This window comes from Enterococcus sp. AZ141 (assembly GCF_051714385.1).
GTDB classification, from domain to species: domain Bacteria; phylum Bacillota; class Bacilli; order Lactobacillales; family Enterococcaceae; genus Enterococcus_D; species Enterococcus_D entomosocium.
On record NZ_JBIORT010000001.1, the window covers coordinates 871,373 to 929,043 of the forward strand.

The following is a 57,671-nucleotide window of genomic DNA, read 5'->3' on the forward strand; positions in this document are numbered from 1 at the left end:
AATGCCTTGATCCGTCCGAAAATGATATTTCACCCAAAAGCGTTCTCCCTCTGCGTTGAGCCAAGCGAATGTATGGCTCCCATACCCATGCATATGACGAAAGGTTGCCGGTAAGCCCCGATCCCCCATCAACAGGCTGACTTGATGGAGGGATTCCGGTGAATGGGACCAAAAATCCCATACCGCCTCTGGATTTTTCAAGTGCGTTCGCGGGTCTCTTTTTTGGGTATGGATAAAATCAGGAAACTTCAACGGATCACGAATAAAGAAAATCGGGGTATTATTGCCCACGAGATCATAATTCCCCGCTTCCGTGTAAAATTTAACCGCAAACCCCCGAGGATCGCGCAACGTATCCGCAGACCCTAGTTCTCCGGCAACCGTTGAAAAGCGAATAAACATCTCCGTTTCTTTCCCGATGGCTGAAAGAAACGCCGCTTTCGTGTACATCGTTACGTCGTTTGTTACTCGGAAGACCCCATGAGCCCCCGCACCTTTCGCATGAACGACCCGTTCGGGAATCCGCTCACGATTAAAATGTGCCAGTTTTTCTAGCAAATGGACATCTTGAATCAACACTGGGCCACGGCGCCCCGCTGTCAAAGAATTCTGGTTATCCGCTACACTGGCTCCTTGCGCAGTCGTCAACTTTTTTTTCATATCTTTCCTCTTTTCTCTATAAAATCAGTCAAGTGCAATTACTCTCAACAAAATACTTCTAATTAGTACAAAAATTATCATTATTCTTAAAATATATCAATTTATTTGCTCGGAAATAAGAATTAATTCAGATTTTTGACCATTTCCCAACTTTTCTATCGAAGTATCCAGGTTTTGCAGCAAGCCTCATGAATAGAAGGAAGCACAAAAAAGCAGTGAAGCGTTGGCTTCACTGCTGCTTTGCGTTCCATTCGATCCGAGACCACTCTACTGGCGATCAATTATTTTTTGCTGCCTGCTGCTTATTCGGCAGCTTCAATATCCTTGGCGATTTTTGCGACATCGATCTCCCGCTGCAAATAGTCTTGGTTGTCGATAGGAAAATGCTGACGAAATTCGGCTAGTTCCATCAATTCGACTTCGCCAGCTGCCACTTCAAAGTCTAAGACATGACCAGCAAATGTGCGATCATCACTAATAAAATGCAAATGGAAACCGGCGGCCGCAGCACCGTGGAACAGCAACGGGGTAAAGAACCCGACGATCGTGCCGCTGATATCTTCTGCTTGAAATTCCGGCTGATGCTGGATGATCTCAATGAATTTTGGGTACGGTTTTTCTTGCTTTGGGGCAACGCGGACGTGCATCTTGGTAAATACCCCATGAATCTTGACAGCGGAAAACAAATTCGGGCTGACTTCTGTCAGGACGTGGTTTTTCACTTCTTCATCTGTCATTTCTTGGCTGACCTGCAGGTGCTTCGCCGCAGAAAAATCAACGACTGCCGCATAGGGGGTTCCTTCATTTCCTTGGAGCACTTGTACCTTGCCCGACTCGTCTACATGGTAGATTTCACCATCTAAAATAATCACTTCACCATTGGAACCAGCCAAAGTACCAATCCCAAAATTGCCATATTCAAGCATTTTTCCGATTTGCTCCGTGCCATCCATTAAATCCTGCATCAACCCACCTAGGGTGCCATGCTGATATAAATAACTTTTGTTTTTCACTTTCATCTTGATGCTCCTTTGGTCTTAATAAAATTGATCAGGTAGGATCGTTTTGCCAAGATCGGCATTGTCTGAATAATCCACAGGGATATCAATGATCACTGGACCATCCGTTGCAAAGCCTTCTTCGATGGCTGCCATCAATTCTTGTTTGGTGGTTGCCCGTAAGCCTTTGGCACCAAACGCTTCGGCATATTTCACGAAATCAACTGGTCCAAAATCAACCCCAGAAGCACGATCATATTTCATTTCTTCTTGGAATTTCACCATATTGTAGGTACCGTCATTCCAAATCAAGTGAATGATGTTTTGTTTCAAACGGACGGCTGTTTCTAACTCTTGGGCAGAAAACAAGAAGCCACCATCGCCAGATACAGAGATCACTTGAGTATTTGGTCGCACGAGCGCTGCCGCGATCGCCCATGGCAAAGCTACCCCTAAAGTCTGCATGCCATTACTAAAGAGCAGATGCCGTGGCTCATAACTGCGGAAATGACGGGCCATCCAAATGTAGTGGCTGCCGACATCCACCGTCACCGTCATGTCATCGGTCACTTCTTGTTGCAAAGCATCAATGATTTCCAGGGGATGCAAGGTATTGTTGCTGCCTTCGACATCCGCTGGTTTTTCATTGAGTTTGGTTTGCAGCGTCGTTAAATAGTTTTGAGCGTCTTCGGTCAAGTGATACTGATCGATGGCTTTTGATAGTTGTTCAATAATTTTCGCGATACTGCCCATCAGTTCAACTTCTGGCTGCATAAATGGATCGATCTCCATCGGTACTTCATCGATGACGATCACGCGGGCATCTTTTTCCGCATTCCAGTTGCGAGCTTCGTATTCGATCGGGTCGTACCCCACAGCGATCACTAAGTCGCTGCGTTTCAACAGCATATCACCAGGCTGATTGCGGAACAAGCCGACGCGGCCAAAGAAATGCTCTTCTAATTCACGAGAAATGATCCCAGCGCCTTGGAAGGTCTCTACGACAGGCAACCCAGTTTTTGCAACTAAATGACGAATCGCTTGTGTTTCTTTCACGCCTGAAGCCCGCATTCCTAAGAGTAGGACAGGCAGCTTGGCTTCTTTGATCCGATCGACGAGTGCCTGGATATCTTCTGCATCGGCACTGCCTAATTTAGGCGAAGATAGTGGTTTGATCGCTGCCCCTTGAACGGTTCCGTCCGTCACATCTTGAGGAATGGATAAAAAGCTCGCCCCTTTTTTCGCTGTTTTTGCGATGCGAAAGGCGTTGGCAATACTTTCAGAAAGGGTTTCAGGATCTTGGACTTCACTGCTGAATTTCGTGATCGGCGCAAACAATGCCGCATTATTCATGCTTTGGTGGGTCAATTTTGAAAGGTCAGAACGCTTCACTTGGCCTGCTAGTGCCAGGACGGGATCACCTTCGGCAGTTGCCGTGACCAACCCAGTCGCTAAATTACTGGCTCCTGGTCCACTTGTCGCAATGACGACTCCTGGCTCTCCTGTCAGGCGACCGATTGCTTGTGCCATAAATGCCGCGTTTTGTTCATGTCGTGCCAAAATCAACTCTGGTCCCCGATCACTCAACACGTCAAATACGCCATCGATTTTTGCACCGGGAATCCCAAAGATATAAGGCACCCGATGATTTTCTAAACTTTCAACAATGATTTCTGATCCTTTTGCACTCACTGTATTACCTCTTTCCAAAAACTGTATTAATCACAATACATATAATAGCACTTTCTATTTATTTATCAACGAAAAACACTTATTAATATCTGTACTATAAAAACGTAGTTTTTTAGAGAGCGTTTGCATCTGCTTCAGACCGCAGGTGTATGTCTTTCCATTTTTCCGACAAAAAAAGGAGTGGATCGCTCCACCCCATAAATCCTTTACTGTATCAGAACACCTCTAAAAAGAAGCTTCTTTTGTCGGTTTTTTATTCTGCTGGGACATTTTTTTCCGTCAGCCAACCGACAGCCAGTGTCATGGCAGCTCGTGCAGCTTGGGTCTGATCCATCGCATTGACCATCACAAAATCATGGATGATTCCTTGCAGACGTGCTTGGGTAACTTCCACGCCAGCTGCTCGTAAATGCTGCGCATAGGCTTCCCCTTCATCCCGCAAGACATCTGCTTCCCCCGTAATGATCAACGCTGGTGGCAGATCGGCTAACTCCTCTTTGGTCGCTCGTAAAGGAGAAGCGGTAATTTGATTCCGCTGTGTTTCATCCGTCGTGTATTGATTCCAGAACCATTGCATCCCTTCTTTGGTCAGAAAATAGTTTTCGCCAAATGCTTCATACGAAGGCGTATCAAAGCGGGCATCTGTCACAGGATAGAACAATAATTGCTGTGCGATCGGAATGCCACCACGGGCTTTCGTTAACAAGGTCATAACAGTCGCCATGTTCCCACCTACGGAATCGCCAGCCACGGTCAAACGGGTAAGGTCTAAGCCTTTGACATCGACAAATCCCGGTAATTGCTGCAAGACCGCATAATTTTGTTCGATCGCCGTTGGGTATTTTGCTTCTGGCGAACGACTGTATTCAGGAAAAATGACGATCGAGTTGGTTCGTACCGCCAATTCACGGATCAATTTATCATGAGTTGCGGCACTGCCGAAGACCCAGCCAGCGCCATGGAGATAATAAATAACAGGGAGAATCGCATGATTTCCTTCGGGACGAACAAAACGAACATTGATGGCCCCCCACTCGCCTGTATCTACGGTCTGATCTTCTATCTCAACCGCCAGTTTATTGACGGGTGACTCTTGGACTTGTTCCAATAGTGCGCGCCCTTCTTCTGGCGGTAATTCATAGATCCGTGGGTGCGGTGCATTTGCCTCACTAAATTCAACGGCTGCTTTTTCCAACGAAATTCTATCTGTCATACGATTCTCTCCTTTTGTTTGAAATCGTTCGTGTTGACCTTAAGGGTACCACCAAGTCATTCTGATGCAAAGAATCTTGCTTCCTTCTGCTTCCAGGCATTTTGTTCGACAAAAAAGGTGGTTTTTGCACTCTTAACTGCCTTGCCTTCATGACCGATAACTGTAAGACACTCGCTGTGTAAACTTCCCAAAAAACTGAAAGGCGTAGGTAAGTACGTATGAAATTCACATTAGATGAAACACAAAATAACCGTCTGCTCGCTGCTATTTTTCAAGAACTCGCTGTCATAGTCTTTGATCCGCAAAAAGAAGTTGTTTTCGCCAATGCCAACATGACTGATATCCTAGGGTACAGCCAAGAAGAAATCATTGGCTTGCCGCATCGGACCTTTTGTTTTGACCATTATGCTGCCAGTACGGATTACCAAGCTTTTTGGAATCAACTGCTGTACTCAAAGCAACGGTTTCAAGACAAAATCATCCGAAAAAACAAACAAGGAGAAAAACTGATTTTAGAAGGAATCTACTTCCCCGTCCTCGATGAGCAGCAAGAAGTCGTCAACGTCGTCAAAATCGCTTTTGACATTACCCAAAGAGAACAAGCCTTAGCGGTCACTATCAAAAAAGTGCAAGAAAGTGCTGCTTCCCTGACACGACTTTCTGCCAACGGGCATCAGCAAGTCGATCATTTGTCAGAGAACTTGGCGCAAGTCAAACGGCTGTCTGATCAAAATCAAGCAACGACCCATGCCTTAGAAATGGATAGCCAACAGGTGACAGCGGTGCTGCATGACATCGACCGCATTGCACAACAAACCAAACTGCTATCCTTCAACGCTTCCATCGAAACAGCACGGATCGGCGAACAAGCAGCTGGCTTTCGGGTAGTTGCCGATGAAATGCAAAAATTAGCCGAACAGACCAAGCAGTTGACCCAAACCATTGCCGCAACCATGCAAGCCATCAACCAACAAGCCTTAGTCGTGTTAGATAGTACCGAGTCGACGACTATGAAAATCAGTGATTCGCAAAAAAGTCTCGCTGCCGTTTTGCATTCTTACGACACGCTGCGAACGACGGCCAGTCTTTTAAACGATGAAGCCGAGTATTTAACAGGGACCAACAATGCTGAGTTGGAAACCACATGAAGTGAAAGAGAGCGCCGCTGTTTGCGATGCTCTCTTTGTTTTTTTGACCAATAAATTGATTCCCTATTTGATTTCATCGATACTCAGCACTAGCCAGTCTCCCACTCTTGCAACAACTGCTGTAATTCTTGCAAAAATGATTGGGTCGCAAAGCCCAATGCTTGAAGAGGAACACGATATTCCTGTTGAATCACCAAAAAGCTACTAAACATTTTATGCTGGACCTCAAAACCGAGGTTTTTCCAAACACTCCAGGAAAAACTGACTATTCGTTTTTCTTTCTTTTCGTACGTGCACAAATACACTCGTTCAACGCCAAAAAGCAGTCCCGCATTCGCTTTCTTGCCAGTCATCTTTGACGTTAGCAACGCAAGAGGGGTCTCCGTTTCAGGCACTTGAAAACTAGCGAGGACTTGTCTTTGCCATTGCCTTGGTAGCACTTGTCTTTCTCCAGAAAAATAGAACAAAAAATTTTGTTTTTGAAAAAAAGCATTCAAACGATTTTGCCGCTGGTTGCGCTGATGGATGGGCGCCCTTTGAATCGGAGACGCCTGGTTTCTTGACGTTGGTTTTGGCTGCTCCCGTCCAACGAAAACGTCGGCTGATGGTGCGTTTTCCCTAAGAGCAGCAGATGGCAGACTGATTTTCTTCAAAAGAGCCGCCAGCTGGGTCAGCGCAAGCTGTTTGTCCGTCAGGGGACTGGACTGGGCAATTTTGGCGTGGTCAAAGGGCAATTTGATCACCATTTTCCCACGACAATACAGACAAATCGCCGTGCCGACACTCCAGTTTACTTCTAGTTCCCCTAAACAATGGGGACATTGAATGGGAATGATATCCATGAGATCATCCTTTCGTTTTGATGCATCGATCAGAGCTATTCGTTGTAAAAATACGGATCGCATTCCAGCTGACAAACGCCAGCAGCATGACAAAAGACAAGCCGTAGAAGCCAAAATACCAAACCAATATTGCTAAGAAGAGAATCAATGCGAATTCATACGCCATATTTTCCAGACCACTGTAAAATACTGTCTTTCGGACGAGTTTCTTTTTTCGGGCTTCAAATGTCTGCAAAATAGCTATTTGATTTGCCTGTGGCTGACTGAGTGCTTGATTCAGATCCTTTTTAAACTTTTTATGTTCTTTAAAGAAGTTGATTTTTTGCGTAATCAAAAAAAATGAAACTACTAGCCAAATGACAAAAAGCACGATCGATGTGCCAATCAAACTAAAGGCAACGGCAGGCATTAAAAATCCACCAAAAATAAAATTTAAAAGGGTCCCTGAAATTATTCCGAATGAAAAAAAGGTATAGCAGAACTGCCATAGGACTCTGCTGGTCTTCGAAAAACTTTTTTTCACTTGCACCAGCTGTTCACATTCAGGGAGCTGGGTTGGAAAAAGGCGTTCAGCATCGGTGCCATCAGCCACGAAAGAATAGGTTTGGTTTCCATACTTGAATTCGCCAATGTAATAAGGAAAATACAGTTTTTCCGTATCACATTGTTTCGGAAAAAGAGTCAGTTGAACCTCATTGGCAACATCTGCTCCCACCAAATGGTCTTTGGCTTTTGCTTCAAAGACTTCCAATAGATGGGTATCCGAGAGTGCCGCTTCTCTGGAAATATCAAAGGGCAGCACCTGAGCGTCTTGGCTAAGTGCCGAAAACTGCTGCATATCCGTGCAATAGGCGGCTCCTTTTTGAAGATGCAGCGGCAGCTTGCCATTGATACTGTAATCCGCTTCTTTTCGGGTATCCGTAGGGAAATATTCATTGAAAACCGTTGTGTTCCCGCTGTTATGTAAAGAAATGTCGGCAGTAATGCGCCCACTCCCCCTCTGCTGTTCCTCGTGGACATAGCTCCCTCTCACTTGCGCGTCATAAGCAATTTGAAAATAATACATCGGGATAAACACACGTTTTAGATGAACCATCTCTAGCTCAAAAAAGATACTTTCCGAGATGGTCTCTTGCCATGCTAGTTTATTTTTCAACGCCGCTTCACATGCCTTTTCATCATAAGCAAACGGATAAAATCCTTCTTTGACGGTCCCTTGAATGCGTGGCAACTCTTTAAGCGAGACGACTTGTTTTGTTTGTTCCTGGTTTATTTGTTCCGGTTTGATCAGCAACTCGTTCAAACAATACTGACAGACTGCTTTTCCTGAGTCCCAATCAACTTCTAGACGTCCCAGACAGCTGGGGCATTGGATTTGGGTGATTTTCATTTTTTCTCCTTTTTATGAATCGTTTTTTCTTTTCAACAAGATGGTTTATCAAAGAAACCGAAGAATGTTCCAAATAAGGGTAACGACCACGACCACATAAGCGAGCGTATCGAGCCATTCATAAAATCTTCTGATTCTTGCAAGCTTCTTTTCACGCTTCTCGTAGTTTGCTAACAAAGCGGTCCCAGCCGTTTTCTTACCTAATAATTCTCTTTGGCACTCATCTCTAAATTTTTGGGCTGTTTTGAGGTACTGTTCTTTTAGAAAGTGCAACACTATCCCCGATACTACCCAATAAACTGCAGTTGGCAGGGAACTCATGACAATCCCCCCTATGACAGCTCTGAACACTCTTCCTAGAGGAAGCCATTCAGAAATGAATAGCGCCAAGATCATCAGGATCACACCTAACGTAAAAAAGAGTACGGAGGACCAGCCAAAAACCTTACGAGCTTTTGAAAAATTCGCAACCGTTTGATAGGTAGCTTGGCACTGTGGGATAATCGGCAGCTTCATTCGGTCAGGATCTTTGCCGTCGATCGCAAATTCAAAGGATTGCTCTTGGTACTTGAAGGTGCCCATATACAGGGGAAAGTAGAGCTCTTCTGTAGCACAGCTGATCAGGGAAAGATTTAGGTGCAGCTCTTTTAGATGATCGGCAGATTCTTTCTTCTGGATCACCGCATTCGCATGGGCTCTCAATTCCGCTTGTTTTTCAGAACCAAAGAGCGCCTGCTCTTGCTCAATATCAAAGGGAAAAACATGAATAGCATGTGCTGAGACTAGCTGTTGAAATTCCTTTTGATCGGTACTAAAGTGCGGTTTTCTTTTCATTTCATCATTGACCTCAAAGCTCTGAGGAATTTCTTGTTCGATCACCTCCGAACTGCCGCATTGATAGAATATAACCGTCTCACCTGAATGGTCGCCTCGCTTCTTTTCCCACGTGGTCGTATGCGAGCCTTCCCATGCAATGGAATGGGTATCGTAGCCAAAGGCCCCCTCCCACTGCATCGTATAGGTCACCTGAAATTCATAAATCGGAATAAAATATCGTTTTACCTCGCTGACTTCAAGATGAACGATAATGTCCTCAGGAACTGATTCCTGTTGGATCAGCCATTTTTTCAAGGCATTTGCTACCTCGTCTTCATTAAAGGCAAACGAATAAAACCCTTCTTTGACTTCTTGAAAAACTACGGGAACCTGTTCATTCGAAGCTTCTTGCGTTTGTTTTGGCGGCGACTGTAGGACTGATTTAGTTAAGCAATATTGGCAGATTGCTTTTCCTGTCTCCCAGTCAACGGTTAACTGACCCAAGCAGCTGGGACATTGGATTTGTGTGATTTTCATTGCTACTCCTTTTGCACATACTGATTTTCTTATCAATGAAGTCGCTTAGTTGCACATGAGGGGGAATGTCTTTTTTATGGTGTTATTTGGGGGAAGCAGCGAAGGAAAGCCGCTTGTTTGCAGGTATTTGCTCGATTTCATCCGTTTGTTCAAAGCGTCTTTTTCCAGTAATGAAGTAAATACGTGTATTAGGACCAAAAGCTGTCTAGCAAAAAAAGCAAATACAAACGAAAAACAACTCTTTCTAAATCATTTTATAATAAAAATTTCTGTAAATCTATTTATTATTGATAAAAATCTATTGGTTTGCTAGTTGAACTCCCTCCATACGTTCAGCAACCCTTGCTAGCCGGTTATTGATGGCGGATACGTTAGTAAAAATGTTATAATTAAATTATTCACAAGAAAGGAAATGGAAAAAAGTATGGGGATATTTATTTTTGTTGTTGGTTTTTTGACAATGGTTGTAAGCGGAATCTTTTTTATTCTTAGTTTGATCAAGAAAAAGCCGCTTCGCAACAAAATCGTTATTTTTATGGGTGGTTTTCTCTTATTGATTGGCGGAGCACTAATGACTCCAGCAGCAACACCGGAGCTTCACGTAGATGAAGCAGAACTGGTTACCAACGAACAAGGCGAAGCGGCGATTACGGGTCAAACCAACCCAGAAGCGCAACTGACGATCAACGGGGTGGAGGTTTCGCTGGCGGACGAAACATTTTCTTACACCGTGCAACTTGAAGATGAAGAGGAACAGGAATTTACCCTCCAAGCCTCAATGGGTGGAAACACCAAAGAAGAAGTCGTCACCGTCAAACCTTCTCGCGCATTTCTAGCGAGTTTGCAAGCTGAAAAACAAGAACAAGCAGCACTGGAAAAAGCCGAGACGGCACTGGCGCTTGCCGAAACCCAGCCAAACCAAAAGAATTACGACGAAGCCGTGACGCTGATTCATGCTTTGAGTAAAACCTACGAAGATTTCGCTACCCGGCTAACCGTGGTGGAAGAACATCTTGCCATCGGCAAAGCCCTCGATACTGCTGAAGCTTCCCTTGAGCGCAGTGATTTCGATCAGGCAAAAGAATTAGTCGCACAAGCGGTTTTGAACAAGGAAACGTTTGAAAGTCGGTTATCCACTGTAGAAACCAAGATTTCTGAGAAAGAAGCAGAAGCCCTCGTTGCAGAAGCTGTCCAAGCGGTGGAAGCGGCAGAGGCGGAGCCGACAAAAGATGCCCTTGCTCGTGCAGAAGATGCTGTCGCTCGTCTCAAGACCCCCGATGAGGAATTAGCTACTCGAACGAAAACAGTGGCGCAAACGATCACTGCCAACGAACAAGCAGCCGCACAAGCCAAGGCGGAGGAAGAACGGCAGGCAGCCGCCGCTGTGCCAGAACAAAGTCAGCCAGCCGCTGCTAGCAATCAAGCCCAAACGTCGGTCCTCGTTACACCAACAGGTTCGAAATATCATACGAGAAAATGCGGCAACGGTACCTACACGCCTGCCACTTTAGCAGAAGCGCAAAGTCGCGGACTTACTCCTTGCGCAAAATGTTTTCCGTAATAGTCACTAATATTTTGCAACGAAAAAAAACAAACCTCATTTTTGTCTAAGGTTTGTCTGCAGTCTAAAGCGGTTGTCTCGTCGGAGGCAGCTGCTTTTTTATCACTTGCTATTTCTCATCGTAAGAAAACTCGTACTCGTTTTGTTCATCATCGATCAGACGCTTGTCATTGTTGTCCACCATTTTGAATACTTTCTCAAAATCATCGCCAGTCATGCGCACTTCCTTTTTCTCTTGATCAATGATCACTTGGGCATTTGTCACTTCAAAGGTGTGCATAGTGCCGATGTCTGCCGCAGTCAGTGCTTTGCTTTTGGGAAACTCTGCTTGCAGTGTTTCGTTGATCTGCACTAATTGCGCCTCTTGTTCTTCTACCAAGTCCGCAGGTTCCTGATTCGGATCGACCAAAAAACTCAGCGTTTTATTGACAGTGATCCTTCCATCTTCAAATAGATACAAAGCATATTGTTGATGACTGTTGCTATTGGTCAATACTTGATTTGCAGCTGCAGAGTCAACCCCTGAGCGGCTGCAGCTTGCCAAAAAAAATAGCACCGCCAAACAAACGGTAGCAAACATTCTTCTACCTAACTTGCTTTTCGTTTTCATTTTTCCCCTCCTCGTTTTCCCTAAGTTTCCTTCTTTCATGATTTTTCGCAAACCCGTGGGTTTGTGTTTCCTGTCAAATTGAGTTATTTTCAGTATAGCATAAACAATTTGCTTTTATAGCTTTTTTTTATAGTGAGATTAATTTCACGCGCAAAAAAACCAACCTTGTCGAGACAAGATCGGCTTTCTTTAGGATTGATTCGTTGAGATCTTTGAACGTTCTCGCTGGGATATGATCGCTGCCTATTGTCCAATTAGTCCGACAACAAGCCCTAAAACGATCACTCCTAGAAACCCATTCACAAGGTGCAGCCCAACTAATTTACGGGACTGTCCCGAGTAAACAGCCATCACGAAGGTGGCGACCCCATACACCCCTAGCCACAATAAGCAAGCGACTTGCAAGGAGGTCATCAGCCAACCATCATGATCGAATGTGGCAAACCAATAGACGACTTGATAGGTCGCTGCCGATAAGAGAATCCCACCAACAATCGTGCCGCCAAAGGTAAAGAGCATGTCACCGGTCGTCATCTGCTGACCGTCCATCTTCTCTGCCATTCCTGATTCTTTCGCCCAAAACTTGCCCCACTTATGCATCGGGTTGTAAAGCAGACTTTCCACCACAACCCAGCTGAGGGTGCCGAAAATCAATGTCCAAAAATTAACCATTTTCGTATTCTCCTTTACTTTATTTTTAGCCATGTTCCTGAGAAGCGAAAAAATAGCCAAGCGGGCTGTTCCTTCTCCATCAGTTTATGCCTTAAGGGAAGGTTCTTCAACTTTTTCCACTGGTGTCCCCTATTTTTCGATGGTTCCAATAAAAACTAAGAAAAATGATCGTATACAGCAATGCGGTGAAACCTGTAACCGCTAACGGGTTAGTGATCAAGATACCGGCAAACAGCAAAAGCAACGCAAGGATCGCCCCACCCAAAAAAATCGTATAGCCCATTTTCTTCTGCTTGCGTACCAAAACAAACGCCGCCACACTGATCAACAACCAAATCAGTAATACAGTATACGACAGGGAGCCTGCCAGATAATTGAAGAGTTTGTCGCCTAAAAAGTAAGAAAGAACGACTCCAAGATATAAAGTACCGCTGCAAAACATGATCGCTCGTTGGGGCACGCTGTTTTTATTCAGCATCGTGAAGCGGCTTTTTTTCTGGCCATTGTTGCTTAACCGGAAAAACAACGTTCTTGAAGAAGCATAGACCCCAGAATTGATGGAGGAAAACAAGGCCAAAATGATCACTAAATTAACGATGTCGGAAGCAAAAGGCACATGGATTTTTTGAAACACCATTACAAAGGGACTGACATTTGGATCTGCTAATTGATTCCACGGATAAATGATCAGTAAAAGAAACATGGGAATGATGTAAAAAGCGGCAATCCGAGTCATTACTCCTTTGATTGCTTGAGGGATCGCTTTTTTGGGATTTTCTGCTTCACTAATCGTGATGGCTACTAACTCAGAACCGCCATAAGAATAGATTACGACCAATAAAGAATTGATAAATCCTTTGAGACCGTGAGGGGCAAAACCACCATAGTCTGTCATTTGTCTCATCGTCGGTAAAAAGCCCAGATCAAAGACTTGCGTGGCAACCAGATAGAGACCCACCAAGATCAGCACAATCACCACACTGATTTTGGCCCACGAAAGCCAGTATTCCGTTTCTGCAAACAAGCGGACCGAAAACAAATTGATGATGGTCGTGAGTAGTGCCAAAATCAAAACAAAGATCCAAGCTGGAATATTGGGAAACCACAGCTGCAAAAAGCTTGCGGCAGCAACTGCTTCGGCGATGATGTTGATCATCCACATTGACCAGTAGATCCAATCAATGAAATCAGCTGTATGCAAGCCAAGATACGGCTGGACTAAGCCCGAAAGGCCATGTTGTTTTTGGTCAGATAAAACCAACTGTCCCAGTCCTGTCATGACGACAAATAAGATCAGCCCACAAAAAATAAACGCTAGCAAGACCGCAGGCCCCGCTAACTGGATCGCTTCCCCACTGCCTTTGAATAGGCCGGCACCGATTGCGCCACCTAGTGCCAACATAGTGATGTGTCTGGTTTTCATCTGTTTTTTTAATTGATTTTTTTCTGTCATACGTTCCTCCTCGAAAACCGTTGATCCTTCATACACAGTGATTCTCTCACTGTTGCTATTTTTAATTATATGAATGATTTTTTTTAACTACCTCATAGAGAATACCAGACGTTTCTGCTATTGCAACTAAGAATTGAAAAAATTATCTATTTTTTCTGAAAATTCTATCATCCTCTAATCTTTTTCACCCAAATCAAATCTTGGCGAACTTTTCTTTAGGTGAAGGTACTAAAAAAAGCCATCTCCCAACTTGTGGGAAATGACTTTCTGTCCGTTTCTTCAAGCAGGCTCGATGATCAATGGGTCGTAACCAACTCGTCTTTGATAGCGTCAGGGAGATCCTGCTCGGTCACCTCTTGATACGACTCCACATGTTTGCCCTTTGCATCAAGCTCTAGGTAGGCATTTTCTTTTAATTTTTGTGGTGCCCAAAACGTGATTTTTATTTTTTGTCCATCTTCATTGATTCCTTCTTGCGTATATTCATAGGCATCATGTTTTTGCGGCACGCCATACTCATCGGATGTTTTGACATAAACCTTTTTCTCCGGTACGAAAGGATTGAAACGATCCACCAGCTGAACCAGTTCGCTGGAATCATCTTTCGTAAAATAAGACCATGTAACCAATGTGACGGTCCCGATCGTTAACACGAGCAGGATCATACTAATTGCTTTTTTCAAGTGATTGTCCTCCGTTTTTTCTATCTACCTTCAGTATAAAAAAACAAGCGATAAATATAATCAAACTTAAGACGTATTTTTCCGTCGGTCATTGTGACTAAGGTATCAATGGAATATTTTCTGCTTTTTCCACCTAAATGTATAGACAAACAACTAAGTTACTCCTACAAAAACGTCCCTTCTCACAGGAAGACCAGACTGTTTAATAAGTATCGTGATTTTTCATTCTTTGTAGTAAACTAAACTGCAACAACTTACTTTTAAATACTCATGATTGAAAACTATAGAAAATCGAGGTGTCCCATGCTAGAAATCAAACTGATCGATCAAGAACACCAAGCTGATATCCGCTTGAAAAACGAACCCTTCTCCTTATGGGGGAAAATGCTGCCGTCTTATAATGAGGGCAACTGGCAGTACACGATCTGTAAATTTGCACCTGAAGACATTCAGACGATGCGTTTCCCAGATGAAAATTATTGCTATGATGAAATGAGCCGAAACAGTCTGTTTATCGGTGCTTATGATGATGGAAAATGCATCGGCTTAGCGATCGTTCAAGACGCTTTTTTCAAGTATCTGTACCTCTATGACTTAAAGGTCAACACAGACTACCGCAAGCAAGGAATCGGTCAACTGTTGATCCAACAGGCACTGAAAGCGGCCCTTGCCAAAGACTATCGCGGCATCTATACACAAGCGCAGGACAACAATCCTTCTGCCTGTCTGTTTTACTTGCGAGCAGGCTTTCGTATCGGAGGCCTGGATACGGAGGTGTACAAAGGAACCAATCAGGAAGGCAAAAGTGACATTTTGTTTTATTTGGATGCAGCGGAAACGGCTGTCAAAAAATAGCTGAAAAAAGAAAAAAATTCCTCCTGCCAGATGGTACACTTAAGGCAACAATGTTTTGAAAGGTGAGGAAGAAGAATGTACGTAGGATTTGATATTGGCGGAACAAGTATTAAATATGGGGTTTTAGATGAAACCGGAGTGATCCTTGAAAAATCAGCGATCCCCACTAGCTATGAGCCAGCCCAGTTTTATCAGGATATACTCACGATCATCGAAGATGCCCAGAGCCGCCACACGATTGATGGCATTGGGATCAGTGCCCCAGGGATCGTTCAAAAAGACGGCTTTATGTTAACGGCTGGAGCCATCAAATCGTTATATGGTGAAAATTTTAAAGCAGTCTTGGAAGCGCGTACAGGATTGCCGGTGGCGGTGGAAAATGATGCCAATGCAGCAGCGATTGCTGAAAAATGGATCGGGAATGCGCAAGAGGTAGCCAACTATTTGTGTCTTGTCCTAGGCACTGGTGTAGGCGGTGGGATCGTAATCAATAATCAAGTCTACCGAGGTGCTCATGGCATGGCTGGTGAATTTGGTTGGATGGTGATCGATCAGCTGCCAGAAGAAGGCAATATCGAGGAAAGTTCCATCAATAAAAAAACTGCCGTCGTGGGCGGCTTGATTCGCCTCTACAATTTATCTGGCGCAGCAGTTCCTGGCTTTGAACCCACCCAAGACGCCAAAGAGATTTTTGACCGCGCGCAGCAAGGCGAAGCATTGGCGTTGAAGCTGACGGACCAATTTCTAACGGATTTGTCTGTAGGGTTGATCAATTTGATCAGCTGCTTTGACCCAGAATTGGTATTGATCGGCGGCGGCATCAGTGCCAATCCTTATTTCTGGGAACGCCTGCAGGCTCGCTTGACGATCACGGAAACACGGCATGAAGCGATCAATTATTTGCGCGGACAAACCATCGCACCTGTTCGTCCAGCGAAGCTGAAAAACGACGCCGGCTTGATCGGCGCAGTCTATCAGATCCACCAACAGCTGCACCGTTAAAAGTTCGGATATGCTATACTGGTGTAAATTGATTATCTAGGACAGCGAGGAACCAGCATGGCGCTTTTTGAACAATTAAACTTGAACAAGCTCTCTGCGGTAGAACAAGAAATCTACCGTTTTATCGTCAATCACTTAGAAAAGATCCCGTATATGCGTGTGCGCGACATTGCCGATGATGCTCATGTCTCTTCGACTTCGGTCTTTCGTTTTATTCAAAAAGTCGGCTTTCAGTCGTTTCCAGAATTTCGCTTCTATATCAAAAATCATTTAGAAAAAGCCCATTTTGATGCGCACCCTGAACACTTAGGTTTAGAAGCGCGCATCAAAGGCTTGAATATGCAGATCTTCCACCCTGATGCGGAATACCAAATACGAAAACTCGCCGAAGCGATGCGGGATGCCGATTTGATCTTATTTATGGGGATGGGGGCATCCGGTGCGATCGCACAATACGTTGCCCGCAAACTAGCCAGTCTCGGTTACTTTAGCATCAGCATTGATGAGCTGACCTACCCGATCAAAAGCTTTTTGCGAAAAGATCAAAAGAATGTTTTGGTTTTTTTGAGTGTCTCTGGTGAAACCAAAGAACTGATCGAAGTCATTACCGGTTTAGACAATCAGGCGATCGTGCAGAAGTACTGCATTACCCCAAATCGGGAAAGTACGTTGGCACGCCTGTGCGATTATTCGATCGAGTATGCGATCAAAGAGGAACGCAAAGACATCTTTCTTGATTTGACTAGTCAATTGCCTTCAGTAGCGATTTTAGAAACACTGATCGGCTATTTACAAGATTATCGTTCCAACCCTTGATGGTTCAGTTTACTGAACCATCTTTTTTTGTAACACTGTGTTCCGGATGCGGAATTTTTTTCATTTCTTGAGAGATATGTACGGAATCCGTATCCGCTTACTTTTAGCCGCTTTCATTCGCTATAATGATGGCATCAATTAAGGAAAGGTGTTATTATTATGCAAAAATTCAATGACCTGTTAGACCGCTCGTTGGTACCAATCGCAACAAAGTTGAACAATCAACGCCACGTAGCAGCGATCCGGGATGCATTCATGCTGATTTTCCCACTGACCATCGCTTCTTCTCTCGTTATTTTGGTCAACAATATTTTATTTTCCAATGAAAGTTTCATCGTGCAATTATTTCAACTGAATCGGCTTTTTCCTAATCTGGAAAGCGCCCAGCAAGTTCTAGCTTCCGTGGCGAACGGGACCATCAACATCATGAGTTTATTCATTGCGTTTCTTGTTGCCCAACTTTTAGCCAAGCATTTCCAAGCAGATGCTACGCTAGTTGGTTTGACAAGTGTCGCTGCCTTTATGATCTTGTACCCGACCTCGTTTGCAGTAGATGATGTCAATGTGATCTCTACACAATATTTAGGCGCCCAAGGGTTGTTCGTAGCTATGATCGTGGCTTGTTTGGTCGGTGAATTCTTACCGAAGCTTTTCAAGGTCAAACGATTGCAGATCAAAATGCCTGAAATGGTACCACCAGCTGTTTCCCGTTCCTTTTCTGGCATGATTCCGATCGTGATCATCGTGGCAGTCACTGCTTTGATCAATTTCTTAGTTTTAATGATTGCACCGGAAGGCATCAATGAACTGATTTACAACGGGATCCAAAGTCCATTGCGGGATCTGGGGGGCAATGTCGTCGGTGTCTTGATCTTGGCATTTTTGCAAACCACGTTGTTTGCGATTGGGATCCATGGACCAAACACATTGAATGCGGTTCGTTCAGCGATTTTTACCGAACAAGATCTAGCTAACCTAGACTTTATCAACCAGGGCGGCTCCTTGTGGGACGTTCCTTACAAAGAAACCTGGGGCGTTTTAAATGATATGTTCGCAAATATGGGCGGAACTGGTATGACATTGGGCTTGATCATTGCGATCTTCATCGCTTCAAAACGTCCAGAACAACGTGAGATCGCTAAGATGTCCTTAGTTCCAGGAATTTTCCAAATCAATGAACCGATGATCTTCGGTCTACCGATCGTCTTGAATCCAATCATGATCATTCCGTTTATTTTGACACCAATGGTGAATATTTTGGTGGGTTATTTTGTCACTGTTGTCTGGCCGATCATGCCGACCCCAGCGATTGGGGTACCATGGACGACCCCAGGAATCATTAATCTCTTTTTAGGAACTGGAGGAAATGCGATCGCTGCGGTTGTCGGTGTCGTTTGTCTTGCGATTTCGGTCTTGATCTATTTGCCTTTCGTGATCGCCTCTAACCGTTCCCAGAAAGTAGAATTATAAGCAAACGAATGAGTCGAGGAGGAATGAAATTTATGTCCGCAAAAATGCCGAAAGATTTTTTATGGGGCGGCGCGATCGCTGCCCATCAAGCGGAAGGCGCTTGGAATGTTGCTGGCCGTGGAATGAGTACCGCCGATGTCATGACGGCCGGTGGCAACGGTATTCCCCGTAAAATCACCAAAGGAGTCATTGAAGGGGAATATTACCCGAACCATGAAGCCATTGACTTTTATCACCGTTACAAAGAAGATATCCAGTTATTCAAAGAACTGGGCTTGAAATGTCTACGGACATCGATTTCTTGGAGCCGGATCTATCCAACTGGAACAGAAGAAGAACCAAATGAAGCCGGTCTCCAATACTACGATGATCTTTTCGACGAATTGCAGGCAAATGGCATCGAACCTGTCATCACTTTGTCTCACTTTGAAATGCCTTATGCCCTCTATGAAGAATTTGGTGGGTTTGCTAACAAAGAAGTGATTCCCCTCTTTGTCAAATTCGCTAAGACTGTTTTTCAACGGTATCGTGACAAAGTGACGTATTGGATGACTTTCAATGAGATCAATAATCAAGCAGATGGGCAAGAGCCGTTGCACGTTTGGACCAATTCTGCCATGATCATCGAGGATGACAGTCAAAAAGAAGCACTCGTCTTTCAAGCGGGCGTCAATGAGTTGATTGCCAGTGCGGCAGCCGTGATCGAAGGCAAAAAAATCAATCCAGAGTTTCAGATTGGTTGTATGATGGCCTATGTCCCGGTCTACCCCTACTCTTGTGCGCCAGCTGATTTGATGGCATCCGTCAAAGCCAATGAACGGCGCTATTTTTACAGCGACGTCCACGTACGAGGCAAGATCCCAACCTATGTGCAAAAATATTGGGCAAAAAAAGGCATCACGATTGAGATCACGCCCGAGGAACAAGCGCTATTAAAAGCGGGAACCGTTGATTATATTGGGTTCAGCTATTACATGTCAGGAACGATCTCAACCCTTGATGAAGTGGCTGGCACACCAACTGAGGATATCCCGGGAGCAAAAATCGTGAGTAATCCTTATATCAGTGCTTCTGATTGGGGCTGGCCTATCGATCCAGTCGGGTTGCGCTATGTGTTAAATACGATCTATCAACGCTATGACTTGCCGCTATTTATCGTAGAAAATGGCTTTGGTGCTTACGATCAATTAACCAATGAACAGCAAGTCCATGATGACTACCGCATCACTTACCTGAAAGAGCATATCGAACAGATGGAAAAAGCGGTGGTTGAAGATGGTGTACCGCTATTAGGTTATACGCCTTGGGGGATCATTGATATCGTCAGCTTCGGCAGCGGCGAAATGGAGAAACGCTATGGCATGATCTATGTCGACAAAGACAATACCGGCAAAGGAACCTTGAATCGTTTGAAAAAAGATTCCTTTGCGTGGTACCAGCAAGTAATCGCCTCTAATGGTGAAACGCTCTAATTACTGCTTCCATGACTAACACAAAAACCGCCCCCTCGTTTCGCCATCCTCCTTTTTACATTAGGAGCCTGGCAACGAGGGGGCGGTTTTCTTATTAAAGAGGTGCGCCATTGCGAGGATGCTTTTCTTATCATCACTAAACACTCCCCCGATGCTGTGGTACACTATAGCTATTCATTTACTTTTACGTTAAGGAGGAACTGCATGAAGCCGATATTTCGTCCGATCCAATCTCAAGATGATGCGCCATTAGCTGCTATCATTCGCAAAAGCTTGACCGACCACCAGTTGGCGGTTCCAGGAACTGCCTATTTTGATCCCGAGTTAGACCACTTAAGTGAATTTTATGCAGCAGATCCTGCTAGCCGCCATTATTTTGTCGTCACCGATGAATCGGGTATCCTTTTAGGCGGCGGTGGTCTTGCCACTTATGATTCAGAAGGGCAAATCGCCGAGCTGCAAAAATTTTATCTCAGTGATGCCGCCAAAGGGCAGCGCCTCAGCTATCCCCTGCTGGCGAAGATCGAGGCCAAAGCTTTTGAACTAGGCTATCGGCAACTCTATTTAGAATCCCATCATTCTTTAGAAGCTGCCTTGCATGTCTATCAAAAAGCCGGCTATCGCGCATTGTCCCAGCCACTATTGGCGGCACAGCATACCACGATGGATCGCTTTTATGTGAAAACACTCGTTGAAGAAAACGAATAGAAAAGCAGCCATTCCTTGATCGCTAGGAATGGCTGCTTTTCCGTTATCCTTGTCCATAATAAGCATGTTCGCCATGCTTGCGGAAATAATGTTTATCCAGCAAATAATCAGCGATCGGTGTTCGATCCAAGGTCAAAGCTTCGGTACCTAGTGCCATTTCTGCAACCTCTTCTAAAACAATACTATTGCTGACCGCTTGTTCCGCAGATTGCCCCCAAGTAAAGGGACCGTGTCCCGCTGTGAGGACAGCTGGGCATGCAAGCGGATCTAATCCCCGCTTTTCAAACGTCTCGACAATGACTTTGCCGGTTTCTTTTTCATAGTCTGCCGTTACCTCAGAGGCCCGTAATGGTCGTGTACAAGGGACACTACCATAAAAAGTATCCGCATGCGTCGTTCCATATGCAGGAATGTCTCGCTGTGCTTGCGCCCATTTTACCGCATTTGTCGAATGCGTATGGACGATCGCCTTGACGCCTTCGAAGTGCTTATACAATAGCGCATGGGTTTTGATATCCGAGGAAGGCTTCAACGTCTTCGCCTCTTTCGGTGTTCCCGTTAAGTCGCAAACCACCATTGAATCAACCGTCATCGTCTGATAATCAACACCACTTGGTTTAATGACGATAATCCCTAAATCTCGATCAATCTCACTGACATTTCCCCAAGTCAGCTTTACTAGCCCTTCCTCAGGCAGTCTCTTATTGGCTTGATAAACTCGCTCTTTCATCAATTGAAGCTGATTGATCAAGGTAACCGACCTCCTTTAGTTTTGGTAATAAAAATGCTTTGGCTTGTTCAATCTCCCCAATCGGGTCAGCGCTCGTCTCACTCCACATCTCGATGACAAAAGAACCGTTATAATTCAACCGCTTCAGCGTGCGTAAGCAGCCATCAAAATCAACACACCCAGTGCCAAACGGTACTTCTTTAAACTTTCCTCGAAACTTATCTGAGACCGCCAATGTATCTTTCAAATGAATCTGGGTAATCTCGCAAATGCCTTTTTCTAATTCATAACCGACATCATTTTCTGGCCAGGCCGACAGGTTCCCGACATCTGGATAGACTTGTAGATAGGGTGAAGGGATCTGCTCCTTGATCCGTAAATACTTTGAGATAGAATTCAGAAACGGATCATCCATGATCTCTAGTGACAAAACGACCCCCTTTTCAGACGCCCTGGCGACGGCTTCTTTTAGATTGGCAATGAACCATTCGCGGCTACAAAGACTTTTTTCCTCATAATACACATCGTATCCGGCTAATTGGATGCAGCGAATACCCAAATCTGAAGCCAAGTCGATGGCTTTTTCCATCAGATGCATCGCGTGCTTGCGCTTTTTTTCATCGATCGAACCAAAGGGAAACCGCCGATGTCCACTGAGACATAAAGACAAGATTTTGATCCCCGAGTCATAGATTGCCTCGACGATCTCTTTGCGCTGTGCTTGGTTCCACTCTAGGCGTGCCAAGCGTTCATCGGATTCATCGATGGACATTTCAATGAAGTCGAAACCTCGGTCTTTGACAAACTGCAATCGTTCCGGCCAAGAAAGGGCTTTGGGTGTTGCTTTTTCATATAGACCGATCAAACTCATAGAAAACTACCCCCAAATCCGTAAAATCTCTTGCTTGAAATCAACTGCTGCTTGTTGCGGATCGTCAGCGGCAGTGATGCCTCGTCCTGTGATAAAGGTATACACATCAATGCCGGCAAACAGAGCCAACGTCTCGACGCTCAATCCTCCCGTGACGGACACTCGAAACCCCATATCGATCAATTTACGGACTTTCGTTAAATCTTTTTCTCCCCATGTTTCACCAGCTAACAATGCGTCACGACTTTGATGATAGATGGCTTGTGAGATGCCGGCATCTAGCCACTGCTGTGCTTGCTGGTAGGTCCAGTCACCATATAATTCTACTTGGATCTCAGCAATTTCTTTTGCCGCTGCCTTCATTGTTGGGATCGTTGCTGCACAAATCACGGTCATATAATCCGCGCCAGCTTGCTGGCAGTTTTTGGCGACCGTCCCACCGGCATCGGCACATTTTGTGTCTGCTACGATCAACTTCTCCGGATACATTGCTCGGAAACAGCGTAATACCTGTTCTCCTTCTTGCAACAATAAAATAGTCCCTGCTTCAATAATATCAACCACATCGCCGACTTTTTTGATATCTGCCAGTGCACTAGCTAAATCGGAGTGATCGCAAGCAATCTGTAGTTTTGGTATACTCATGAAATTCCCCTCTCTTTTGTTCGATCATCTTTTTGTTCTTGTCACGTCCTGATGCACTACTCCTTCGAAAGACCCGCTTCTCTGACCCGCTCAATAATTTCTTTAGGGGACATCACATTTCTGACTCCGATCACTGTTACGCCCTTTTCTTTGGCTTTATCGAACATATTGACAAAGTTCATTGGCGTAAAGACCACATCGTAATTCTTGGCGGTGCTTTTGCCTTCAGAAATCGCGCAATGATGAATAGAGGTGATCGTGATCCCTTCTGACTTCAAAGCTTTTTCGACACTCCGCATCATCATCAAACTTGTTCCTGATCCATTTGCACAAGATACCAATACTCTCATCTTCTTTTCCTCCTAAGAATTCATTATTTTTGTTTTTCTACATACGCATCATAATCATCTACGATCAAGAAATACCCTTCTGGATCTCTGCGGTACTGCAACTGTGGAATCACTAATAAGATCACCACTACAAGAACCACACCAATGATGCCTAAGAATTTCATCAATACTGTAAAGAATGGCCAGACGGTCGCCCAGTCGAACATCCCAAGATAGCCGCCATATTGAGACAATCCTACCCAAGTAGCGATCAATGCCGAACCACCGATCTGAATAATGCCTGATAAGAATGGGAAGAGACAAGCCGCCTTGATGCCTCCGCGGTTGTTGGCAAAAACGGCGATCGCTGCGTTATCAAAGAACAGTGGGATAAACCCAGCAATGACGATCGTTGGTGAACGGAACAAAATCAGTAAAGCAATCATTAAGAATTGTCCTAATGCACCGAATAAAAAGCCCACCGTCACGGCATTTGGCGACCCAAAGGCAAAGGTTGCGGCGATATCGATCCCTGGAACAGCACCTGGTAAAATCGTATTCGAGATTCCTTGGAATGACTCGGTCAATTCAGAAACGAAAGTGCGGACACCTAATTGAAGAATTGCTAAATAGACGGCAAACATTAGTGAAGTTTGTAAAATATAAAATAAGAAACTTTGTCCTTCTGCCATAAATCCTGCTGTTATTAAATAATCTTGTCCAAGCGTTACTAAAATGATACCGAAGAAAAAGAGCATCAAAATCGAAGTCGATACCATATTTTCATTGAAGACCGATAAAAAACCCGGTAGTTCGACATCTTCTAATTTGCGGTTGGATTTGTTCTTTTTGAAGCGTTCCGCAAGTCGTGCAAAGAAGTAAACACCAAACATCTGTTGATGGGCAATCGCAAAACCAGCACCTTCCGTCAAATCTTGACAGATGCCCACGGTCAAATTGGACCCCACCGCCCAATAGCAGCCTAAGATCAAGCCCATGACAAGTAAGACTTCGATTCGACCCAGGTCTGGGAAACAGAATAGCAGCAGCCAAAAGGCCGTTGCGGCTTGCTGTACTTGCACATTTCCAGTAGTGAAGACGGCCCGCAGCTTCGTATATTTTTTGAAGCGAACGAGTAAGATATTAAAAACAAAGGCAATCAATAATAAGAGCATCGTGTCACCAAAGGTGCGTCCAAATCGTTCTTCAATGCCGGCGGTGATCGCATTTTGACCAAAATACGGGTCAGTGACCATCGCATCTAATTCAAAACGCTCCTTAAGCCCCACCAGGATCGGACGGAAATTATTGACCAATCCACCAGAGCCAATCGTCAAAATCAAGTAACCAACGGTGGCCTTTAAGAAACCTGCAACACATTCAACAAACGGCCGTTTCAATAGTAAGTAACCAATCAGTACAATAAAACCGATCAAAAAAGCTGGCTGCATCAAAATATTCTGAGCAAAGTAATCCCAGCATCTCAATAAGAAATCTCCTACCATTTCCATCTAATCCCTGCTTTCTTTTTGGTCATATTTCTCCATCACCGCTTCAAAATCTGCCATTGTTTTTACACCTAGTAAATCTTCCACCAGCCCTTCTTCCATCAGCATTTCGGATAAACTAGCGATATTGTTCATATGTGCTTCAGCGTTTTTGGCAGCGAGCATAAAGAACAACTGCGCCTCTTTGTCGGGGTCATCATCTTGAAATGAAACGGGGGCTGGAAAAATCGTCAATCCGATCCCCGTTCCTAAGACACCTTTGCTTTCTGCTGAAGAATGGGGCATGGCTACTTTGGGAATGATCACAATATAAGGACCGTATTGATGAACATCCCGAATGACATCTTCAATATACTGATCCGTGATCAACGCCTTTTGCTTTAATCCTTCGCCACTCGCCCAGATAGCGGCTTCCCAATCTTCGGGCTGTTCATGATTGATCGCAACCAACTCATTTTCATAAAAATAACGCAGCATTACCTTTGCTCCTTTCAAATTTGGCTTTTGCAGCATCCCCCTTCTTTTATAAAAAAGAAGGGAATGGCGTATCATTATCGACCGAAAACACATCTTTGAAGCCGCGATAGAAATTAAATTCAAGATCATCTTTATTCGTTGGGTAGGTAAATTTGCCGCCAACTTGCCAAATATACGGTTTAAACTCATAGTTCAAACGATCTTTTTTAAACTTCCAAATCTCAGTGATCTCCTTTGGATCAGCCATAAAATTGGACCAGATATCATAGTGTACAGGTATCACTACTTTGGCATTGAGGGATTCGGCCATCCGCAACATATCGACTGAAGTAACCTTGTCGGTGATGCCCCGCGGGTTTTCGCCATATGCACCTAAGCAAACATCGATCTTGTACTGATTCCCATGTTTAGCAAATACATTCGAATAATGAGAATCTCCAGCGTGATAAATCGCCCCACCGGAAGTCTCAAACAAGTAATTGACTGCGATACGATCCATGTCCTGTGGCATTTTTCCTTTCAAGCTGGTATCCGGATCTTCACAAGTAATCAGAGCGGTTCGATCGAATGCTTCTAAAGCGACGATTTTCACCTGCCCAATGGTCACTTCATCCCCTGGTTTGACCACGATGGTTTTTTCTTCTGGTATTCCCCATTTCAACCAAGTTGCAACGACTTCATGGGGACCGACGAATTTTGCTTCTGGACAATTTTGATGGACTGCAGCTGCGGTATTGATGTCTAAATGATCGGAATGAATATGGGTCACCACTAACGCATCCACTCCTTTGATTTCAAATGGATCGATCACAAAGGGCTGCGTCCGTAAGTTAGGCTGCATTTCCTGTACACCACTCATCCGCATCATTTGATGGCCTTTTTTCATTTGCCCATTCCCATGGCTGCGCTTGCCAGTGCCGCACCAAAGGTCGCATAAAATGTTGGTTCCTTCCGCACTCTTTAACCAAATACCCGTACAGCCTAGCCACCACATGGAAACTGTGCCTTCTTTCACAAGTTCACTTTCGATCTCCTCGTTTAAATAGGTTCCCCATTCTGGAAACGTATTTAACAGCCAACTCTCTTTCGAAACATCATTTACGTGTACCATCTTTGATCCTCCCTTGCTTATTTACACCTTGATTCTAACATATAGAAAAACGCTTTCAATCAAGTTTTATGTTAATTTATCTTATTATATGTTAATTTACCGAGAAATAAATGTGATTATTTAATATATATGGTAATGTTTCTGTGATATGTTAAAATGAGTTCGAAAGAAGAAACAACAAACACATCGTTGCTTCTCAACAAGTGGTGTGGGATCATCACTTGAACTTGCGAGAAGGAGGCGAGAAGGTTTTTGCTATGCAAAGGCAATCGCAATCTGGATAAACGATGAAAGACAAGAATAGAATAAAGCGCATGTAAGGAGGAAGTATCGTGAAACGTTCCAATGAAGAAGTGAGGCAAAGGAGAAAACAATTGATCGATCTGATAAAAACATCTGGTTTTTCTGATGTGAAGACCCTCAGTCATCAGTTGGGAGTATCAGAGATGACGATCCGCAGAGACTGTACCGTACTGAGTGAGATGGGTCAGATCAAACAAACCCACGGAAAAATCGAATACTGTGAAGCTTATGAAGATGAAGCGCATCCCACCGACTCGATCGAGTACATCAAAGATCGACTGGCCAAAGAAGCGGCTCGCCAAGTAAAAGATGGCGATACCCTTTTCGTCAACACGAGTACTAGCGCCGCTCAAACGTTGCGCCATCTCACAGACAAACGAATCAGTTTGTTGACGAACAATACAAGTGTGATCCAAATGGAACACCATCCAAAATCAACGATCGTTTTAAGTGGCGGCGAAATACGCTATCCTAAAGCGGCCTTGTCAGGGGATATCGCCGTGGAGTCGTTTTCTCATGTTCGTTCTGATGTTACGATCATTGGTTGTAGTGGGTTAGATTTACAGACTGGCATTTCCACTTCAGTGATCCACGAAGCCAAAGTCAATGCGAAAATCATCGAAAATTCTGGCAAGTTGATCGTTATCGCGGATTATCGCAAAATCGGTAAGCAATCCAATTTTACGATTGGCGCAATTGCGGCTATCGATCTGCTGATTACCGACCATTATTCTGATCCCAAAGTCATCGACTTGATTGAGCAACAAGGTGTTCAAGTCATCCAAGTCCCCGTCTAACCATCTTTGTCGCTAAAAAAAGCCCGACAGTTGATCTGAAAAGCCACGCCTTGCTGCCTCTTCCAACAGAAACAGCAAAGCGTGCCCTTCGATCAACCGTCGTGGCTTTTTTCGTTAAACAATCGTACGCTTCAAACGTGCTTTATGGGATGTGCCTCGTGTGAATCAGAGCCGCAGCAACCAAATCAACGCAACAGCACCCACGGTTTGGACGGCTCCAACGGAAAGACCATAGAATAAAAAGCGCGGTCCTTCTTTTAAAAACTTGCGGAAATCCAGGCGCAAACCGATGGCTGCCAACGCCGTTGTTTCAAACCACGTACTGATAAAATGAGCCCCCTCATTCAACCAGCTAGGCAGCGGCAAGAAGCTGTTCAAGATACAGATGGTCAAGAAGCCCAACACATACCAAGGGATTGGCAGCCGTAGCTTACCTTTGCCTTTGGTTTTGGTGGGGGTCTTTGTCGTCATTCGTTCAAAAACAATGACGACGACTGCCAACATGATGATGCGCGCGATTTTAAAGAGCATCGCGTATTTGACGGTGTCGGCATCAATCAAACTAGCCCCCGCCACGACTTGCCCGACGGATTGCAGTGTGCCGCCAAGTAAGGCACTTTTTTGCAATAGATCATCGCCGTATAAGGCCAAGCCTAAAAACGGCAGCGTCAGCATCATCACCGTTCCTAAAAGATTGACCAAGGTGATGATCTGCCCTTTTTCTTCATCATCGGCATCAATGGCTGGTGCGATCGCCGCAATCGCAGAGGACCCGCAGACAGCATTGCCGCCTGCCATCATCAGGCTCATCTTTTGATTAAAGCCCAATTTTTTCCCTATCAAATAAGCAGCGGTAATGACCAAGCTCATCATCAGCAAAATAAAGAGAAAGCCCCGAAGACCCATTTCACTGATAGTCTGGAAAGTGACGGTAAAGCCCAGCAAAACCACCGAATATTCTAGGAGACGACTTTCCGCAACCTTCGTCCCGACTTGATAGCGTTCTTGCTTGAACAGTGTATTTCCTAAAATGATTCCTAATAAAATAGCAAGGGTTGCTCCCCCTAATTTTGGCACAGCCAAAGCCATGATTCGGGCGATGACGGCTACCGAAAAGGACAGGAACAAACCGGGAAGTATCAAAGCTGTTTGTCGTTGCTTCATTGCTTTCATCCTTTCATATAACATCCATTATACACAGATTGACCGATCAGTAGGATTTATTGGTATAATAGTTATGATTGAATTTTCTAATGGAAGGGATTGCAATGTTAAAATTATTGGAGACCTTTAAGATGGTCTATGAAACGAAAAATTTTTCGAAAGCTGCCGAATTGCTATTTATTTCGCAGCCCACGGTTTCTGCTCAAATCAAGCAGTTGGAACAAGACCTGGATACACCGCTTTTTTTACGCAATGGTCGCAAAAACGTGATCGCCACGCCCCAAGCAGAGTACCTTTACGAAAAGGCACTGAATTTATTGGATGAGTGGTCGACGATCGCCAGCGAGATCCATACCAACACACAGCATCAAAGCCACTGTGCCCTAGGCATCTCTCATACCTATGCGATGGCCTTGATGCCTGACTTGATGATTGCTTTATACAACGCCTTTCCCACGGTGCGTTTCCGGGTATCGATGATGAACTCCGCTGAAGTCTTAACAGCGCTTGAACAACATCAACTGGATTTAGGGATCATTGAAAAACCCTTATCCGCACCGAGTATTTTGCGTTTTCCGATTTTGAAAGATCAGCTCGTCTTAGCTGGCGATCCCCAAACCGGTCCTTGGCTCGTCCGAGAAGCGAGTTCTGGTGTCTACTATTACACTAAGCGCTATCTGGAGGAACAGAACATTCAAGGACCGATCATCGAGATCGCCAGCAATGAATTGATCGTCGCTTTGCTGAAACAAGGCTTCGGCTGTTCGATCCTTTCCAAGCGAGCCGCCCACGGCATTGGCTATCAACTGCTGGATAAAAACTTTGAGCGCCAATTTTACCTCATCCAGCGCAAAGTAGTCACAGAACCAGCCATTGAGGGATTGCGGACCTTCATTCAGGAGTGGTCGCAAAACGATCCCTCACAGGTGGCAAGCGTATAAAAACAAACTGATTTTTTGGGGGAACCACCGCCTCGTGGGATTTCTTAACCTTTTCTTACGATTACGCTTCCTCGCTGCCGATCTGGTCCGATTGATTGTTTCTTAAGAAATTTGTGCTAAAATGAGGAGTACTGGCTATGGGCTCTAACGTTCCCCTTTTTGAGGGAAACTTAGACCGCCCTTTGACTACTTTTGCAGTTCGTGAGCAAACCAGTAAGAAAGGATCTTGAAATGAACGAACAAATCAAGAACAAATTAGCGCTGCTTCCCGATCAACCCGGTTGTTATTTAATGAAAGATAAAAATAACAAAATCATCTATGTTGGGAAAGCCAAAATTTTAAAAAATCGTGTCCGTTCGTACTTTACCGGCAGTCACGATACGAAAACCGAACGGCTTGTTCAAGAAATCAATGATTTTGAGTACGTCGTTACCGAATCAAATACGGAAGCCTTATTGCTGGAAATCAATTTGATTCAAAAAAACAAACCGAAATACAATATCATGCTAAAGGACGACAAGTCGTATCCTTTTATTAAAGTGACCAAAGAGCGCTATCCGCGTCTGATCATCACTCGTAAAGTTTTAAAAGACGGAGCTTTATATTTTGGCCCCTATCCTGATGCACGAGCAGCCAATGAAACCAAACGGGTGCTGGATCGTCTCTTTCCTTTACGAAAATGCGGTCCTTCTCAAAAGCGGCCTTGTCTTTATTATCATTTGGGTCAATGCGTCTGTCCTTATGTCAACAATGTAGATCCCAAGGATTATCAGAAGATCGTTGATCAAGTCAAACACTTTTTCCACGGCGGTCACGTCGATATTTTGAAAGACCTGAAAGAGAAGATGGGCGAAGCCATTGAAACGTTAGAGTTTGAACGAGCGGCTGAGCTGCGGGATCAGATCCAAGCAATCGATACCGTCATGACGCGACAAAAAATGACTCTGACAGATCTGATGGACCGTGATGTCTTTGGCTACAGTGTCGACAAAGGCTGGATGTGTGTCCAAGTCTTTTTTATCCGTCAAGGAAAGCTGATCGAACGAGAAGTCTCTTTGTTTCCTTTCTACAATGAAGCGGATGAGGATTTCTTGACCTTCGTCGGCCAGTTTTACCAAAAGAATGAACACTTCATTCCCAAAGAAGTCTTTGTTCCGCAAAATGTCGATGCTGCCCCATTAGAAGCGCTGCTGGAAACCAAAGTCCTGCAGCCCCAACGAGGCGACAAAAAGAAATTGGTCGATTTGGCCAATAAAAATGCCCGCATTGCTTTAGCACAAAAATTTGCGTTGATCGAGCGTACTGAAGAACGGACGATCGGTGCAGTGGATCGTCTAGGCGAAGCCATGGGGATCGCGACACCTTATCGGATCGAAGCCTTCGATAACTCCCACATCATGGGGACCGACCCGGTGTCTGCAATGGTGGTTTTTGTCGACGGGAAGCCGTTTAAAGATGATTATCGGAAATATAAGATCCGTACCGCACAAGGCGGCGACGATTATGGCTCTATGCAAGAAGTCATCTATCGCCGATACTCTCGTGTCCTAAAAGAAAACCTGCCTTTTCCTGATCTGATCATCATCGATGGTGGGAAAGCCCAAGTCGGTGCTGCCCAAGAAGTGCTGTATAACCAGCTAGGTTTAGATATTCCCGTTGCCGGTTTAGTGAAGAACAACAAACACAAAACCAGCGAGTTGATTTTCGGGGAGTTTTTAGATCCGATCCAGCTGGAACGCAATTCTGTGGAATTCTTTTTGCTGCAACGGATCCAAGATGAGGTCCATCGTTTTGCGATCACCTTCCATCGCCAATTGCGCAGTAAAAACAGCTTTTCTTCCAAACTGGATGAAATTCCTGGCTTAGGACCAAAACGCAAGCAACAGCTGATGAAAACCTTCAAGTCGTTAAAAAACATCCAAGCAGCTTCCGTGGAAGAGATCCAGCAAGCTGGCATCCCCAAAGCCGTTGCGGAAACTATCTTAGCCAAACTAGGCGATCAAAATCAACCCACTTCTTAAGTCAAAACAAAAACGCTTCATAGCCAACAGTAGCTATGAAGCGTTTTTTCATTGAAGAAGCATTTTGTAAGCCGTTACTTTTTGCGGTGCTGTAACAGATCAGGCTTCATGTCTAACATGGAATAGCCACGAACATCATACCGATTGCGGCTGCAGGAATAGTCCACTGGACGTCCCGATTCTAAATAGATGATCTGTTCTAATTCCAATACTGGGTCATCTGCTTGGCACGCTAAATAGGTTTGATCGTATTCATCGCTTTTGGCAGCCTGAAAGGTCCGATAAGCACCAGCAAATTTGTAGCCTAAATCTTGCAGTAGATAGTCATAGACGGATTCTTCCAAGATTTCTTTCGTCAAACCGCTGACCAGATCCAACGGCATATAGGAATGCTCGAGTATGTATGGATTGCCTTCTAAGATCCGCAAACGGATCACATGATAGATTGGTTGTTCGGCAGTGATCTGAAGCATCTCTTGAATTCTTGTTGTAGGAAAACAGACTTCAAAGGTGATGACTTGGCTAGTCAATGTCCGTTTTTCTTGTTTCATCTGATAGCTCAGGCCTTTGTATTCTGTCACCGATGAGGTATCTTTGCCCCAAAAGGAATGATTCAAAACTTTGGTCCCTAAGCCGCGCTTTGTCAGCAGCAAGCCTTCCATAATCAGGATATTCACCGCATTTTTAATCGTCATTCGGCTGACGCCAAACTCTTCCACTAACTCTGTTTGATAAGGTAAAAGACTGTCTTTCGGATAAGTTCCGTCCTTGATTCTTTTACGCAGAACATCTGCGATCTCCATATATTTGGGCATTTTGCCACCTCCAAAACGTGTGTTGTATTGTATTGATTGAAAAACGATAAAAGAACCGGCCAAACGAAAAGAGTGTCATCACACCACTGCACCTTCCAATGAAGCAGTGTGATAAGGGGTATTGCACTCTGATCGCGGCCGGATAAGGTCTATTACGTTTGGCGCTTGTTTCTAATCGACTCGATCAGACATTACGCATTTTTTAAACGGCGTGTTTCTTGAATTTGCGCCATTTTCACGAACGGCAAGTAGATAACGATTGACAAGATCAAGTTAACAGCTGCCAAGATTCCGCCAGCAATACTTTGTGTCGACAAAATACCGCCGATGATTGGTGGCGTCGTCCATGGTGCGATGACGGTACTTGCAGGAACTAAGCCAGTTGCGGTTGCAAAATAAGCAGTCGTTACTAAAACAAGTGGGGTCAACACATATGGGATGAACAAGATTGGGTTCAAGACAACTGGTAACCCAAACATCACTGGTTCATTGATCATGAACACACCTGGTGCAACGGATAGTTTTGCGACAGTCATATACGCTTTATGATGACGAGCAACTAAAAAGATCGCAATCAAAAGACCTAGTGTCGCACCTGTTCCGCCGATGTTCACGAAAGAATCAAAGAATGGTTTGTTGACGATATAAGGCAAATCTGTTCCTGCTTCTAATGCTCGTGCGTTTGCTTCGATCGCTGGCACATTGATCGTTTGCATGAACGGGTCGATGATGTTGGCACCATGTAAACCAAAGAACCATAAGAATGCAGAGATAAAACCTAATAGCAAAGCAGCTGGATAAGAGTTTGCCAAGCCCATGAATGGTTGTTGCACCAATTCATAGAAGGACAATACGATACTTGTCACACCAAATGCTTGGAAAATTGCTGTAAACAAAGCAAAGATCGATACGGTGATCATTGCTGGGAATAATGCAGCAAATGAACGTGAAACTGCTGGTGGTACGCCATCAGGCATGTTGATGACTAAGCGTGGGTTGCCAGCTAGACGACGGAAGATCTCAGTAGAAATGATCGATACGATTAATGCTAAAAATAATCCTTGAGAACCAAGTCCGGCAGCTGTTAACAAACCATCTGGGCCTGTCGCCATTGCACCTAATGCGAAGAAACTTGCAACTGAGATCGCCCCAGCACCTAATGCGTCTTGATTGTAGCTTTTAGCTAAATTATACGCTACTGTGAAAGCGATTAACAGACCAAGTATTGAAAAAGTACCTGCTGACAAGTTGTTCCCAAAGGCTTGCCATGTTCCTTCACCAAAAATGCCATTCATAAAATCAATATAGGCAGGGATTGGTAAGTTGTTGATCAATACCCCAAAAGAGCCTAAGATCATCAACGGCATCGTTACGATAAATCCGTCACGAATGGCCACTAGATGTCTTTGAGAGCCTATTTTAGAAGCGATCGGAATAAAGTGCTTCTCCATAAATCCAATAAATTTATCCATTGTTTTTTCTCCTTTCAAACCCTAAACAAAATAATGAAACCGATTTCTACTAAAGAATACCACGAGAACGTTTCCATGTCTAGTCTTTTCTTTATCAAAACTGTGCTTTTATTTAACCCAGCTTATCATTTGCAAAAACAGGTGGTTTTTTAATAGACCCCCCCCTTTGAAATTAGCCAGAAAAAATCCGCGATTTTACACAAAAAAAGCAATGCTGATTCCTACAGCATTGCTTTTTTCATTGTTATTAAAAGCCGTTATTATCTGAAACTTCTTTAAACCAACGACCTGATTTTTTCACCGTTCGTTTAGCATCATTTGCTAAGTCAACGGAGATAAATCCGTAACGGTTCTTGTAAGCATTGGTCCATGACCAGTTGTCCATGCAGGTCCACATATGGTAGCCAACACAATTGGTTCCTTCTTGGATCGCTTGGTGGACGTACTTTAGGTGGTCAGAGACAAACTCGATGCGGTAATCATCTTCGATCACGCCATCAGCATTGACGAAACGTTCTTCTCCTTCGACACCCATGCCATTTTCAGAAATGTAGCACTTGATATTGCCATAGTTTTCTCGCGTGTTTGTCAAAATATCATAGATCCCTTTTTCATAGATTTCCCATCCACGATACGGGTTCATTTTCTTGTTCGGCATATCATAGTTATCAAAGTAATCATCTGGCATTGGACTTTTCGCTTGATCGATCGGTGATTCTTTCTTCATGATACGACGAGGTTGGTAATAATTGATCCCCAACAAGTCGATCGTATTTTCGCGAATCGTTTGTAAATCATCAGCTTCCATCGCTGGTACCATATCTAATTCCTTGACGATGGTCACTAATTCTTCTGGGAACGTGCCTTTGACCGCAGGGTCTAAGAAAGAGCGATTAAAGAAGGCATCTGCGATTTGCGCTGCTTTGACATCCTCTGGATCGTTCTCATCTCTTGGATAGCTTGGCGTCAAATTCAAAATAATGCCGATCTCCCCACCAAGGTTCATCTCATGGTAGACTTTGATGGCTTTAGCACTCGCCAACGTTTCGTGGAACCCAACTTGGACTGCATGTTTCATGTTGATCTCATTCGGATAATGGAATTGGTAAAGATAGCCGCCTTCAACAGGGACGATCGGTTCATTATGAGTGAACCATTTCTTGACACGATCACCAAATAACGTAAAGCAGGTTTGCGCAAACGCGACATAGGCATCCACGGTCTCTCGGTTCAACCAGCCGCCTTTTTCTTGCAGCGCCATTGGCATATCGAAGTGGTATAAATTCATGAAAGGTTCGATCCCGTTGGCGATCAACTCATCAATGTAGGCATTGTAAAAATCAACGGCTTTTTGATTGACTTCTCCTTTGCCTTGCGGGAAAAGACGACTCCATTGGATCGACGTCCGAAACGTCGTATGGCCGGTTTCTTTCATGAGTTGAATATCTTCTTGATAGCGTGTGTAGACTTGCGAGGTTTTTTCAGGACCTACCCCATTGAAAAATTTCTCTGGTTCTTGCTGATACCAGTAATCCCAGATGCTTGCCCCTTTGCCATCGCCTTCAAATACACCTTCTGTTTGTGGGCCACTAGCGGCTGACCCCCACCAAAAGCCTGCTGGAAATTGATAATCCATCTTCATTCACTCCTCATTTTTTCTTTGCTGCCCTAATCATAAAGGAAGCAGTTACAAAAATCAATCTTTTTTAAAATAAATGTATAGACATTTAAAATAAAACATGATACATTATCAATGTAATCGATTGCAAAAAGAAATTTAAGGAGTGAAATAATAATGAATGGTTTTATGGACAAGTTATCTGAAAAGATTTTGCCCTTGGCGAATGCCTTAGGACAAAATCGCTACCTGACCGTCTTGCGGGACGCGTTTATGCTTTCGTTCCCAATCACTATGTTTGGATCGATCGTGGTCGTTTTAAACAACCTGCCCTTCTTCAGTGATGCCACTAAAGGAACATTAGGAACACTGTTTGGCAATGGGCAAAATGCAACAATGAGTATCATGACTGTTTTCGTTACTTTCGGTATTGGCTATTATTTATCAAAATCATATGATGTGGAAGGGATTTTTGGTGGTGCCGTTTCGTTTGCCAGCTTTTTGATCTTGACTCCTTTCTTTATGACTACTGAATCTGGCGAAACGATCTCCGGTGTGCTGTCTCTTGATCGTCTTGGCGCAAAAGGGATGTTTATCGGGATGATCGCAGCATTTTTGGCAGCTGAAATCTATTGCCGCATCACAAAACGCGGCTGGCAGATCAAAATGCCTGATGGGGTACCACCAGCAGTTTCTAAATCTTTTGCCGCTTTGATTCCAGCAATTATCACCTTAACGGTATTCTTAGTGATCAATGCCATCATGACGGGTGTCTTCAATGCCAACTTGCATGACCTGGTTTATGAATTGATCCAAAAACCATTGACTGGACTAGGCAGCAGCTTGCCAGCAACTCTATTGGCTTTGTTCTTTGTTCAATTCCTTTGGTTCTTCGGTCTACATGGTCAAATCATCGTCAACTCTGTGATGGACCCGATTTGGAATACATTGATGTTAGACAACTTAGAAGCGTATCAAAATGGGGATGCACTGCCGCATATCGTCACAAAACCATTTATGGAAACCTTTACTGTTGGATTAGGCGGTTCTGGTATGACGTTAGCCGTTGTTATCTTGATGGCTTTCGTATTGAAGAAAAAACAATACCGCGATGTGGGTCGTTTGGCTTTAGCACCAGGGATCTTTAACGTTAACGAACCAGCCATCTTCGGTATGCCGATCGTCTTGAATGCGACGATCCTGATTCCTTGGGTCGTGGCACCTCTTGTGGTAACGACCTTCAACTACTTAGTGATGGCGGCTGGACTTGTTCCTGCACCAACTGGTGTTTCTGTTCCTTGGACCGTTCCAGTGGTCTTCAGTGGTGTCTTAGCAACCAACTCTTGGTTAGGTGGTTTGCTGCAAGTCATTGACGTGGTGATCGTCGGCTTGATCTGGTATCCATTCTTACGTGTGTTAGATCGTCAAGCAGAACCATCGATCGATTAAGCGCAACGGCTGGCTGAATTTTTTCAGTCAGCCGTTCTTTTTATAAAAAAACCAAGGTTTGATTGTCGAAACCGCTTTTTTCAGCTATACTTCTTGCGAGGTGATCAGATGCCAAAATACCAAGAAATTGCCAATATTTTACGCACACGTATCAAAAACAAAACGTATCCGCCTGACAGCTTACTGCCGAATCAAACTGATTTAGTCGAGGAATTCGGAGTCAGCCGGATGACCGTCAAAAAAGCCATCGGTATTTTAGCCATGGAAGGACTGGTTTATTCTCAGCGGGGCGCTGGAACAAAAATATTGAACCACCCATTCTTAAAAAAAGACACCACTGCTTTAACGGTCTATGAAGGCTTGTCAACGGAAATGGGCAAAGCTGGCCGCAAGCTAGTCAGTCAGGTCATCGATTTTCAAGTCGAATTTCCTGACCAAACGATCCAAGAAAAGTTGATGTTAACGGAAGAACAGCCGATCTATAGTATTGTCCGCTTGCGGATCCTTGAAGACCAACCGTTTATTTTAGAATATACCTATATGCCCGTCCATTTAGTGCCCAATTTAACTCGTGGCCATTTAGAAAGTTCTATCTACCGTTATGTCAAAGAGGAACTAGGGGTCCAGTTTGCTGGCGCCTACCGCACCATCGCCGCTGATAAAAGTACCGCGTACGATCAACAGTATTTGGACTGTAAAGCCGATGATCCGGTCTTAGAGATCGAACAGATCGTCTATCAGAAAAATGGCTCACCCATCGAATTTTCCCGTAGTCGCAACCGTTATGACGTGCGGGCCTACTCTTATTTAGATGTCCAGCACTAAAAAGACCTGCCCACGGTTTCTTATGGAAGAAAACCGTGGGCAGGTCTTTTTGTTGGTGCATTCGTTGCTTCGTTTATTTTTTCGCTGAGGGTTGGAATCGTTTCAGCCGCAAGGCATTTAATAAAACGGATACCGAGCTGAAGCTCATGGCCGCCCCAGCGATCATTGGATTGAGCAAGGGACCACCGAAAAGATGCAGCACACCCATTGCGACAGGGATGCCTAAGACGTTATAAGCAAAAGCCCAGAAAAGATTTTCTTTGATGTTTTTGATGGTTGCCCGACTTAACTCGATCGCTGATGGGACGTCCATCAGATCGCTGCGCATCAGTACGATGTCTGCCGATTCGATGGCGACATCGGTACCAGAGCCGATCGCGATCCCTACATCGGCTTGGGCTAACGCGGGCGCATCATTGATCCCGTCACCTACCATCGCAACCTTTTGGCCTTTGGCTTGCAGGCCAGCTACTTTGGCGGCTTTATCTTCTGGCAAGACGTCACTGATCACTTCATCGATACCGACTTGTTTGGCGATGGCTTGGGCCGTTCGGGCATTGTCGCCCGTGATCATTGCTACGTACAAGCCCATTTGATGCAACCGTTCAATGGCTTTTCGACTGCTTTCTTTGATAGTATCTGCCACAGCGATGATCCCGATCGCTTCGCCATCTTTGGCAACATACATCGGTGTTTTCCCTTCGTGAGCCAATTGTTGGGCTTGCTCGATCAGGCCATCGATGGCAACGTTTTGTTTTTCCAACCATTTCTGGTTGCCTAATAGGACTGGACTGCCAGCGATCGTTCCTTGAATCCCATGCCCTGGGATCGCTTCAAACCCGTCAACTTCTTGTAGGGCGAGAGCTTGCGTGCGGGCTTCGATCACAATGGCTTCGCCTAATGGATGTTCTGAGCCTTTTTCAACAGAAGCCGCCAGCTGCAGCAATTCCGTCGGCGTGTGATTACCTGCAGGCAGGAGATCGGTTACGACTGGTTTGCCTTCTGTGATCGTGCCGGTTTTATCAAAGACGATCGTCGTCACGTTTCTAGCTGTTTCTAACGCATCGCCGCTTTTGATCAAGACGCCATTTTCTGCCCCTTTGCCCGCACCCACCATGATGGCGGTCGGTGTCGCTAATCCTAAGGCACACGGACAGGCAATCACTAATACAGAGATCGTAATGGTCAATGAGAAGATCCAGGTTTCTTGTCCTAAGAAAAACCAGGCAAGTCCTGCAAAAACCGCCAAGACCATGACGATCGGGACAAACACACCCGAAACTTTGTCAGCCATGCGGGCAATCGGCGCTTTGGAGCCTTGGGCATTTTCTACTAACTGAATGATTTGCGCTAACGTTGAATCTTCTCCCACATTGGTGGCTTCATATTGAAAGGAGCCGTTTTTGTTGATGCTGGCGCCGATCACCCGATCACCGACTTGTTTTTCGATAGGTAAGCTTTCTCCGGTGATCATTGATTCATCGATGGCAGAGCGTCCTTGGGTAACGATCCCATCCACAGGAATCTTTTCACCAGGTCGTACGACTAAGATATCGCCGGCTGCGACTTCTTCAATACCCACTTCGACTTCTTCGGCTTGATTCCCGCTGCCGCGAAGCACACGGGCTTTTTTCGGTGCGAGATCCAACAACTTCTTGATGGCTTCGGAGGTTTTGCCCTTTGAGACCGACTCAAGGTATTTTCCTAAGGTCACTAATGCCAAAATAACGGCGGCCGTTTCATAGTACAAGTGCATCGCATAGTGGGTCGTGCCCAGGTAGACCATCACGGTCCCATAAATACTATAAAAGAAGGCAGCACTGGTTCCCAATGCGACGAGGGAATCCATGTTAGGATGGCCTTTCCAAAGCGCTTTGAAACCAGCAATGTAAAAGGCGCGACCGAGGACCATCACCGGTAAGACTAAAATCAATTGAGTGGTAACGAAATTGACTGGATAGGCCATTGGATCTAAAAAGCCAGGGATCGGCAAACCGATCATTTCCCCCATCGTCAAATAGAACAAGGGGATCGTAAAGAGCGCCGAAAGCCAAAACCGTTGCCATAAAGCACGAATCTCTGCCTGTTTTGAATCCGCCTTGTCGGCAGAAGCGGTCGGCAGCTGTGCGTCATAGCCCGCCTCTTTCACGGCAGCTGCGATCTTCGCGGCGGACACTTGGTCTTGTTGATAGCTGACCGTCAGTTTTTCTGTCGCCAGATTGACGGAGGCTTGCTCCACACCCGCTAATTTTTGGACAGCTTTTTCTACTGTTTGGGCACAAGACGCACAGGTCATGCCCGAGATGGCAAAGGTCTCTTGTCTTTGAGAGCCGATCAGTTGATAGCCCGCTGCTTTGATGGCCTCAGCGAGTGTTTCTTCGGTGAGCTGCTGCTCATCATAACGAATATGTAATTTTTCAGTAGCCAAATTGACAGCTGCTTGGTCGACCCCCGCCAGCTTGCTGACTGTTTTTTCGACTGTCTGGGAACAAGACGCACAGGTCATCCCTTTTACCCCATAATTCTTTTCGATCATTGTTTCCTTCCTCCTTGCTTGCTATGCAAACCCATTCACCTTTTATGTTTACAGTTGTAATCTTCTTCTACTTTACAATTATCGTTTACACTTGTCAACGATAATACTCAAAAAAAGGACGTTCTCCTTTGAAGCGGCCCAAAAAGCGAGACTTTTGGTCTACCTTTGGGCGGTCGCTACAGGTGGAACGTACTTTTTTCTAAGAAACGATCACTGCCGTTGCAGGGGTCGTTTCGCTTATTCAGGTATTGGCTTTAGGAGGCTAGCACTCTTGCCCGTTGGTTTTGATCAGCTCTTGGTACCAGTAGAAGCTGTCTTTCTTGTAGCGTGCCAGTGACCCTTCTTGGGTTTCATCTTGGTCGACATAGACAAAGCCATAGCGTTTTTGGTAGCCGTTCAACCAGCTTAGCAAATCAGTGAAGGACCAGGTGCAATAGCCAAGAACTTCCGCGCCGTCGCTGATCGCTTCTTTGATGGCATGGACATGCCCTGCTAAATAATCGATGCGGTATTGGTCATGGATTTGGTGATCGTCTGTTAGTTTATCGTATTCACCAAGTCCGTTTTCCGTAATGATCACAGGCACCCGATAACGGCTAGTGATTCGGCGTAAAGCGATCCGCAGCCCTTGAGGATCGATCTCCCAATCCCAATTCGTCCGTTCCACAAATGGATTTTCAGCTTTTTTGAACATTCCTGGTGTCCCGGTTTCTTCGGAGCTACCTTTTTTCCCAGTGGTGTTCATTTTACCGGCACCGACACCATCTAATGGATTGTAGGCATTCGTTGCTGTTTGGTAATAGTTGACCCCTAAGAAATCTGGTTTTGCTGAACGCAGCAAGTCCATATCTCCTGGTTCGATCGTTGGTGCGATCCCTTGCTCGTTCAAGTAATTCATTGCAGCAATCGGGTATTCGCCCCATAGATAGACGTCTAACCAATAATGCGCCATCAAGTCTTCGGCGTTTTCAGCTGCCAAAATATTTTTCGGGTCGCTGTTGATTGGGTAGTTTGGTGAATAGGCGAAACTTGGTCCGATTTTCCCTGGGATTTTCATCTCATGGAACTTGTTGATCACCGACGCATTTGCCAAATTAGCGATATGATTGACTTCATACATCCGTTTAGGATCGGTCACTCCTGGTGGATGGGCAGCTAAAAGATAGCCTAAAGAAGTAAAGATATTTTGTTCATTCAAGCTGACCCAATAGTGAACTTTGCCGCGAAAGGCTTCAAACAATACCGCCGCATAGTTGGTGAAATCTTCAATGATTTTGCGAGATTCCCAGCCGCCATATTCTTCTTGCAACGTACGTGGCAGATCCCAATGGTACAAGGTCACCATTGGTTCGATCCCTGCTTTAATCAGCTCATCGATCAATGCTAAATAAAAGTCTAATCCTGCTTGATTGACTTCTCCTCGTCCTTCTGGAAAAATCCGTGTCCATGCAATGGAAAAACGATAGGTTTTCAATCCTTGTTCTTTCATCAAGGCAACATCTTCTTTGAAGCGGTGGTAATGGTCGACCGCGACATCTCCGTTCGTTGCTTTAAAGGTTTTGCCTGGAATGCGGACAAAATCGTCCCAAACTGAAGCGCCTTTGCCGTCTTCTTGCCATGCGCCCTCTACTTGATAGGCTGCTGATGCTGAACCCCATAAGAAATCGTTGGGGAATTCTTTTAGTTGTTTATGATCCAATTGTTTCCCTTCTTTCTGTTTGATGATACCCCTTTCTTAAGTATACCGATAATTGCCTGATTTGTCATAAGAAGATTTTGTACCTGTGCCAAGAAAGCCGATGGCACACAAAAAACATCCGTGCAAGCAGTGGGTTACTCCTTGTACGGATGCGGACTAGCTATGGATCATGCGTCAAATTGTGCCTGATAGAGTGCGGCATAACGCCCCTCTTTGGCTACTAACTCTTCGTGGGTCCCTTGCTCTACGATATTGCCCTGTTCCACCACGAGGATCGTGTCGGCATGTCGAATCGTGGACAAGCGATGGGCGATCACAAAGGAGGTTTTGCCTTTCATCAATTTGGTCATCGCAGCTTGGATCAGCAGCTCCGTTTGCGTGTCGACATTTGATGTGGCTTCATCAAGAATCAGCAGATCGGCATCTAACAGCATTGCTCGCGCAATCGTCAATAGTTGTTTTTGCCCTTGTGAAATACCGGTTCCGTCTTCAGAAATCAAAGTATCATAGCCTTTTGGCAGGCTCATAATAAAGTCATGGATATGGGCGGCTTGTGCAGCAGCTTGGACTTCTGCCATCGTCGCATTCGCCTTGCCGTAGGCCAAATTTTCAAAAATCGTTCCCGTGAACAGCCAGGTGTCTTGCAGCACCATTGCATAGCTTTGCCGTAAGCTGCGGCGTGTCGCTTGGCGGATATTTTTTCCGTCTAAATGAATCGCTCCTTGGTCAGGGTCATAAAACCGCATCAAGAGGTTCACAATGGTGGTTTTCCCGGCTCCGGTCGGTCCGACGATCGCGACCAAGCTGCCAGCTGGTACTTGTAGCGAAAGGTCTTTGATGATGGGCTGCTGTGCTTGATAGCCGAAGGTCACATGATCAAAGGCGACCTCACCAGACACCTCGCGGTATTCGTAGGCTCCAGGAACATCAGAAACTTCCGGTTCTTCATCCAGCAAACGGAAGATTCGTTCTGCCGCCGCCAATGCCGATTGCAAATCACTGAAGATGTTGGCTAACTCATTGATTGGTCCTGAGAATTTTCTGGAGTAAAGAACAAAGGAAGAAACATTCCCTAATGTCAGATGACCGAACAAAAACAGCAAGGCGCCAAACATACTGATCAAGGACAACGACAGATTGTTGATAAAGTTGATGGAAGGACCAGTCATACTACCGTAGTACTCGGCATTGTAATAGGCATCCACCGCTTCTTGGTTTTTTTCGTCAAAACGGCTGATGATCGCTTCTTCTTGGTTGTAAAGCTTGATCGTTTGCTGACCAGAAATAATCTCTTCCACAAAGCCGTTCAGCTCACCTAATTTGCGGGAACGACGGCGAAACAATGGTTGAAATTTGCTCATCAAAAAGCGGGTCAAAAAGATCGAAGCGGGAACCGTTACGACAAAAATCAGCACCAGCAGCGGCGAAATCAAAACCATCATCACAAACGAACCAATGATCGTCACAAGACTGCTGAGGACTTGAATGGCATCGCTGGCCAATGACGTATTGATGGTATCGACGTCATAACTGATGCGGCTGATGATATCCCCAGTGGCGACCCGGTCAAAATACCCCACTGGCAGTTCGGTGATTTTATCAAAAATCGCCTTGCGCATCGCTGCCACCACCCGCTGACTCAAGCGGATCATCATCAGAGAAATCAGATAACTAAGAAGGGAAGACGCAAGATAAAACAGCAGCATCAGCCCACAATAAAAGAAGACTCGGTCAAAAATGACCTTGCCGGGACCCGGTTGAATGGCATCAATGGCGTACCCGGAAAGCAACGGTCCCACCAAGGCGAAGATGTTGCTGACCATCATTAAAATAGCGGCTGCCAACAGGAGTCCTTTGTACTCGTAGAGATAGCTCCACAAACGGCGGAGTGTTTTCTTGCTATCCTGCGGTTTTTCCGTTTTTTTCTTCGGCATCATAGGCACCTCCTGTCTGACCTTGATAAATGGCTTGGTAGATCGCATTATCTGCTAGTAATTCTTGGTGACTGCCAAAACCGTTCATTTGACCATTTTCCAGTACCAAAATTTTGTCGGCATGCTGGATCGAACTGATCCGCTGCGCGATCAAGATCGTCGTCGTCTGTTGAAACTGCTGTTTCAGGACCTTGCGCAACTGAGCGTCGGTCCGATAATCCAGCGCACTGGCAGAATCATCCAAAATCAAAATTTCCGGATCCCCCGCCAATGCCCGCGATAACAAGACCCGCTGCTTTTGACCGCCGCTTAAATTGCTGCCTTTGGCATGCAGTGGATGAGCTAAGCGCTTGGGTAGTTGATTGATAAACTCCTTGGCTTGGGCGCGAGCCGCCGCTTCTTCGATCTGCTCTTTGGAAAACCGCCGGCCAAAAGCGATATTTTCTTCGATCGTTTCCGCAAAAAGCACGTCTTTTTGTAAGACGACACCGAATAACTGATGCAGCTCCGTCGGATCGATGGAGCGAATGTCGCGACCAGCGATGCGAATCATGCCCTTCGTTGGGTCATAGAGCCGCAGCAGTAGTTTGACGATCGTTGATTTTCCACTACCAGTCGCACCGATGATCCCTAAGGTTTCTCCCGGCTGCAAGGAAAAATCGATGTCTTTCAGCACCCGAGTGCCATTAGGATAGGTGAAGGAAACTTTTTCAAAAACGATATGCGCCGACTCTTCTTTGACAGGCGCCTCAATGACTTGCATATTTTGCGGCAGGCGCAAGACGGATTGGATCCGATCGGCAGAAGCCAGCCCCTTCGACACGATTACAAAGATGCGAGTGATACTGAGCATGGCATTCAAAATGATCGTAAAATAGGTCAAAAAGGCAATGATGACCCCTGGTTGGGTCAACCCTTGATTGACGCGAAAGGCACTGACGACGATCACCAATGTCAACCCGATATTCAAAAATAGGTCCATCAGAGGTGGTGTCGCAGCCATGGTTCGATTAGCAGTGGTTTCCGCAGCTACTACGTCTTGATTGACGTGGTCAAAGCGCTTTTTCTCGTAATCTGCTTTAGACAAGGCCTTGATCACCCGAGCCCCAGTTACATTTTCTCGGACAGTCCGCACCAACACATCCACTTGCTTTTGCAATGAGGCAAACAAGGGGATCCCCCGTTTTGAGATCGTGACTGCCGCCACTAAAGTGAAGGGCAAGACGCCTACTAAGACCAGTGTCAAAACGGGATCTAATGTAGCAGTGATCATGATTCCCCCTAATAACAGAATCGGGGCACGAATCCCCATCCGCTGGATCATCCCTACCGTTTGATGGATGTTGTAAGTGTCTGTCGTCAAGCGAGACACCAAGGAAGGAATCCCGACTTCTTCGACTTGCGGAATCGACAGATAGGAAACTTTTTCAAATAAATCATGGCGAATACTACCGGTGGTATCGCGAGCAACACTAGAGGCCATCCGATTGGCGATGATATTGGTGACAACTGCGATGATGGAGCAGACCACCATCGCCCCGCCCCAAGCAAAAATCGCTGATACTTGCTTCGTGGGAATCACAGAATCAATGATATACGCCAAAATCCAAGGCAATAGCAAGTCCATCAATGACCCGAAGAATTTGATGCTGACGCCAAGGGAGATGCGCCCGATATAGGGTTTTAAATATTGAGCCAAAAGATTCATTCCATCGCCTTAGCTTTCGCTAAAAGCCGTTGGGAATTTTCTTTGACGATTTCCAGATCGGCGATCAACTGCTGCTGTTGGGCAGCAGAAAAACCTGCTACGACTTGTTCATTCCAGCTTTGAAGCAGCTGTTGGATCTTTGGTTGGACGACAAGTGCTTTTTCGGTTGGATAAACCAGTAATTGTCGTTTGTCGGTGGGACTGCTGGCTCTAGTGACAAATCCTCGTTCTTCTAAGATCGCTAGTTGACGGGCAACATTGCTTTTATTAACAAAAATCTTCTTGGCTAAGGCTTCTTGACTGATCCCCGGTTGACGGCAAATGTTTAAGATATAGGTATGATGCATCCCACCTAAACCAAATTTTTTCAGTTCTTTTTCCCGATAAAGGGTGGCGAGACGGGCAATATGATTGATTGAGCGGATAATGGCTTCCATGAGCACTCCTGCCTTTCTTGGTTCTTCAAAGTGTCTTATCTATTATAAGGAATAATTGTTGCGCACGCAACGATTATTGTTTCTCTCGGAAAAAAATAGGTACACTGTTGCTGATCAACAAAAAAAGAACTTCAGCCCTCTCGCTGAAGTTCTTTTCTGATTCATTTTATTCAGATTCTTTCAATAAAGCTTGTACGACCTTACGACGACGATACAGCTGTCTTGTTTTCCAGCTGATAAAGCCGATGAGTAAAGCGAGCCAAGAAATGATCGTCAGCCATAAAGCTCCGTCGAAAAACCAAGGTGCGTCATAGTCAACGACTAAGACATTCTCCCCTGCTTGCTGTTGGACAGAAACGGCACCAATGGCACTCAAAGAGACATCTTTCTCAGTTAGTGGCTGCTGATTGAGGGTCAATTCAGTATAGCGGTAATTGATGATCGGTAACGCCTTCCACGCCTCTTGATCACCTTGCCAACGTAAAGTAAGTTTCCCGTTTTCTACGGTTTTTGCCACGGTATCATTTTTTTCAATGATTTCTTCCCCGTACAAATTGTACTTGTTCTTCTTGGTCTCTTGATAGAGGGGCAGATAATCTGGGGTGGAACGTTGATACAGCGCTAATGCTAAGGACTTGTCTTTACTAAAATAGGCTTCCTTCAATTGCGCTTCAGATTCCGCCGAGAGATAGGTGTGGTTTCGCAGTGAAACTGCCGCTTCATCGGAGTGCCAGTCCTGCATTTTGACCGTGTTTTGGATCAGGATTTGACCAACACTCAACACTAAAACGAGGACGAACCAACGCGGATTTGCCAATGGCTTGCCCCGATAATAAGGAACCAGCAGGCACAAACCGACTAAGATCAAAATCGTGGCCGGAACAAAGAACCGAAAAGGGAATTGTAGTAAATTGATCACACCATTGTCCAGACTGCCTAGCCATTGCCAAGGAATAGCGTTCGATGATAAAACGAAAAAGACCGCTGCAGCTGCTGTCATTAATTTGAAGCCGCCGGATAGACGAGGCCATACACGAATCGCACCGCAAAAGAACAAGGCACATAAGATTGGCAGCAAGTACGGCGTCGTCCACCAATAGCTGCTGGTTCCTGTAATGGTATTGTTCTGCATGTTGCGATTCACAAAAGGCGCGATCAACGTGTTACTCGTATAGAGATCCAACATCCCTAACCAAATATTGGCGGTTAACAGTAAGAAGATCCCGATCGCTCCTGCTAAGCGCAGCACCAATTGTCGTTTTTCTTCGCCGGAAGTTCCAACAAAAAAGGCGCGTAAGAAAAAGGGCACATATAAGAGCACTAACAAGATGCTTGAAAACACATGGATTTGAAATAAGACCGCCACGGAAACCCCTACCGCAAAAGGCCGCAACCGTTTATGTTCCCCTAGTGCGATCAGTGGAATCAGACACAGCGGTAACACGGCTGCTCCCCAAGCAGAAAAGCCCTGCCGCTCAATCCAATACTGGACAGAATAGGTCGCCATAAACAGGATGCTCATCCCCACTGACAGCCAGCCATTGACTCGTAGTTTCTTTAATAAGCCAAACATCGAAAACCCTGCTAGCAGATAGAGCAGCCCATTGGCGAGCAGTTGGTAGGAAAACCACGAAGGACTCAGCAAGACCAGCAGACCTTGGAAATAGGCAAAAAAGGGACCGTATAATGCATTGACGATACGAGCAGATTGCTGAAACCCGTAGATAGAAAGAAAATATTGAAAATTGCCCTCTTTGATCTGCTGGCTGGTCTCATAAAAACGATTGAAGTGAAAGACCACATCAGAGCCCAAAATCATGCCTTGGCCTAAGATCTGCGGTAATAAAAAAACACCACTCATTGCAATCAGAATCACCACTTGCCAGAAAAGCGGCTTTTGTACTATTTTTTGTTTCAAAAAAAAACCTCCTTGCACCTTTTCGGTACGCTCATAAAAAGAGTACCAGATAGGGACGAGGAGGGGAAAAAGAAAGCTTAGTGAAAAGGGATACATGGTAAAAATTTAACCAATTACTAAACTTTTCTAGGTTTTAGGTGGTCGTTTCTTTGCTTTTTCTCAAATTTATTGGGTGATCGTTTGCCAGCTTTCCAGTAGTTCGCTTAAAAGCGGGACGACCGTTTCTGCAGGGGCTGCCTCTTTTTGGACATTGGCACTGACTAGCTGATCGTACATATAGCCATACAGCTGATCGAGATCTTCAGCAATAGCGCCGCCTTGCTCACGGTCTAAAGAGACCCGTAATTCCAATAAAATATTCTGCGCCTTGACAAATTGCTGATGGGCTTGGCTCAACTCTTCTTTTTCCAATGCGATCACTGCTAATTTGATGTTTTTGATGGCTGCTTGCAACAGCATTTCAATCAGTTTGTTGGGGGAGGCACTCATTACTTGGTTCTGCAGGTAGTTGTTTTGCATTTTTTGATAATTCATCTTTTTTTCCTCACTATAAATCAAATTCGACGAAGGCGGCACTGTCTTCTTGCTGCAAATACGTTTTGACAAGATTGTTTTTGCGGTTCAAACGCCCCAATTCTTGTTTGATCTCTTGCTGCTGGGCTTTGACCTGGTCTAGGAACGCTTGATACGCTTGGATCACTTGTTGCGCCAATGCACTGGTTTGTGGACTATGGCTCTGTTCTTCTGCTTGCATGGCTGCTATGACCGCTGCATTGGCTGCCATCAAACGACCGGCTTCTTCGCTGTCGCCGCGCCATTTTGCAAACCCAGTTAAAATCTGATTCAAACGTTCATCTAATGATACGTGTGGCTCCATAGGTTGTTTCCTTTCTTGTTGACGAGGGTTTCTTATGCGAATGAAAAAATGACTGCTTTAATCGGCTATCCTGCCTAGTTTGACGTATTGGCAAACTGATTGCTTAGGTAACTCAGCTGATTTTCAGCCTCCATCATCACGGAGTCTAATTTGGTAAACATTGTGATGTAACGCTCTTTTTTCATTGCTAAAATATCATCAAACCGTGTAATCTGTTTGTTTAAATCCTTGATGGTACTGTCATAGGTCGCAGATTTGGTGGCAATGATCCCTTTATTGGCTGAAGTATTGACGACATAGCTGTTGGCTAATTCTTTTAGCGCTAATGTATAGCCGGTCTCTTTCGTACTCGCAGTGCCATCGGCTTCTTTGGTTTTCGTACTTGCATAAAAGAAGGACTTCACAGCAGCGGGATCTTCCGCTAGGGCTTCTTTTAACTTGGTCGTATCCAGTCCCAATGTACCATCATTATCGACGGTGGAGATGCCTAGCTTATTAGCAGTCAGCTTTGAGCCGCTGACGGCTGGAATGGTGATCAAATTTCGCAATTGAGTCTGTAGACGGGTCAACGCACTGTCTCCCACCAAGGTCCCCGTCTTGTTGTTTTCACTACTAGGATCTCCCACGGTCAAATTATCGCCGATAAAACTCATCAAGCTATTGTATTGATCCACTAATCCTTGTACTGCATCAACGACTTTCGAAGTATCATTGGCTAAAGAAAGCGTCACATGCTCCTCGCTTTTTTTCGCTAACGTCAGAGTGACACCATCGATAACATCCGTCACACTATTGCTGTCGCGGGTGATCTCCATGCCGTCTAGTTCAAAAATAGCCGGTTGGCCTTGCGTCGTAGCCGCAGTTGAACCGATCCCTAATCCTTCGGCGGCATTGCCGTCGATCAAGAAGTTTTTGTCGCCCATTTTCGTATTCGTTAAAATCAAACGGTTATCCACGATGCTCGCTGCAACGAAGGTCGTCTTGCTTTGGCCATTGATCTTAGCTGCCACATCTTTTAAGCTGTCTTCGGCAGTGATCTCGATCGAAGCGGTGATCGGTTTGCCATCTTCATCGACTTCCGAACTGGTCAATGACAGCTGACCACTGACATTTAGGGCCGTTTTGCTGCTTTGAGCTACTTGACTCCCCGTCACCTTCGTGGCTGTTGCTAGTTGGTTGACTTTTAGATCATAGGTGCCTTCTGGGGCTTCCGTTGTTCCTGCAATTGAAGCGATACTACTATTGGTGGTCGTCGCTTTTTTTGTTTGATAAGCATCATCTTTTTGTAACGCATCGACTTTTGACAAAAAGTTAGTCAAGCGAGTGCTGATATCACTCCATGCCGTTTTTTGTGCTTTAAGCGACGTGATTTTATTCTCAGCACGGGTCTTATTGATCGCATCTGCCGCCAATAATTTTTCAATATCTTCTGAAGTCACGCCAGAATAACTCCCTAGCGTTGTACTGATTCCTGAACTGCTGGTTACACTTGCCATAGTTTCATCCCTTTCGATCGACCGCAATGCCCATGTCATCCCATATTTTTCCAATCACATCTAGCATGTTGGCTGGTGGGATCTCTTTGATCACTTCGTTGGTCTGCATATCCACTAAACGCACCATCGTACGCCCTGTGCGCTCATGTACTTCATAAGCCAATTTCATATCTTTGCCAAGTAGTCGCTGATTCACTTCCTCCACGGAGGCTGCGATCTTGTGCTGATCGGCTACTGAAAAATAGTGGATCGGCGGTTCAGTGACCACTGTCCGTTCCTTTTTCTCCGCCATTTTCCCCTCTTGGTGTTGCGGCTGAAGGTTGGCGGTCTCTGGATCTAGGGATTCGATCGGACGTGCTTTAGCGACCGACGCAACGGCTTCGATCGGGTGTATTCCTGACATTGGCTGAATATCCATCAGAGCTTCCTCATTTCTAAGCGTTTTTGTGCTGCTATGTAAAACACAAGAACTGCGCTTCCCCTAGGCAGTCCTTGTGTCAGTGGTTCACTTGATCAAAAATTATCCTTGTAACAAGCTCAATACGCTGTTAGGCATTGAGTTTGCTTGTGCCAACATTGAAGTTGCTGCTTGAGAAAGGATGTTGCTCTTCGTAAAGCTCATCATTTCTTGGGCCATATCAACGTCACGGATACGTGAGTTTGCTTCAGATAGGTTTTCTTGTGTTGTACCTAAGTTGTTGATTGTGTGTTCTAGACGGTTTTGCGCCGCACCAAGATCCGCACGTTGTGCAGAAACTGCTTTGATCGCTTCATCGATTTTCGTGATTGGGTTGTTTTCAACGCTGACAGTTGCCGCTGCTGCTTTGCCTTCATCAGAAGCGGTAAATGTTGCTAAAGCATCATCGTATGTTTTTTGAGCTGTTGCTTTTGCTGTATCATCCGCAGCTGTGTCGATGGCTGTTTGTAATTCAGCAACTGTTTTACCAGCTGCCGCATCAACTGTGCCGTCCGCTGCATATTTTGTTGTAGCATCTGCTTTGAAGGCAGTCGCTACTGCTTTATCTTTTGCTGCAGCAACAGCTTTGGCATCGCTTGTGTCAATGGCTTGTGTTAAATCTAAGCCTTTTACTTTCAAGGCAGATGAGCTCATGTTGTTGATTGAAACGCCCATTGTTTGGTTTGCGTTGGCACCGATTTGGAAAGTGAATGATTTCGCATCATCGCCTTCACCAGTTAACAAGCTTTTTGTATTGAATTCAGTGGTATTGCTGATACGGTCGATTTCATCAGACAATGCAGTGTATTCTTTGTTGATCGCACTGCGGTCGTCATCACTTAACGTACCGTTTGAACTTTGAACCGCAAGGTCACGCATACGGCCTAAGATGCTGTGGGTTTCATTTAATGCACCTTCTGCTGTTTGGATCAATGAGATACCATCTTGTGCATTGCTTTTTGCTTGTGACAAACCGCCGATTTGGCCTTTCATTTTTTCAGAAATTGCTAAGCCAGCTGCGTCGTCCCCAGCTTTGTTGATGCGTAAGCCTGAAGATAATTTAGACAAAGAATTGCTTTTAGAAGCATTTGCTGCCGTTAGGCGTGAGTAAGTATTCAATGCTGAAACGTTTGTATTGATTCTCATGTGTAGTTCCTCCTAATTTTTATTCGCTAAGGTTTCCCTCTGCTACTATTTATCGGAAGAAACCGTTCAGGGTTAAGCCTTTTTTCTAAAAAAAATAAAAAACTTTTGCTCCCAGCAAAGAACAAAAGTTTTTTGGGTTAATTTAAATAATCTAGAATGGACATCTGCATGATCTTTGTTCCCATTGCTAATGTTGAGCGGTAGGCAGTCATTTGATTTTGATATTCCATATACTTTTCCGCAATATCGACGTCTTGTTTGTTGGACAGTGTTTCGGTCAAGTTCAGCTTTTCCGTCTCATTTCGATCAGCTGCCGCCTCCAAGCGATTGTAGAGGGTGCCGATCTGCGCCCGTACATTCACTACATTGGTGGCATGCTGGTCATGAGCAGTTAAAAGCTCGCCCCCTAAGGCATCTTTATCATCACTGCGCAACGCAGACAATAAATCATTGAAGTAGGTGCTTAAATTTTGGGGATCCGTAGCGGTGCCCGTCTCGTTCATCAGTCGATCACCGCTGGCTAACAGATCCACCGAGACCCCGTTTGCGATTTCTCGGGGCAAGTCTTCACTGGTGCCATTGTATTTGATACCGACGATGGCGTCATTTTCTTTGACGATCTCAAAAGGCGCCGTCGTCGTATTCGTTCCGCTAAATAAATAGCGGCCATCAAAGTTGGTATTTAATGATTCAACGATACCTGCGATCTCTTGCTCGATCTCTGAACGATTTGCGCCTAATTCCTCACTGCCGGCTGTCGCATTGGCAGAAGATTGAACCAATGAGCGAATCCGCAGCATCGAGGTACTGACGCTTTCTAAAGCAGAATCTTGGGCTTTTGTCCAAGAAATACTGTCTTTGATCGTATTATTGTAGGTTTTGTTTTGATTTAACGACACATTGAGATCCATGATTTTTGAAACCAGCAGTGGATTATCCGAGGACTTGCTGACTTCTTTCAAGCTCGATAGCTGATTCAACGTGGATTGGACTTTGGAGGCGTTGGTTCCTAGATTTCGTAAAAAATCATTGTAGGTGATTGAATTGGAAATACGCATGTTCTACACTCCTGTTCGATTGATCAATGTGTCTAACATTTCAGAAACGACCGATAATATGCGGGCATTGGCCTGAAATCCTTGTTGGAAACGAATCACATCTGACATTTCTTCATTTAATGAAACACCGGACACCGATTGATTTTTGTATTCTAGTTGATTCAGCAGCGACAATTGGGCACTGACCGTATTGTCGGCTTGCTGTTTTGAGATCCCGTTTTTGGTGACGATGCTGTTAAAATAACTGCTGACACTCATGCCGGATGCTGCATTAGCAAACGTCAATGTCTCAGAATCAAAAGAAGCGATCGTCTTTTCTGACAACGGGAAATCCAATTTGGCACTGCTGAGTTTGGCCATTGCAGCAGCTCTTGAACCATCTCCTGCTGCATTGCTCGTTCCGCCGGTCACCAGACTTGGGTTATCTAACAGTGCTTGGCTGACCCGAATCGTCGTCGCTGTGCCGGTATCATCTTGGCCGATCTCAAATAGTCCGCTTGTACGAGAAGCGCCGCCGGTAAAGACCATGTTCATGGCTTGCGCGATCGTCGTCGTAAAGTTGTTCAATTCCGTCAAGCGGCTGCCGATTTCACTAGATGATGCTTGCAGGCCACCGATCGCCCCTTCTTTGATCGGCAATTCTGTATAGGCGGTGTCGCCATTGTCGGTGGTTTTCGTCAACAAGACGGTTCCAGCTGGATAAGACCCTGTGATGGTTTCGGCAGGATTCAAGGCGTTGCCGTCTTTGGAAACCAAGGCGCCTGTCTCGCTTTGTCCCACCACCACACTAAGGGTATTGCGTTCCTCCGCACTTAAGATCGTCTGTCCGCTCATGGATACAAACCCACGACCATACTGATCGGTCTTGGTTTCGATCCCTGCTAGACCCGAGAGATCTTTCAACAGACTGTCTCGACGATCTAAAAGATCATTGGGTGTCTCACCACTCGTCGTCAACCCATAGATCTGTTCATTCAAGGATTGCAGCTGCTTGACCTTCTCATTGAAGTCCAGCGCGGATTTTTCGATGGTATCCAGCGTGTCGCTTTGCAGCTGCGTCATTTGTTTGCCCATTTGGTTGATGGTATCGGCAAATGTACTGCTGTTTTCCAGCACAAGGGTCTTAGACGTATCCAGTTCAGGATTGTTGGCTAATGCGGTCCAAGAATCAAACATCGTTGCCAGCTGTTTGGACAGTCCGTTGTCAGAAGGCTCATTCATTAAACTTTCCAGCTGTCCTAATATGTCTGCTTTTTGTTCATAATATGTATAGGTAGAATTGGCATTGCGTACTTGTCCAATGACAAAATCATCGACGATCCGTTCGACACTGCCGACTTTCACACCCATACCGATGCTGCCGACACCCGCTAAATGATAAGACGCTTCGGCTTGCAAGTTGACTCGTTGTCTTGAGTAGCCGTCTGTATTGGTATTTGCAATGTTATGGCTGCTGGTTTGCAACGCTGCTTGATTGGCGGTCATGCCCCGGGTTGCGGTGCCTAATGAACCAAATAGTCCTGTCATAGAAGTACTCCTTACATTTTTTGATCGATGATCGCTGTTGAGACAGCTTGTTTTTCTTGGTATTTCGAATACGTATTTGCCGGTGTCTTGATATTTTCTTTGACTGCATCCATCAAAACGGTTTGGAAACTAATGGCTTGTTCCGTCAGCAGGAGATTCTCGGCTTGCTGCACTTGGATCTGGCGGATGAGTTCTTTGATCGCCCCTGAAAGAGTTCCTTCATACGTGGAAAAAACGGGTACGAAGGCGGTTTTTTTCTCGACGAGTTCTGGTAATTTTTCTGCTTGATTTTTGATCAAGCAGGTCTTTTCTTTTTGCAGCAACCGCAAGAACTGCTGTAGCTGACGCTCAAATTCCCGTTCTGTCATCTAGTCGACCTGCTTTTCATCTTGTTGCAGCATTTTATCGGCGATCGTTTCGGCAGATACTTGGTAGGTGCCTTCTTTGATCGCTCGTTTCAATTCTGCCACTCGTTCACTGCGACTGGCTGTTTGATTGGCACTCTTTTGAATGGCTTGAGCTGTTTCGGACAATTGAACATCGACGGTTTTTTCTGTCTGAGCAGCAGTTGGCTTTTCTTGTTTGACCGCTTCACGTTTGATGGCCTTGTCGCTGTATTCTGCGTAACCTCTTTCGATTTTCATAGGTTCTCCTCCGTTCTCATTCTTCTACCCTCTACTATCGGTCAAATCACAAAAAAGTTAAACCCATATGTTTAACTTTTTGCGATTTCTTCAAATTAATGCAAATTGTGGATGCGTTGTTTTTGCGAAAGAATGTTGGTGATCCGTACGCCGAAGTTTTCATTGATGACCACGACTTCCCCAGTGGCGATCAGTTTGCCGTTCAACAAAATCTCTAGCGGTTCATCCGTCAGTTTTTCCAGTTCGATGACGGACCCTGTATTGAAAGATAAAATGTCCTTAATGGTTTTTTTGCTGCGGCCTAACACGACACTTAGATCCAGTGGCACATCAAGAATCAAGTCCAAATTATCCCCATCGCTCACCCCGCTAGAGGCCAATGTTTGAAACGCCGGTTTGCTGACTTCAACGGGTTTTGATGTAGCCGCCGGTTCAGGGGTAGGCGCAGCAACGGGTGCCGTTGGCTGCGGTGTTGGTGTTTCTCGAGTAACGACAGTCGCTTCATCGGACAGCATCGCACTGGCGATATCGTTAACCACCGGATCCGTAAAGATCTGCATGATTTTGCTTTCGATCAGACCTTCGACGCGCAAAGAAAATGAGATACAATAAATCTCTTCCTCTGCCTCGATCCCGCTATACTCAATGTTTTCTGGTGTCTCCCATAGTTTGACGATCGGCGGTAAGATATCCACTTTACGGCTGATCATCGTCGCCATCGAAGTCGAGGCAGTCCCAATCATTTGGTTCATGGCTTCTGCCACAGCACTTAGCTCTAATTCCGTGAATTGGGTGTTGCTGGTTTCACCGGTTCCCCCCATCATCAAATCAGCGATCACGATGGCATCTTTGACTTCTAACAGCATCAAATTACTGCCTAAAAGGCCTTCTTTAAATTCAACTGTCGTTGCTACTTTTGGTGCAACGAGGTCGTTTAAGATCTCACCAAATTTGATTTTAGACACCCGGGGAGTCGTGATGCTGACCCGACGATCAAGAATGGAAGACAACGTCGTCGCCGCTTGCGACATGGAGATATTGCCAACTTCGCCGATAATGTCGACTTTGACTTGCTCTTCTAATCCTTGCGGCTGGGTTGGGGCACTTTGATTCAACAATGCATCGATTTCTGCTTGGGATAAACGTTCACTCATAGTTCTTGCTCCTCTTCTAACTTGTCTAATAATTCAATGGCTAAATGGTCCTCTTGCTTCCCAGGTTTTGCTCGGAAGTAAGGTTTTCCATCGATGAAGGTCTCTAATGGTTCAGTAATTTTTTTGTCTAGTTTGATGACATCGCCTTCTTCTAAGTGGAGAAACTCAGAAAGACTCATTTGAGCATGGCCCAGCAGAACTTCTAGATTCAATCCGACCCCATTCAAACTTTTTTGCAACTCGCGGCTATCGTCTTGGTTGACTGGCTGATTGCTATCAAACCAATTGCGGAAACTTAATTTATCAATGATCCCTTCAAAGAAGACATAGGGGATACATAGATTGATAAAATGTTTCACTTCAAAAATTTTGATAGTAAAGGTCACTAACACGACGGGTTCGTTGGGCGACATGTTTTGCATCAATTGCGGATTCGTATCGATTCCATCCAAAACCGAATCCAAGGCAACGATGTCCTTCCAAACATTTTGGTAGACCCGTACAAATTGTGCTACTACTTCTTCCAAGATCGCTGTTTCAATATCAGTAAAACTTTTTTTCTCGCTAAAATCCATTTCGATCGGCTTGTTTTGATAAACATCCAATCCGCCGCACAACAACTCCACCAACATCATACACAGTTGTGGGTTCATCTCGATCATTTGGATCCCGCTCAAAGGCTGCGAATGAAAGAGCCCCAACAAAGTAAATTTTGGTATCGAATGGATAAATTCGTCATAACTGACTTGTTCGATAGCTGCCAACTGCAAAGAAACATTGGTCCGCAGTTGGGTAGAAAGCATGCTGCTGCTCATCTTCGAGAAATCCTCGAAGATCATGTGCAGGGTATTGACGTATTCTTTCGACAGCTTTGTTGGTCGGCGAAAATCGTAGGCTTTCACTTTGGCTTGTTTGTCTTCTATCTCAATAATTTCTTGATCGATCTCTCCGCTGCTCATCGCATTCAACAATAAATCAATCTCTTGCTGCGTCAATACCTGATCCACACTAATCCCCCATTTTTTTAAAAAATCATGTGATCGATTTGAATCACACTGGCTACTTTTTCACCGATCGTCACGACCCCAACGGCATGTTCTGTCTCTTGATTGCTTAGTTGGATATCGTCTTCGGTGATATCAAGAACTTCAATTACTTCTTCTACGAGGACCCCTTTGGTCTCCTCTTGCTTCTTCATGATCAATATGTTTTTTTCGTAGGCTGGTTCCATGATGGGAATCAATTTTGCCAAACGAATCACCGTTACGACAGACCCCCGCAGATTGATCAACCCTTCCACCCACTCTGGTGCTAAGGGCACCTTCGTAAAAGAAGGGGCATCAATGACCTCGTCCACCGAGTCCGCCGAGATCAAATAGTACTGCTGAGCCATTTTGAAAAGAAT

53 protein-coding genes (2 of these 53 running past the window's edge) are annotated in these 57,671 nt (G+C 45.0%); 13 read left to right on the forward strand and 40 right to left on the reverse strand.

All coding sequences use genetic code 11. From position 1 onward, the window contains the following. From IGI89_RS04050 to IGI89_RS04065, 4 genes are all read right to left on the reverse strand, one after another. Positions 1-660, reverse strand: partial view of a catalase gene (locus IGI89_RS04050; protein WP_005232671.1) — the start only. It extends 771 nt beyond the left edge of the window; 660 of the gene's 1,431 nt are visible here — the first part of the coding sequence; the start codon lies at positions 658-660; its stop codon lies off the left edge, out of view. 302 nt (positions 661-962) lie between these two features. Continuing rightward, positions 963-1,679, reverse strand: a complete 717-nt coding sequence (gene budA, locus IGI89_RS04055; protein ID WP_005232672.1) for an acetolactate decarboxylase — start codon at positions 1,677-1,679, stop codon at positions 963-965. A gap of 18 nt (positions 1,680-1,697) precedes the next feature. Next, positions 1,698-3,350, reverse strand: coding sequence for an acetolactate synthase AlsS (gene alsS / locus IGI89_RS04060; RefSeq protein ID WP_005232673.1), 1,653 nt, complete (start codon positions 3,348-3,350; stop codon positions 1,698-1,700). A 253-nt stretch (positions 3,351-3,603) separates the two neighbouring features. Continuing rightward, positions 3,604-4,563, reverse strand: coding sequence for an alpha/beta hydrolase (locus IGI89_RS04065; protein ID WP_438735351.1), 960 nt, complete (start codon positions 4,561-4,563; stop codon positions 3,604-3,606). A 218-nt stretch (positions 4,564-4,781) separates the two neighbouring features. On the opposite strand from IGI89_RS04065, the gene IGI89_RS04070 reads away from it, so the two are divergent. Beyond that, a complete protein-coding gene (locus tag IGI89_RS04070) occupies positions 4,782-5,711 on the forward strand; it encodes a methyl-accepting chemotaxis protein (protein ID WP_430599796.1) in 930 nt (309 codons plus the stop codon). 89 nt (positions 5,712-5,800) lie between these two features. On the opposite strand, the gene IGI89_RS04075 is transcribed toward IGI89_RS04070, so the two are convergent. From IGI89_RS04075 to IGI89_RS04085, 3 genes are read right to left on the reverse strand one after another with little or no spacing between them, the layout of a single operon-like run. After that, complete coding sequence (locus IGI89_RS04075) at positions 5,801-6,553, reverse strand: hypothetical protein (RefSeq protein WP_438735352.1); 753 nt, start codon at positions 6,551-6,553, stop codon at positions 5,801-5,803. Between the two features lie 4 nt (positions 6,554-6,557). Continuing rightward, positions 6,558-7,943: a hypothetical protein gene (locus IGI89_RS04080; protein ID WP_438735353.1), complete on the reverse strand. Its 1,386-nt coding sequence runs from the start codon at positions 7,941-7,943 to the stop codon at positions 6,558-6,560. 48 nt (positions 7,944-7,991) lie between these two features. Continuing rightward, positions 7,992-9,296 (reverse strand): hypothetical protein, encoded by a 1,305-nt coding sequence (locus tag IGI89_RS04085; RefSeq protein ID WP_438735354.1) that lies wholly within the window; start codon positions 9,294-9,296, stop codon positions 7,992-7,994. 424 nt (positions 9,297-9,720) lie between these two features. Between IGI89_RS04085 and IGI89_RS04090 the strand changes: the two genes are divergently transcribed. Continuing rightward, positions 9,721-10,857, forward strand: coding sequence for a serine protease (locus tag IGI89_RS04090; RefSeq protein WP_077453069.1), 1,137 nt, complete (start codon positions 9,721-9,723; stop codon positions 10,855-10,857). Positions 10,858-10,966: 109 nt separating this feature from the next. Here IGI89_RS04090 and IGI89_RS04095 read toward each other — a convergent pair whose 3' ends face one another. The 4 genes from IGI89_RS04095 to IGI89_RS04110 all read right to left on the reverse strand — a co-directional run bounded on the left by IGI89_RS04095 (position 10,967) and on the right by IGI89_RS04110 (position 14,257). Next, positions 10,967-11,467: a hypothetical protein gene (locus IGI89_RS04095; RefSeq protein ID WP_086294372.1), complete on the reverse strand. Its 501-nt coding sequence runs from the start codon at positions 11,465-11,467 to the stop codon at positions 10,967-10,969. Between the two features lie 243 nt (positions 11,468-11,710). Further along, positions 11,711-12,139, reverse strand: coding sequence for a DUF1761 domain-containing protein (locus IGI89_RS04100; RefSeq protein WP_008376507.1), 429 nt, complete (start codon positions 12,137-12,139; stop codon positions 11,711-11,713). A gap of 106 nt (positions 12,140-12,245) precedes the next feature. Continuing rightward, positions 12,246-13,592 carry an amino acid permease gene (locus IGI89_RS04105; protein WP_008376509.1) on the reverse strand — a complete coding sequence of 449 codons (1,347 nt, stop codon included), beginning with the start codon at positions 13,590-13,592 and terminating at the stop codon, positions 12,246-12,248. A 296-nt stretch (positions 13,593-13,888) separates the two neighbouring features. Continuing rightward, positions 13,889-14,257 (reverse strand): YxeA family protein, encoded by a 369-nt coding sequence (locus tag IGI89_RS04110; RefSeq protein ID WP_438735843.1) that lies wholly within the window; start codon positions 14,255-14,257, stop codon positions 13,889-13,891. Positions 14,258-14,578: 321 nt separating this feature from the next. Here IGI89_RS04110 and IGI89_RS04115 point away from each other — a divergent pair, with 321 nt between their 5' ends. From IGI89_RS04115 to IGI89_RS04140, 6 genes are all read left to right on the forward strand, one after another. Then, positions 14,579-15,130, forward strand: coding sequence for a GNAT family N-acetyltransferase (locus tag IGI89_RS04115; protein WP_005232691.1), 552 nt, complete (start codon positions 14,579-14,581; stop codon positions 15,128-15,130). Positions 15,131-15,205: 75 nt separating this feature from the next. Further along, positions 15,206-16,132, forward strand: a complete 927-nt coding sequence (locus IGI89_RS04120; RefSeq protein ID WP_438735355.1) for an ROK family protein — start codon at positions 15,206-15,208, stop codon at positions 16,130-16,132. 57 nt (positions 16,133-16,189) lie between these two features. Next, positions 16,190-16,948 carry a MurR/RpiR family transcriptional regulator gene (locus IGI89_RS04125; protein ID WP_005232695.1) on the forward strand — a complete coding sequence of 253 codons (759 nt, stop codon included), beginning with the start codon at positions 16,190-16,192 and terminating at the stop codon, positions 16,946-16,948. Positions 16,949-17,107: 159 nt separating this feature from the next. Then, the gene (locus IGI89_RS04130) at positions 17,108-18,418 is read left to right on the forward strand and encodes a PTS sugar transporter subunit IIC (RefSeq protein WP_008376519.1); all 1,311 of its coding nucleotides are present in this window, start codon (positions 17,108-17,110) and stop codon (positions 18,416-18,418) included. 32 nt (positions 18,419-18,450) lie between these two features. Next, a complete protein-coding gene (locus IGI89_RS04135) occupies positions 18,451-19,890 on the forward strand; it encodes a 6-phospho-beta-glucosidase (RefSeq protein WP_034878166.1) in 1,440 nt (479 codons plus the stop codon). Positions 19,891-20,094: 204 nt separating this feature from the next. Further along, positions 20,095-20,598 (forward strand): GNAT family N-acetyltransferase, encoded by a 504-nt coding sequence (locus IGI89_RS04140; protein WP_086316755.1) that lies wholly within the window; start codon positions 20,095-20,097, stop codon positions 20,596-20,598. Between the two features lie 43 nt (positions 20,599-20,641). Here IGI89_RS04140 and araD read toward each other — a convergent pair whose 3' ends face one another. From araD to ulaG, 7 genes are read right to left on the reverse strand one after another with little or no spacing between them, the layout of a single operon-like run. Then, positions 20,642-21,328, reverse strand: coding sequence for an L-ribulose-5-phosphate 4-epimerase AraD (araD, locus tag IGI89_RS04145; RefSeq protein ID WP_035006426.1), 687 nt, complete (start codon positions 21,326-21,328; stop codon positions 20,642-20,644). Continuing rightward, positions 21,300-22,199 (reverse strand): L-ribulose-5-phosphate 3-epimerase, encoded by a 900-nt coding sequence (locus IGI89_RS04150; RefSeq protein ID WP_429961668.1) that lies wholly within the window; start codon positions 22,197-22,199, stop codon positions 21,300-21,302. Before IGI89_RS04150 ends, araD begins: the two co-directional genes overlap by 29 nt. A gap of 6 nt (positions 22,200-22,205) precedes the next feature. Beyond that, on the reverse strand, positions 22,206-22,844 hold the full coding sequence (locus IGI89_RS04155) for a 3-keto-L-gulonate-6-phosphate decarboxylase UlaD (RefSeq protein ID WP_008376529.1): 639 nt from the start codon (positions 22,842-22,844) through the stop codon (positions 22,206-22,208). 56 nt (positions 22,845-22,900) lie between these two features. Beyond that, a complete protein-coding gene (locus tag IGI89_RS04160) occupies positions 22,901-23,194 on the reverse strand; it encodes a PTS sugar transporter subunit IIB (protein WP_008376531.1) in 294 nt (97 codons plus the stop codon). Positions 23,195-23,217: 23 nt separating this feature from the next. Beyond that, positions 23,218-24,684: a PTS ascorbate transporter subunit IIC gene (locus IGI89_RS04165; protein ID WP_016609056.1), complete on the reverse strand. Its 1,467-nt coding sequence runs from the start codon at positions 24,682-24,684 to the stop codon at positions 23,218-23,220. Beyond that, on the reverse strand, positions 24,685-25,158 hold the full coding sequence (locus IGI89_RS04170; protein WP_010748562.1) for a PTS sugar transporter subunit IIA: 474 nt from the start codon (positions 25,156-25,158) through the stop codon (positions 24,685-24,687). It lies immediately after the preceding gene. Positions 25,159-25,204: 46 nt separating this feature from the next. Continuing rightward, a complete protein-coding gene (ulaG, locus tag IGI89_RS04175) occupies positions 25,205-26,269 on the reverse strand; it encodes an L-ascorbate 6-phosphate lactonase (RefSeq protein WP_074934297.1) in 1,065 nt (354 codons plus the stop codon). A 332-nt stretch (positions 26,270-26,601) separates the two neighbouring features. Between ulaG and IGI89_RS04180 the strand changes: the two genes are divergently transcribed. Then, complete coding sequence (locus IGI89_RS04180; RefSeq protein ID WP_005232717.1) at positions 26,602-27,369, forward strand: DeoR/GlpR family DNA-binding transcription regulator; 768 nt, start codon at positions 26,602-26,604, stop codon at positions 27,367-27,369. 165 nt (positions 27,370-27,534) lie between these two features. Here the strand turns inward: IGI89_RS04180 and IGI89_RS04185 are convergent, their stop codons facing one another. Further along, entirely contained in the window at positions 27,535-28,557 is a 1,023-nt protein-coding gene (locus IGI89_RS04185) for a YeiH family protein (RefSeq protein WP_005232718.1), read from the reverse strand. A 65-nt stretch (positions 28,558-28,622) separates the two neighbouring features. Between IGI89_RS04185 and IGI89_RS04190 the strand changes: the two genes are divergently transcribed. Together IGI89_RS04190 and uvrC are read left to right on the forward strand one after the other, a co-directional pair. Next, a complete protein-coding gene (locus IGI89_RS04190) occupies positions 28,623-29,474 on the forward strand; it encodes a LysR substrate-binding domain-containing protein (protein ID WP_438735356.1) in 852 nt (283 codons plus the stop codon). Positions 29,475-29,705: 231 nt separating this feature from the next. Continuing rightward, positions 29,706-31,496 (forward strand): excinuclease ABC subunit UvrC, encoded by a 1,791-nt coding sequence (uvrC, locus tag IGI89_RS04195; protein WP_005226686.1) that lies wholly within the window; start codon positions 29,706-29,708, stop codon positions 31,494-31,496. A gap of 74 nt (positions 31,497-31,570) precedes the next feature. On the opposite strand, the gene IGI89_RS04200 is transcribed toward uvrC, so the two are convergent. From IGI89_RS04200 to IGI89_RS04210, 3 genes are all read right to left on the reverse strand, one after another. Then, a complete protein-coding gene (locus tag IGI89_RS04200; protein WP_008376546.1) occupies positions 31,571-32,311 on the reverse strand; it encodes a GntR family transcriptional regulator in 741 nt (246 codons plus the stop codon). Positions 32,312-32,502: 191 nt separating this feature from the next. Further along, positions 32,503-33,783, reverse strand: coding sequence for a PTS sugar transporter subunit IIC (locus tag IGI89_RS04205; RefSeq protein ID WP_005232725.1), 1,281 nt, complete (start codon positions 33,781-33,783; stop codon positions 32,503-32,505). Positions 33,784-34,030: 247 nt separating this feature from the next. Beyond that, positions 34,031-35,419, reverse strand: coding sequence for a glycoside hydrolase family 1 protein (locus IGI89_RS04210; protein WP_371875328.1), 1,389 nt, complete (start codon positions 35,417-35,419; stop codon positions 34,031-34,033). 159 nt (positions 35,420-35,578) lie between these two features. Here IGI89_RS04210 and celB point away from each other — a divergent pair, with 159 nt between their 5' ends. Beyond that, positions 35,579-36,850 (forward strand): PTS cellobiose transporter subunit IIC, encoded by a 1,272-nt coding sequence (gene celB, locus IGI89_RS04215; protein ID WP_005226670.1) that lies wholly within the window; start codon positions 35,579-35,581, stop codon positions 36,848-36,850. Positions 36,851-36,958: 108 nt separating this feature from the next. Then, on the forward strand, positions 36,959-37,675 hold the full coding sequence (locus IGI89_RS04220; protein WP_005226669.1) for a GntR family transcriptional regulator: 717 nt from the start codon (positions 36,959-36,961) through the stop codon (positions 37,673-37,675). Between the two features lie 73 nt (positions 37,676-37,748). On the opposite strand, the gene IGI89_RS04225 is transcribed toward IGI89_RS04220, so the two are convergent. From IGI89_RS04225 to IGI89_RS04310, 18 genes are all read right to left on the reverse strand, one after another. Then, a complete protein-coding gene (locus IGI89_RS04225; protein WP_016619548.1) occupies positions 37,749-40,211 on the reverse strand; it encodes a heavy metal translocating P-type ATPase in 2,463 nt (820 codons plus the stop codon). Between the two features lie 262 nt (positions 40,212-40,473). After that, complete coding sequence (locus IGI89_RS04230) at positions 40,474-41,910, reverse strand: glycoside hydrolase family 1 protein (RefSeq protein WP_438735357.1); 1,437 nt, start codon at positions 41,908-41,910, stop codon at positions 40,474-40,476. A 167-nt stretch (positions 41,911-42,077) separates the two neighbouring features. Continuing rightward, a complete protein-coding gene (locus IGI89_RS04235; protein ID WP_438735358.1) occupies positions 42,078-43,844 on the reverse strand; it encodes an ABC transporter ATP-binding protein in 1,767 nt (588 codons plus the stop codon). After that, complete coding sequence (locus IGI89_RS04240; RefSeq protein ID WP_194187819.1) at positions 43,810-45,552, reverse strand: ABC transporter ATP-binding protein; 1,743 nt, start codon at positions 45,550-45,552, stop codon at positions 43,810-43,812. Before IGI89_RS04240 ends, IGI89_RS04235 begins: the two co-directional genes overlap by 35 nt. Continuing rightward, a complete protein-coding gene (locus IGI89_RS04245; RefSeq protein WP_438735359.1) occupies positions 45,549-45,989 on the reverse strand; it encodes a MarR family winged helix-turn-helix transcriptional regulator in 441 nt (146 codons plus the stop codon). Before IGI89_RS04245 ends, IGI89_RS04240 begins: the two co-directional genes overlap by 4 nt. A 166-nt stretch (positions 45,990-46,155) precedes the next feature. Next, on the reverse strand, positions 46,156-47,907 hold the full coding sequence (locus IGI89_RS04250; RefSeq protein WP_005232737.1) for a hypothetical protein: 1,752 nt from the start codon (positions 47,905-47,907) through the stop codon (positions 46,156-46,158). A 165-nt stretch (positions 47,908-48,072) separates the two neighbouring features. After that, positions 48,073-48,441, reverse strand: a complete 369-nt coding sequence (gene fliS / locus IGI89_RS04255; protein ID WP_008376567.1) for a flagellar export chaperone FliS — start codon at positions 48,439-48,441, stop codon at positions 48,073-48,075. A 13-nt stretch (positions 48,442-48,454) separates the two neighbouring features. Further along, entirely contained in the window at positions 48,455-48,784 is a 330-nt protein-coding gene (locus tag IGI89_RS04260) for a hypothetical protein (RefSeq protein WP_008376569.1), read from the reverse strand. 74 nt (positions 48,785-48,858) lie between these two features. Continuing rightward, on the reverse strand, positions 48,859-50,280 hold the full coding sequence (gene fliD / locus IGI89_RS04265) for a flagellar filament capping protein FliD (protein ID WP_016611598.1): 1,422 nt from the start codon (positions 50,278-50,280) through the stop codon (positions 48,859-48,861). Between the two features lie 4 nt (positions 50,281-50,284). Then, positions 50,285-50,698 carry a flagellar protein FlaG gene (locus tag IGI89_RS04270; protein ID WP_016611599.1) on the reverse strand — a complete coding sequence of 138 codons (414 nt, stop codon included), beginning with the start codon at positions 50,696-50,698 and terminating at the stop codon, positions 50,285-50,287. 102 nt (positions 50,699-50,800) lie between these two features. Continuing rightward, positions 50,801-51,883: a flagellin gene (locus tag IGI89_RS04275; protein ID WP_008376575.1), complete on the reverse strand. Its 1,083-nt coding sequence runs from the start codon at positions 51,881-51,883 to the stop codon at positions 50,801-50,803. Positions 51,884-52,020: 137 nt separating this feature from the next. Next, entirely contained in the window at positions 52,021-52,941 is a 921-nt protein-coding gene (gene flgL, locus IGI89_RS04280) for a flagellar hook-associated protein FlgL (RefSeq protein ID WP_008376577.1), read from the reverse strand. A gap of 3 nt (positions 52,942-52,944) precedes the next feature. Beyond that, positions 52,945-54,468, reverse strand: coding sequence for a flagellar hook-associated protein FlgK (gene flgK, locus IGI89_RS04285; RefSeq protein ID WP_008376579.1), 1,524 nt, complete (start codon positions 54,466-54,468; stop codon positions 52,945-52,947). An 11-nt stretch (positions 54,469-54,479) separates the two neighbouring features. Further along, positions 54,480-54,836: a hypothetical protein gene (locus tag IGI89_RS04290; protein ID WP_008376582.1), complete on the reverse strand. Its 357-nt coding sequence runs from the start codon at positions 54,834-54,836 to the stop codon at positions 54,480-54,482. After that, the gene (gene flgM / locus IGI89_RS04295) at positions 54,837-55,112 is read right to left on the reverse strand and encodes a flagellar biosynthesis anti-sigma factor FlgM (RefSeq protein WP_005232754.1); all 276 of its coding nucleotides are present in this window, start codon (positions 55,110-55,112) and stop codon (positions 54,837-54,839) included. A 95-nt stretch (positions 55,113-55,207) separates the two neighbouring features. Then, entirely contained in the window at positions 55,208-56,266 is a 1,059-nt protein-coding gene (gene fliY, locus IGI89_RS04300) for a flagellar motor switch phosphatase FliY (protein WP_008376584.1), read from the reverse strand. After that, positions 56,263-57,273 (reverse strand): flagellar motor switch protein FliM, encoded by a 1,011-nt coding sequence (gene fliM, locus IGI89_RS04305; RefSeq protein ID WP_008376586.1) that lies wholly within the window; start codon positions 57,271-57,273, stop codon positions 56,263-56,265. Before fliM ends, fliY begins: the two co-directional genes overlap by 4 nt. Before the next feature lie 17 nt (positions 57,274-57,290). Beyond that, positions 57,291-57,671, reverse strand: partial view of a chemotaxis protein CheW gene (locus IGI89_RS04310; RefSeq protein WP_005226635.1) — the 3' portion only. The gene runs 9 nt beyond the window's last position; the window shows 381 of its 390 coding nt (coding positions 10-390); its start codon lies beyond the right edge, outside the window; the stop codon is at positions 57,291-57,293.

Coding starts and splice junctions, on each gene's coding strand:
- budA (WP_005232672.1), bottom strand. CDS start 1,679: ATGAAAGTGAAAAACAAAAGTTATTTATATCAGCATGGCACCCTAGGT.
- IGI89_RS04065 (WP_438735351.1), bottom strand. CDS start 4,563: ATGACAGATAGAATTTCGTTGGAAAAAGCAGCCGTTGAATTTAGTGAG.
- IGI89_RS04070 (WP_430599796.1), top strand. CDS start 4,782: ATGAAATTCACATTAGATGAAACACAAAATAACCGTCTGCTCGCTGCT.
- IGI89_RS04075 (WP_438735352.1), bottom strand. CDS start 6,553: ATGGATATCATTCCCATTCAATGTCCCCATTGTTTAGGGGAACTAGAA.
- IGI89_RS04080 (WP_438735353.1), bottom strand. CDS start 7,943: ATGAAAATCACCCAAATCCAATGCCCCAGCTGTCTGGGACGTCTAGAA.
- IGI89_RS04085 (WP_438735354.1), bottom strand. CDS start 9,296: ATGAAAATCACACAAATCCAATGTCCCAGCTGCTTGGGTCAGTTAACC.
- IGI89_RS04090 (WP_077453069.1), top strand. CDS start 9,721: ATGGGGATATTTATTTTTGTTGTTGGTTTTTTGACAATGGTTGTAAGC.
- IGI89_RS04095 (WP_086294372.1), bottom strand. CDS start 11,467: ATGAAAACGAAAAGCAAGTTAGGTAGAAGAATGTTTGCTACCGTTTGT.
- IGI89_RS04100 (WP_008376507.1), bottom strand. CDS start 12,139: ATGGTTAATTTTTGGACATTGATTTTCGGCACCCTCAGCTGGGTTGTG.
- IGI89_RS04105 (WP_008376509.1), bottom strand. CDS start 13,592: ATGACAGAAAAAAATCAATTAAAAAAACAGATGAAAACCAGACACATC.
- IGI89_RS04110 (WP_438735843.1), bottom strand. CDS start 14,257: ATGATCCTGCTCGTGTTAACGATCGGGACCGTCACATTGGTTACATGG.
- IGI89_RS04115 (WP_005232691.1), top strand. CDS start 14,579: ATGCTAGAAATCAAACTGATCGATCAAGAACACCAAGCTGATATCCGC.
- IGI89_RS04120 (WP_438735355.1), top strand. CDS start 15,206: ATGTACGTAGGATTTGATATTGGCGGAACAAGTATTAAATATGGGGTT.
- IGI89_RS04125 (WP_005232695.1), top strand. CDS start 16,190: ATGGCGCTTTTTGAACAATTAAACTTGAACAAGCTCTCTGCGGTAGAA.
- IGI89_RS04130 (WP_008376519.1), top strand. CDS start 17,108: ATGCAAAAATTCAATGACCTGTTAGACCGCTCGTTGGTACCAATCGCA.
- IGI89_RS04135 (WP_034878166.1), top strand. CDS start 18,451: ATGTCCGCAAAAATGCCGAAAGATTTTTTATGGGGCGGCGCGATCGCT.
- IGI89_RS04140 (WP_086316755.1), top strand. CDS start 20,095: ATGAAGCCGATATTTCGTCCGATCCAATCTCAAGATGATGCGCCATTA.
- araD (WP_035006426.1), bottom strand. CDS start 21,328: ATGAAAGAGCGAGTTTATCAAGCCAATAAGAGACTGCCTGAGGAAGGG.
- IGI89_RS04150 (WP_429961668.1), bottom strand. CDS start 22,199: ATGAGTTTGATCGGTCTATATGAAAAAGCAACACCCAAAGCCCTTTCT.
- IGI89_RS04155 (WP_008376529.1), bottom strand. CDS start 22,844: ATGAGTATACCAAAACTACAGATTGCTTGCGATCACTCCGATTTAGCT.
- IGI89_RS04160 (WP_008376531.1), bottom strand. CDS start 23,194: ATGAGAGTATTGGTATCTTGTGCAAATGGATCAGGAACAAGTTTGATG.
- IGI89_RS04165 (WP_016609056.1), bottom strand. CDS start 24,684: ATGGAAATGGTAGGAGATTTCTTATTGAGATGCTGGGATTACTTTGCT.
- IGI89_RS04170 (WP_010748562.1), bottom strand. CDS start 25,158: ATGCTGCGTTATTTTTATGAAAATGAGTTGGTTGCGATCAATCATGAA.
- ulaG (WP_074934297.1), bottom strand. CDS start 26,269: ATGGTACACGTAAATGATGTTTCGAAAGAGAGTTGGCTGTTAAATACG.
- IGI89_RS04185 (WP_005232718.1), bottom strand. CDS start 28,557: ATGTTATATGAAAGGATGAAAGCAATGAAGCAACGACAAACAGCTTTG.
- IGI89_RS04190 (WP_438735356.1), top strand. CDS start 28,623: ATGGAAGGGATTGCAATGTTAAAATTATTGGAGACCTTTAAGATGGTC.
- uvrC (WP_005226686.1), top strand. CDS start 29,706: ATGAACGAACAAATCAAGAACAAATTAGCGCTGCTTCCCGATCAACCC.
- IGI89_RS04200 (WP_008376546.1), bottom strand. CDS start 32,311: ATGCCCAAATATATGGAGATCGCAGATGTTCTGCGTAAAAGAATCAAG.
- IGI89_RS04205 (WP_005232725.1), bottom strand. CDS start 33,783: ATGGATAAATTTATTGGATTTATGGAGAAGCACTTTATTCCGATCGCT.
- IGI89_RS04210 (WP_371875328.1), bottom strand. CDS start 35,419: ATGGATTATCAATTTCCAGCAGGCTTTTGGTGGGGGTCAGCCGCTAGT.
- celB (WP_005226670.1), top strand. CDS start 35,579: ATGAATGGTTTTATGGACAAGTTATCTGAAAAGATTTTGCCCTTGGCG.
- IGI89_RS04220 (WP_005226669.1), top strand. CDS start 36,959: ATGCCAAAATACCAAGAAATTGCCAATATTTTACGCACACGTATCAAA.
- IGI89_RS04225 (WP_016619548.1), bottom strand. CDS start 40,211: ATGATCGAAAAGAATTATGGGGTAAAAGGGATGACCTGTGCGTCTTGT.
- IGI89_RS04235 (WP_438735358.1), bottom strand. CDS start 43,844: ATGCCGAAGAAAAAAACGGAAAAACCGCAGGATAGCAAGAAAACACTC.
- IGI89_RS04240 (WP_194187819.1), bottom strand. CDS start 45,552: ATGAATCTTTTGGCTCAATATTTAAAACCCTATATCGGGCGCATCTCC.
- IGI89_RS04245 (WP_438735359.1), bottom strand. CDS start 45,989: ATGGAAGCCATTATCCGCTCAATCAATCATATTGCCCGTCTCGCCACC.
- fliS (WP_008376567.1), bottom strand. CDS start 48,441: ATGAATTATCAAAAAATGCAAAACAACTACCTGCAGAACCAAGTAATG.
- IGI89_RS04260 (WP_008376569.1), bottom strand. CDS start 48,784: ATGGAGCCACACGTATCATTAGATGAACGTTTGAATCAGATTTTAACT.
- fliD (WP_016611598.1), bottom strand. CDS start 50,280: ATGGCAAGTGTAACCAGCAGTTCAGGAATCAGTACAACGCTAGGGAGT.
- IGI89_RS04270 (WP_016611599.1), bottom strand. CDS start 50,698: ATGGATATTCAGCCAATGTCAGGAATACACCCGATCGAAGCCGTTGCG.
- IGI89_RS04275 (WP_008376575.1), bottom strand. CDS start 51,883: ATGAGAATCAATACAAACGTTTCAGCATTGAATACTTACTCACGCCTA.
- flgL (WP_008376577.1), bottom strand. CDS start 52,941: ATGCGTATTTCCAATTCAATCACCTACAATGATTTTTTACGAAATCTA.
- flgK (WP_008376579.1), bottom strand. CDS start 54,468: ATGACAGGACTATTTGGTTCATTAGGCACCGCAACCCGGGGCATGACC.
- IGI89_RS04290 (WP_008376582.1), bottom strand. CDS start 54,836: ATGACAGAACGGGAATTTGAGCGTCAGCTACAGCAGTTCTTGCGGTTG.
- flgM (WP_005232754.1), bottom strand. CDS start 55,112: ATGAAAATCGAAAGAGGTTACGCAGAATACAGCGACAAGGCCATCAAA.
- fliY (WP_008376584.1), bottom strand. CDS start 56,266: ATGAGTGAACGTTTATCCCAAGCAGAAATCGATGCATTGTTGAATCAA.